The 56,637-nt window shown below is 63.2% G+C and carries 53 protein-coding genes and 1 pseudogene (2 of these 54 only partly in view); 21 read left to right on the forward strand and 33 right to left on the reverse strand.

The features are described from left to right. The 16 genes from rlmD to AC1RBA_RS08000 all read right to left on the reverse strand — a co-directional run. Positions 1–738, reverse strand: the 5' portion of a protein-coding gene (gene rlmD / locus AC1RBA_RS07925) for a 23S rRNA (uracil(1939)-C(5))-methyltransferase RlmD (RefSeq protein WP_492417532.1). 603 nt of this gene lie to the left of the window's left edge; only the first 738 of its 1,341 coding nucleotides appear in the window; the start codon lies at positions 736–738; its stop codon lies beyond the left edge, outside the window. 133 nt (positions 739–871) lie between these two features. Then, on the reverse strand, positions 872–1,903 hold the full coding sequence (rpoS, locus tag AC1RBA_RS07930; protein ID WP_070310025.1) for an RNA polymerase sigma factor RpoS: 1,032 nt from the start codon (positions 1,901–1,903) through the stop codon (positions 872–874). An 8-nt stretch (positions 1,904–1,911) separates the two neighbouring features. Then, positions 1,912–2,829 carry a peptidoglycan DD-metalloendopeptidase family protein gene (locus AC1RBA_RS07935; protein ID WP_083286948.1) on the reverse strand — a complete coding sequence of 306 codons (918 nt, stop codon included), beginning with the start codon at positions 2,827–2,829 and terminating at the stop codon, positions 1,912–1,914. 42 nt (positions 2,830–2,871) lie between these two features. After that, a complete protein-coding gene (locus AC1RBA_RS07940) occupies positions 2,872–3,762 on the reverse strand; it encodes a protein-L-isoaspartate(D-aspartate) O-methyltransferase (RefSeq protein WP_492417535.1) in 891 nt (296 codons plus the stop codon). A gap of 9 nt (positions 3,763–3,771) precedes the next feature. After that, the gene (surE, locus tag AC1RBA_RS07945; protein WP_070219202.1) at positions 3,772–4,509 is read right to left on the reverse strand and encodes a 5'/3'-nucleotidase SurE; all 738 of its coding nucleotides are present in this window, start codon (positions 4,507–4,509) and stop codon (positions 3,772–3,774) included. Between the two features lie 94 nt (positions 4,510–4,603). Next, the gene (locus tag AC1RBA_RS07950; RefSeq protein WP_492417537.1) at positions 4,604–7,084 is read right to left on the reverse strand and encodes a tetratricopeptide repeat protein; all 2,481 of its coding nucleotides are present in this window, start codon (positions 7,082–7,084) and stop codon (positions 4,604–4,606) included. 19 nt (positions 7,085–7,103) lie between these two features. Continuing rightward, entirely contained in the window at positions 7,104–7,709 is a 606-nt protein-coding gene (locus AC1RBA_RS07955) for a toll/interleukin-1 receptor domain-containing protein (protein WP_492418131.1), read from the reverse strand. 269 nt (positions 7,710–7,978) lie between these two features. Beyond that, on the reverse strand, positions 7,979–10,033 hold the full coding sequence (yoaA, locus tag AC1RBA_RS07960; RefSeq protein ID WP_492417539.1) for a DNA repair helicase YoaA: 2,055 nt from the start codon (positions 10,031–10,033) through the stop codon (positions 7,979–7,981). A 43-nt stretch (positions 10,034–10,076) separates the two neighbouring features. After that, positions 10,077–10,277: a YdcH family protein gene (locus tag AC1RBA_RS07965; RefSeq protein WP_034752051.1), complete on the reverse strand. Its 201-nt coding sequence runs from the start codon at positions 10,275–10,277 to the stop codon at positions 10,077–10,079. Between the two features lie 133 nt (positions 10,278–10,410). Further along, positions 10,411–11,130: a hypothetical protein gene (locus tag AC1RBA_RS07970; RefSeq protein ID WP_205602269.1), complete on the reverse strand. Its 720-nt coding sequence runs from the start codon at positions 11,128–11,130 to the stop codon at positions 10,411–10,413. A gap of 16 nt (positions 11,131–11,146) precedes the next feature. After that, positions 11,147–12,244 carry a cell division protein ZapE gene (gene zapE / locus AC1RBA_RS07975; protein WP_070219199.1) on the reverse strand — a complete coding sequence of 366 codons (1,098 nt, stop codon included), beginning with the start codon at positions 12,242–12,244 and terminating at the stop codon, positions 11,147–11,149. Between the two features lie 70 nt (positions 12,245–12,314). Continuing rightward, a complete protein-coding gene (gene lpdA / locus AC1RBA_RS07980) occupies positions 12,315–13,745 on the reverse strand; it encodes a dihydrolipoyl dehydrogenase (RefSeq protein ID WP_121670126.1) in 1,431 nt (476 codons plus the stop codon). Then, positions 13,735–14,118 carry a PspC domain-containing protein gene (locus AC1RBA_RS07985; protein WP_070219197.1) on the reverse strand — a complete coding sequence of 128 codons (384 nt, stop codon included), beginning with the start codon at positions 14,116–14,118 and terminating at the stop codon, positions 13,735–13,737. Before AC1RBA_RS07985 ends, lpdA begins: the two co-directional genes overlap by 11 nt. 94 nt (positions 14,119–14,212) lie before the next feature. Then, positions 14,213–15,469, reverse strand: a complete 1,257-nt coding sequence (gene odhB / locus AC1RBA_RS07990; RefSeq protein ID WP_070219196.1) for a 2-oxoglutarate dehydrogenase complex dihydrolipoyllysine-residue succinyltransferase — start codon at positions 15,467–15,469, stop codon at positions 14,213–14,215. A 117-nt stretch (positions 15,470–15,586) separates the two neighbouring features. Continuing rightward, positions 15,587–18,439 (reverse strand): 2-oxoglutarate dehydrogenase E1 component, encoded by a 2,853-nt coding sequence (locus AC1RBA_RS07995; protein ID WP_046685725.1) that lies wholly within the window; start codon positions 18,437–18,439, stop codon positions 15,587–15,589. 257 nt (positions 18,440–18,696) lie between these two features. Further along, the gene (locus AC1RBA_RS08000) at positions 18,697–19,671 is read right to left on the reverse strand and encodes a LysR family transcriptional regulator (protein WP_492417541.1); all 975 of its coding nucleotides are present in this window, start codon (positions 19,669–19,671) and stop codon (positions 18,697–18,699) included. 116 nt (positions 19,672–19,787) lie between these two features. On the opposite strand from AC1RBA_RS08000, the gene AC1RBA_RS08005 reads away from it, so the two are divergent. Further along, positions 19,788–20,243 (forward strand): MBL fold metallo-hydrolase, encoded by a 456-nt coding sequence (locus AC1RBA_RS08005; protein WP_141749843.1) that lies wholly within the window; start codon positions 19,788–19,790, stop codon positions 20,241–20,243. Positions 20,244–20,259: 16 nt separating this feature from the next. On the opposite strand, the gene AC1RBA_RS08010 is transcribed toward AC1RBA_RS08005, so the two are convergent. From AC1RBA_RS08010 to AC1RBA_RS08050, 9 genes are all read right to left on the reverse strand, one after another. Then, positions 20,260–20,802: an NAD(P)H-dependent oxidoreductase gene (locus AC1RBA_RS08010; protein WP_492417543.1), complete on the reverse strand. Its 543-nt coding sequence runs from the start codon at positions 20,800–20,802 to the stop codon at positions 20,260–20,262. Between the two features lie 225 nt (positions 20,803–21,027). Next, a complete protein-coding gene (locus AC1RBA_RS08015; RefSeq protein ID WP_070219192.1) occupies positions 21,028–21,369 on the reverse strand; it encodes a winged helix-turn-helix transcriptional regulator in 342 nt (113 codons plus the stop codon). A gap of 124 nt (positions 21,370–21,493) precedes the next feature. Continuing rightward, positions 21,494–22,795, reverse strand: a complete 1,302-nt coding sequence (gltA, locus tag AC1RBA_RS08020) for a citrate synthase (RefSeq protein WP_034752071.1) — start codon at positions 22,793–22,795, stop codon at positions 21,494–21,496. 121 nt (positions 22,796–22,916) lie between these two features. After that, entirely contained in the window at positions 22,917–23,198 is a 282-nt protein-coding gene (locus AC1RBA_RS08025; RefSeq protein WP_034752073.1) for an FAD assembly factor SdhE, read from the reverse strand. A gap of 117 nt (positions 23,199–23,315) precedes the next feature. Further along, positions 23,316–24,026: a succinate dehydrogenase iron-sulfur subunit gene (locus tag AC1RBA_RS08030; protein WP_034752075.1), complete on the reverse strand. Its 711-nt coding sequence runs from the start codon at positions 24,024–24,026 to the stop codon at positions 23,316–23,318. Between the two features lie 9 nt (positions 24,027–24,035). Beyond that, complete coding sequence (gene sdhA, locus AC1RBA_RS08035) at positions 24,036–25,817, reverse strand: succinate dehydrogenase flavoprotein subunit (RefSeq protein ID WP_070219191.1); 1,782 nt, start codon at positions 25,815–25,817, stop codon at positions 24,036–24,038. Positions 25,818–25,819: 2 nt separating this feature from the next. Further along, a complete protein-coding gene (gene sdhD, locus AC1RBA_RS08040; RefSeq protein ID WP_034752078.1) occupies positions 25,820–26,185 on the reverse strand; it encodes a succinate dehydrogenase, hydrophobic membrane anchor protein in 366 nt (121 codons plus the stop codon). 2 nt (positions 26,186–26,187) lie between these two features. Next, positions 26,188–26,610, reverse strand: coding sequence for a succinate dehydrogenase, cytochrome b556 subunit (gene sdhC / locus AC1RBA_RS08045; protein ID WP_034752080.1), 423 nt, complete (start codon positions 26,608–26,610; stop codon positions 26,188–26,190). A gap of 307 nt (positions 26,611–26,917) precedes the next feature. Then, entirely contained in the window at positions 26,918–27,802 is an 885-nt protein-coding gene (locus AC1RBA_RS08050) for a GntR family transcriptional regulator (protein WP_083286946.1), read from the reverse strand. Positions 27,803–28,107: 305 nt separating this feature from the next. Between AC1RBA_RS08050 and AC1RBA_RS08055 the strand changes: the two genes are divergently transcribed. From AC1RBA_RS08055 to AC1RBA_RS08075, 5 genes are all read left to right on the forward strand, one after another. Continuing rightward, entirely contained in the window at positions 28,108–29,097 is a 990-nt protein-coding gene (locus AC1RBA_RS08055; protein ID WP_070219190.1) for a malate dehydrogenase, read from the forward strand. A 113-nt stretch (positions 29,098–29,210) separates the two neighbouring features. After that, the gene (locus AC1RBA_RS08060; protein WP_070219189.1) at positions 29,211–30,209 is read left to right on the forward strand and encodes an HpcH/HpaI aldolase/citrate lyase family protein; all 999 of its coding nucleotides are present in this window, start codon (positions 29,211–29,213) and stop codon (positions 30,207–30,209) included. Positions 30,210–30,222: 13 nt separating this feature from the next. Beyond that, positions 30,223–30,768 carry a hypothetical protein gene (locus AC1RBA_RS08065; protein WP_070219188.1) on the forward strand — a complete coding sequence of 182 codons (546 nt, stop codon included), beginning with the start codon at positions 30,223–30,225 and terminating at the stop codon, positions 30,766–30,768. A gap of 87 nt (positions 30,769–30,855) precedes the next feature. Next, complete coding sequence (acnA, locus tag AC1RBA_RS08070; RefSeq protein WP_070219187.1) at positions 30,856–33,576, forward strand: aconitate hydratase AcnA; 2,721 nt, start codon at positions 30,856–30,858, stop codon at positions 33,574–33,576. 213 nt (positions 33,577–33,789) lie between these two features. Beyond that, positions 33,790–35,043 (forward strand): DUF2863 family protein, encoded by a 1,254-nt coding sequence (locus AC1RBA_RS08075; protein WP_070219186.1) that lies wholly within the window; start codon positions 33,790–33,792, stop codon positions 35,041–35,043. Positions 35,044–35,300: 257 nt separating this feature from the next. Here AC1RBA_RS08075 and AC1RBA_RS08080 read toward each other — a convergent pair whose 3' ends face one another. Beyond that, positions 35,301–35,765: a CYTH domain-containing protein gene (locus AC1RBA_RS08080; protein ID WP_492417545.1), complete on the reverse strand. Its 465-nt coding sequence runs from the start codon at positions 35,763–35,765 to the stop codon at positions 35,301–35,303. A gap of 12 nt (positions 35,766–35,777) precedes the next feature. Beyond that, complete coding sequence (locus AC1RBA_RS08085) at positions 35,778–36,899, reverse strand: M14 family metallopeptidase (RefSeq protein WP_128142384.1); 1,122 nt, start codon at positions 36,897–36,899, stop codon at positions 35,778–35,780. Positions 36,900–37,198: 299 nt separating this feature from the next. Between AC1RBA_RS08085 and AC1RBA_RS08090 the strand changes: the two genes are divergently transcribed. Then, positions 37,199–37,861: a TetR/AcrR family transcriptional regulator gene (locus AC1RBA_RS08090; protein WP_070219184.1), complete on the forward strand. Its 663-nt coding sequence runs from the start codon at positions 37,199–37,201 to the stop codon at positions 37,859–37,861. 96 nt (positions 37,862–37,957) lie between these two features. Beyond that, positions 37,958–38,329, forward strand: a complete 372-nt coding sequence (locus AC1RBA_RS08095) for a hypothetical protein (RefSeq protein WP_070219183.1) — start codon at positions 37,958–37,960, stop codon at positions 38,327–38,329. Positions 38,330–38,389: 60 nt separating this feature from the next. On the opposite strand, the gene scpC is transcribed toward AC1RBA_RS08095, so the two are convergent. After that, positions 38,390–39,886, reverse strand: coding sequence for a succinyl-CoA:acetate CoA-transferase ScpC (scpC, locus tag AC1RBA_RS08100; protein ID WP_492417548.1), 1,497 nt, complete (start codon positions 39,884–39,886; stop codon positions 38,390–38,392). A 160-nt stretch (positions 39,887–40,046) separates the two neighbouring features. Here scpC and AC1RBA_RS08105 point away from each other — a divergent pair, with 160 nt between their 5' ends. Next, entirely contained in the window at positions 40,047–40,940 is an 894-nt protein-coding gene (locus AC1RBA_RS08105) for a LysR substrate-binding domain-containing protein (RefSeq protein WP_230542190.1), read from the forward strand. Between the two features lie 51 nt (positions 40,941–40,991). Here AC1RBA_RS08105 and fucP read toward each other — a convergent pair whose 3' ends face one another. Then, entirely contained in the window at positions 40,992–42,293 is a 1,302-nt protein-coding gene (gene fucP, locus AC1RBA_RS08110) for an L-fucose:H+ symporter permease (RefSeq protein WP_070290605.1), read from the reverse strand. A 435-nt stretch (positions 42,294–42,728) separates the two neighbouring features. Between fucP and AC1RBA_RS08115 the strand changes: the two genes are divergently transcribed. Next, positions 42,729–42,962: a DUF3563 family protein gene (locus tag AC1RBA_RS08115; protein ID WP_080698581.1), complete on the forward strand. Its 234-nt coding sequence runs from the start codon at positions 42,729–42,731 to the stop codon at positions 42,960–42,962. 111 nt (positions 42,963–43,073) lie between these two features. Beyond that, a complete protein-coding gene (locus tag AC1RBA_RS08120) occupies positions 43,074–43,601 on the forward strand; it encodes an NADPH-dependent FMN reductase (RefSeq protein WP_492417550.1) in 528 nt (175 codons plus the stop codon). Positions 43,602–43,659: 58 nt separating this feature from the next. Here the strand turns inward: AC1RBA_RS08120 and AC1RBA_RS08125 are convergent, their stop codons facing one another. The 4 genes from AC1RBA_RS08125 to AC1RBA_RS08140 form a co-directional block, all read right to left on the reverse strand. Continuing rightward, positions 43,660–45,366 (reverse strand): lactate permease LctP family transporter, encoded by a 1,707-nt coding sequence (locus AC1RBA_RS08125; protein WP_492417552.1) that lies wholly within the window; start codon positions 45,364–45,366, stop codon positions 43,660–43,662. 92 nt (positions 45,367–45,458) lie between these two features. Then, positions 45,459–46,904, reverse strand: coding sequence for a LutB/LldF family L-lactate oxidation iron-sulfur protein (locus AC1RBA_RS08130; RefSeq protein WP_492417554.1), 1,446 nt, complete (start codon positions 46,902–46,904; stop codon positions 45,459–45,461). Next, a complete protein-coding gene (locus AC1RBA_RS08135) occupies positions 46,901–47,617 on the reverse strand; it encodes a LutC/YkgG family protein (RefSeq protein WP_492417555.1) in 717 nt (238 codons plus the stop codon). Before AC1RBA_RS08135 ends, AC1RBA_RS08130 begins: the two co-directional genes overlap by 4 nt. Further along, positions 47,614–48,411 carry a (Fe-S)-binding protein gene (locus tag AC1RBA_RS08140; RefSeq protein WP_492417557.1) on the reverse strand — a complete coding sequence of 266 codons (798 nt, stop codon included), beginning with the start codon at positions 48,409–48,411 and terminating at the stop codon, positions 47,614–47,616. The genes AC1RBA_RS08135 and AC1RBA_RS08140 overlap by 4 nt, the downstream gene beginning before the upstream one ends. Before the next feature lie 140 nt (positions 48,412–48,551). Here AC1RBA_RS08140 and AC1RBA_RS08145 point away from each other — a divergent pair, with 140 nt between their 5' ends. The 10 genes and pseudogenes from AC1RBA_RS08145 to AC1RBA_RS08190 all read left to right on the forward strand — a co-directional run. Further along, positions 48,552–49,265: a FadR/GntR family transcriptional regulator gene (locus AC1RBA_RS08145; RefSeq protein ID WP_492417559.1), complete on the forward strand. Its 714-nt coding sequence runs from the start codon at positions 48,552–48,554 to the stop codon at positions 49,263–49,265. An 83-nt stretch (positions 49,266–49,348) separates the two neighbouring features. Continuing rightward, positions 49,349–49,762 carry a hypothetical protein gene (locus AC1RBA_RS08150; RefSeq protein WP_492417561.1) on the forward strand — a complete coding sequence of 138 codons (414 nt, stop codon included), beginning with the start codon at positions 49,349–49,351 and terminating at the stop codon, positions 49,760–49,762. A 287-nt stretch (positions 49,763–50,049) separates the two neighbouring features. Then, entirely contained in the window at positions 50,050–50,808 is a 759-nt protein-coding gene (locus AC1RBA_RS08155; RefSeq protein WP_083293424.1) for a TorF family putative porin, read from the forward strand. 57 nt (positions 50,809–50,865) lie between these two features. Continuing rightward, entirely contained in the window at positions 50,866–52,956 is a 2,091-nt protein-coding gene (locus AC1RBA_RS08160; protein ID WP_492417563.1) for a methyl-accepting chemotaxis protein, read from the forward strand. Between the two features lie 135 nt (positions 52,957–53,091). Then, positions 53,092–53,712, forward strand: coding sequence for a hypothetical protein (locus tag AC1RBA_RS08165; protein ID WP_492417565.1), 621 nt, complete (start codon positions 53,092–53,094; stop codon positions 53,710–53,712). An 80-nt stretch (positions 53,713–53,792) separates the two neighbouring features. Beyond that, positions 53,793–53,939 (forward strand): annotated as a pseudogene (locus AC1RBA_RS08170) (IS1595 family transposase); the annotation flags it as partial. A gap of 172 nt (positions 53,940–54,111) precedes the next feature. Next, the gene (locus tag AC1RBA_RS08175) at positions 54,112–55,140 is read left to right on the forward strand and encodes an acyl-CoA dehydrogenase family protein (RefSeq protein ID WP_230505790.1); all 1,029 of its coding nucleotides are present in this window, start codon (positions 54,112–54,114) and stop codon (positions 55,138–55,140) included. 1 nt (position 55,141) lies between these two features. Then, positions 55,142–55,912, forward strand: coding sequence for a PIG-L deacetylase family protein (locus AC1RBA_RS08180; protein ID WP_230505789.1), 771 nt, complete (start codon positions 55,142–55,144; stop codon positions 55,910–55,912). Further along, positions 55,909–56,553 carry a class I SAM-dependent DNA methyltransferase gene (locus AC1RBA_RS08185; protein ID WP_070219170.1) on the forward strand — a complete coding sequence of 215 codons (645 nt, stop codon included), beginning with the start codon at positions 55,909–55,911 and terminating at the stop codon, positions 56,551–56,553. The genes AC1RBA_RS08180 and AC1RBA_RS08185 overlap by 4 nt, the downstream gene beginning before the upstream one ends. Beyond that, positions 56,550–56,637: the start of a glycosyltransferase family 2 protein gene (locus AC1RBA_RS08190; protein ID WP_409028136.1), read on the forward strand. It continues 629 nt past the right edge of the window; the window shows 88 of its 717 coding nt (coding positions 1–88); the start codon lies at positions 56,550–56,552; its stop codon lies beyond the right edge, outside the window. Before AC1RBA_RS08185 ends, AC1RBA_RS08190 begins: the two co-directional genes overlap by 4 nt.

The raw sequence follows: 56,637 nt of genomic DNA on the forward strand, positions 1-56,637 counted from the left end.
CAGCGGATAGAACGGCACGGCCGTTTCCGGGCCCTTCACCTGCAACCACCATTGCACGCCGTACTCGTCGGCAAAAGCCTTCAATTTCGTTTCATCGTCCGCCGTCAATGGCGACATGATGCGCAAGACCATGGCGGTGACATCTTCGCCGACAGCCAGCTCGATCTGCGGCATCTGGTCGAAGATCGACAGCGACGCAATCAAGCCGCGCAGCGGCAGCAGCATGGCCGAGATGTGCGGCGGCAGGATTTCGCAGCTATCCATGTCGGCGACAAACGCCGATTTCTTTTCATGGAAGCCCACCAGCACGGCATCTTTCTTCTTGACGTGGCGCACGGACAGGCGCGCGCGGTAGCGGTAGCCCCAGGTCGGACCATACATGGGGCGCATGATGCTTTGCGGACGTACCTTGCCGATATGCCACAGGTTGTCTTCCAGCACGCGCTGCTTGATCGCCACTTGCGCCGACGGTTCCAGGTGCTGCATCGAGCAGCCGCCGCAATTGTCGAAATGCTTGCACTTGGGCGTCACGCGCATGGACGATTCGCGGTGCAGCGCCGTCATGCGGGCCATTTCCCAGTTTTTCTTCTTCTTGAACGTCACAAAGCTGACGCGCTCGCCCGGCAGCGCGCCTTCGACAAACACGACCTTGCCCGGCGAGCCGTCTTCGTTTTCAATATGGCCAACGCCACGGGCGTCCATGTCGAGCGATTTGATTTCGATGATATTTTCTTGCATAGCGATCAATAGGTAAGAGTGGGCCAAGACGCAGGGCCGCGCTGGAACTTGCAAACAATGGGGGAAAGGTCAGGCGCCGCGAGCGGGGCGTATGATAGCAGATGCAGCCCCTGAAATACCGGGACCGGGCGTCCTAGAGCAGCGAGTCGCGCACCACGCCGCGTGCCGCCATGGCGCGCTTCAACTTAATCAAGGCTTCCTGCTGGATCTGGCGCACGCGCTCCCGCGTCACGCCCATTTCCTCGGCCAGGGTTTCCAGGGTGGCCGGGTCGTCGTTGTCGAGGCCAAAACGGCGCATGATGACGACGCGCTGCTTGTCGGGCAGCTTGGTCAGCCAGTCGCGCACGAGCACCGTCATTTCATGGTGTTCCGCGCGCGCGTCGGGGCTGTCTTCGCTGGCGCCGGGCAGCATGTCCATCAAGGACGACTGCGGATCGTTGTCGAGCGGCGCGTCGAGCGAGGTGGCGTGCTCGGACAGGGCCAGGATATCCTGCACTTCTTCCACGGGACGCCCCACCAGGTGGGCGATGTCTTCCGCAGTGGCATCCTTGCCATCGTGGTGCTGGGCTTCCAGGTGGTACTTGCCACGCAGAATTTGATTCAGTTCGCGCACCATGTGCACGGGCAGGCGCACCGTGCGCGCCTGGTTCATGATGGCGCGTTCGATGCTCTGGCGTATCCACCAGGTGGCGTAGGTAGAGAAACGGAAACCGCGTTCGGGCTCGAACTTGTCGATGGCGCGCATCAGGCCGATATTGCCCTCCTCGATCATGTCGAGCAGGACCACGCCGCGGTTGATGTAATGCTTGGCGATCGACACGACGAGGCGCAGGTTGTGCTCGATCATGGTTTGCCGGGCTTCGAAATTGCCCTGCTTGGCCAGGGTGGCGTAATGCACTTCTTGCGCCGCCGTCAGCAGGGGCCGCGTGCCGATCTGGTTCAGATAGTGCTGCGTGGTATCGGTCGACAGCTCGGCCGCCAGCACCTTTTTCAGTTCATCGACACTTTCGACCACCACGCTGACGCTGGCTACCTCGCCGCCCTCGCCCGCCTCGACGGCGTCAATGCCGTCGAGCTCGCCGGCATCGTCCGTCACGACTTCGTCTGCCCCGTCTTCCGGCAGTTCCGGGTCATCGTCCAGCTGATCGTGCGGCGCGTGTGTCATTGCTTTACCTAACGGTTAGGCAGGAATTTCGAAGGGTCGACAGGCTTGCCCTGCTGGCGGATTTCAAAGTGCAGCTTGACGCGGTCGGCATCGGAGTCGCCCATTTCAGCGATGGCCTGGCCTTTGTTGACGTTCTGCCCTTCCTTCACCAGGATGCTGCGGTTATGCGCATATGCCGACAATAAACTATTACTGTGCTTCACGATGACAAGATTACCATAACCACGGATTCCGCTCCCGGCATACATGACTTTTCCCGCGCCTGCGGCCACCACTTGCTGGCCGGCCTTGCCGGCGATATCGACGCCCTTGTTCTTGCCTTCGTCAAAAGTGCCGATGACCTTGCCTTCGGAAGGCCACATCCAGCTGATCCTGTCGTCGCCAGGCGCCGATGCGGCAGGGGCGGCAGCGGCGGCGGCCGGTGCGGCGGCGACAGTTGCCGCCGGCGCGGGCGCCGGCTTGGCGTCGCCGGAGCCGCCATCGGCGCGCAGCTCGGCCAGGGTGGCGTCGGAATACGCGCGCTTCTCGCCGCGCGGGCCCGTTTTCTTCGGCACGGCAGGCGCGGCCGGCTTGATTTCCGTCGACGGCGGCATCACGACGGCCGACGTTTGCGCGCCGCCTGTGTCGCCAGTCGGCGGCAGCACGCGCAACACTTGGTCGACCTTGATGTCGTTCGGATTGCTCAAGTCGTTCCAGGCCACCAGGTCGCGGTAATTCTGGCCGTGCTCGAGGGCGATGCGCAACAGGGTGTCGCCGCGCTTGACCGTGTAATAGGCCGGGTCGCGGTCGCGCGGATCGCTGGCGGCGGCACTGCTGCTCGATGGATGGCGCTCAACGACGGGTGCCTGGACGCCCGTCGTGCCGCAACCGCTCAACAGCGCGGCCAAGGTGATGCTACATAGAAGTATGTTACTTTTCTTAATCATTCGCATGTAATTATATGTCCTGCTTGCTAGCTGATCCGGGGATCATATGGTGCCCGGGCGCAAAGGCACGAAATGGCAATCTTCCAGGGTTTGGCTAGTCCATTCCATTTTCCCCACCCGGGTAATGAGTTGTAAGTGTTGCAATTTAGCCCCCACCGGCGCAACCAGACGCCCGCCGGGCGCCAGCTGTTCCAGCAAGGCTTGCGGGACTTCCAGGCCGGCTGCGGCAAGGATGATCCCGTCGAAGGGCGCCGCCTGCGGCAGGCCAAGCATACCATCTCCGTACTGCAAGCGCAGATTCGACACGCGCAGCGGGCGCAAATTGGCCTTCGCCAGCTCGTGCAGGGGCCGGATGCGCTCGATCGAATACACCTCCTTCGCCACCAGCGACAGCACCGCCGCCTGGTAACCGCAACCCGTGCCGATTTCCAGCACGCGCTGCAAGCTGCCGCCCTGGCGCATCACTTCGATCATGCGCGCGACGATGTACGGCTGCGAGATGGTCTGGTGGTGTCCGATGGGCAAGGAGGCGTCGATGTAGGCTTGCGACGCCAGCGCCTCGTCCATGAACAGGTGGCGCGGCACGGCTTGCAGGGCGTCGAGCACCACCTGGTCCTTGACGCCCTGCTTCGCCACGCGCGCCACCATGGCCCGGCGCACGGCCTCCGAGACGAGCGGGTTTTGCCGCGGCGGCGACACCACGGCCGGCTGCGCCCGCTCATTGGCGATGACTTGCGCGCGCGATGGCGCGATGGCCGCGTGCGCGCCATACGGCTGCGCCACGCCGCGCGCCGCGTTTTGCGCCGCATTCTGCGTGGCCGTCTGCGGCGTGGCGATCCTGGACTGGGCCAGCGACTGCCCCCCGCCCTGCCTGGCGGGCTTGCCGGCCAGCGAATCGAGGGAAAGGGGGAAGGTACGCGGCTTGTCAGTCATAGTGAGCGGTCATGCCAGGCCTTTCGCCAGCGCATCGAGTTGGGTGGTATGGGTCAGGTCGATCTGCAGCGGCGTGATCGATACTTGTCCATGTTCAACAGCATGGAAGTCCGTGCCCGGACCGCCTTCCTTGGCCGCGCCGGCGGGGCCGATCCAGAAGATTTCACGGCCACGCGGGTCGAGCGCGCGGATGACGGGCTCGGCCGAATGGCGCTTGCCCAGGCGCGTGGCCGCCATGCCTTGCAATTGCTCGTAAGGAATGGCGGGGATATTCACGTTCAGCAAATACGGTTTCTGCAGGGCGTCGAACTGGCGCTCGACGATTTCCCGCGCCACGCGGGCAGCCGCGTCCAAATTGGCCCAGCCGAACTGCGACTGGGAAAAGGCGATGGAGGGAATGCCGAACAGATAGCCTTCCGTGGCGGCGGCCACGGTGCCCGAATACAGGGTGTCGTCACCCATGTTGGGGCCGTTGTTGATGCCCGAGACCACCAGGTCGGGGCGCTCGATGAGCATGCCCGTCAACGCCACGTGCACGCAGTCGGTGGGGGTGCCGTTGACAAAATAAAAGCCGTTGGCGGCCTTGTGCACGGACAGGGGCCGGTCCAGCGACAGCGAATTGGACGCGCCCGAACGGTTGCTGTCGGGCGCCACCACCACGATGTCGGCAATGGGCGCGAGCGCGTCGGCCAGGGCCGCCAGGCCTGGCGCCAGGTAACCGTCGTCGTTACTGATAAGGATTCTCATAACGAGATTTTACCTGAAGCAATGCCCACACTGCGCATGCCGCACGCCGATAGGCAGCATTTTTTGTGCCGCCGCGCGAACCTGGCGCGCAAGCTCAGCGCTGCTCGATGCGCGCTTCCGACAGCGCCCCTTCCAGCGCCTGCACCTCATCCTCCTGCAAGGCCAGCAAGGCATTCAGGTCGCCTTGCAACTTGTACATTCTTTTCAGCTGCGCCATGCCGCGCCTGCGCAGCTTGCCCGGCACGCCCGGGCGCAGCAGGCAAGACTTCAAATGTTCGGCCAGTTCGCCCGCCTGCGCATACTGTTCCCGTTCGATCATGCCTTGCAACATCGAGATCATGCTGGCCAGGGTGTCCGGCTCGGCCGCATCCTGTTCGTTGGCGCGGCCGGCCAGGATGGTTTCCTGCAAATGCCGCGCACCGTCGAGCACGCTGTCCGCATGCCCCGTGACGGGCGCATTCAAGAGCCGGTCGCTGCCGCTGAGCACGGCGTCTTCCAGCAGGCGCGCCGCCTCGCTGTCGCCCTGCTGCTGCAGGGTGCCGGCCAGTTGCTTCTTGCTGTGCAAGGTATCGAGGTGGTCTTCGCCCAGCAGGCGCGCATGCACTTCCAGCACCTGCTCCTGCACGCTGCGCGCCGCATCGAGTTCACCGCGCCGCAGCAGCGCCTCGGCCAGCTTGCGCTGGCTCATCAGGGTCTCCGGATGGTCGAGCCCGCGCGTGCGCTCGCGCGCGGCCACCTGGTCTTCGTGCAGCTGGCGCGCGCCGGCCCAGTCGCCCTGCCCGGCCACGATATCGGCCAGCAAGTCGCGCGTGGACAGCGTGGCCGCATGGTCGCTGCCCAGGCGCCGCTCCTGCACCCCGAGCACGGCGGCGAGCAGGCGCCGCGCGCCCTCCAGGTCGCCTTCGCGTCCCAGCGCCTGCGCCAGGGCCAGCTTGCTGCGCAAGGTATCGCCATGCTCGGCGCCAAACAGGCGCTCGCGCGCCGCCACCACCGTGCCCAGCAATTGCCGCGCCTGCGCCAGCCTGCCCATGCGCAGCAAGGTGGCGGCGCGGCCATCCATCGCTTCCAGGGTCAGCGGATGCTCGCCGCCCAGCTGGCGCACATAGGTGGCCAGCACCGTATCCTGCAGCAGCAGCGCCGCCGCCAGCTCGCCCTGCAGCAACAGGGTTTTCGCCAGGCAAGCCCGGGCGGCCAGGGTATCGGGATGCTCGCTGCCCAGCACGCGCTCGCGCACGTCGAGCACGTCTTCTTCCAGGAAGCGCGCTTCATCGAGCTTGCCCAGCTGGCGCAGCAGGCGTGCCATGCCGCTCTTGCACGCCAGGCTGTCGGGATGCTCCTCGCCCAGCAGGCGCACGCGGATCTCGACGCTCTGGCGAAAGGCGTCGAGCGCCTGCGCGCTGCGTCCATCCTTGCGGTACAGCTCGCCCAGACGGGCCAGATCGCGCGCCAGCGGCAGGGCCACGGCGCGGCCCGGTTCCAGCTGCAAGGCCTGGCGCGCTTCGCTGATGGCGCCCAGCAAGGCGATTTCGCGGCTCGACTGCCAGGGGAAATAGCCGCCCGTCAGCCAGTGCAAAAAGGCTTCGAAGGTGCGCGTGAGGGAAAAGCGGTCGCCGCCCTGGTCGATGCGCACGGCCAGCTGCTCGCCATAGGCAAAGGTTTTCGTCTGCTGCAGCTGGACTTCGTCGAAATAGCTGTCGAGGGCGATCTGCGGCAAGCCGTAGGACGTGCGCAGCAGGCGCTCGAACATGGGCTGAAAACCGGCGATGCCCTTGTGTGCGTCGCCGCGGCGCCACTCGGCACGCTGCGCCCCGTCGCCCATTTCTATGCGCGACGGCAAGGGGTACACGAGCAGCGGACGCTGTTCATCTTCATGGCTGCGGCGGTACTCGATGGCCCGCGTGACGAGCGCGTCGACGCCTTCCAGGCTTTGCCGGTTCGGCGTGAAGACCACCACCAGCTTTTTCGGCAGCAAGGTGGTGCAGATGCCGGCGCTGTCCGTGCGCCCCGTGCGCGAATCGACGAGCACATAGCGGAAATGCTGGGCCAGGGTATCGGCAAAGCAGCGGAACAGGGCCGGGCAGCTGTCGAACAGCTGGTCCCAGCGCATCTGCGCCAGGCGCTCGCTGTAGCTGGCGTCGAAGCGCCCCGCGCGCATCAGGTACAGGGGACTGCCCTGGTCGACGCGCACCACGTACTGCTGCCAGTCGATGGCGTCGAGCACGCGCTGGGCCAGCGCCGCGTCCTCGCGGCCCCCATCTTCGCGCCCACCGGCCTGCCCGCCAGCGCGCGCGCCCGCCGTTTCCAGGCTGATACGCTCGATCTGCTGGCGGCACGCCTCGAAGAACTCGAGCACGCCCGGCCGCTCCTCGTGCTGCTCGAAATAATGGTGCAGGCCCGGCGCTTCCATGTCCCAGTCCAGCATCAGCACGGGCACGCTGGCGTTTTCACGGCGCGCCAGCAGGACGGCGATGTTCGACAGAGCCATGGTGCGGCCGGTGCCGCCCTTGTAGGAATAGAAGGTGACGACTTCGCCAGGGGCGCTCAAAGGTGGCAGGGAGAGGCGTTGGCATTCCATGACGGGACCTTTTACGTGATTAACGTGGAAAGTGGGGAGGCGGAATGGCGCGCCATTCCGGTGGAATATCGGGCAACACGAAACGGCTGCAATCGTGGCCGGGCGGTGTTGACCGCTTGAGCAAGTGGTAATGCGTGGCGATGCGCTGCACGATGCGTTCGATGTCGGGCAGGTATTGCGGATTCGACTTCAGGTCGCCGCTGGCCAGCGTATAGCCGGAAAAATCGACGTACAGACCCGACTCCGTGATTTGCGGCGGCAAGCCGTCCGGATGGCGCGTCATGATGATGGGAATGATCAGGTGGCTGGGCAGCTCATACCAGGCGCGGCGCTCCTGTTCGATCAGCTGCATGGCGGCAAATTCGCGCCGCGTATAGCCATGCGCTTCATATCTCGGCGTGTACAGCACGATCATGCAGACGCTCTGGCACATGGCGCGCGCCACGCGCTGGTCGATATCGTCGCCGCCGCCCAGTTGCTCGCTGTCGATGAACAGGACTTCCTCGCGGTCGAGGTGCGGCTCCAGATAGCACGCCAGCGCCTCGATGAGGTCATTCTTGAACTTGTTCATGAACGCATATTGGCCGTGTGCATAACTCAAGAAACAGCCGTAGCGGATCTCCATGGCATCCCCCTGTTCCCCGTGCGGCCCTGCCATCGCCGCGCCTCATCCTGCAAGGCATGAGCTCACTGTAGACTGCCCGGCAACAAGACTGTTTGCGCTGGCACAAAGATGTGTCTGGCGTCCTGGACACGCGTCACAATGCCAGAAAATGGCGTGATCGCGCCGCTTTCTGGCATGCCGGGCGCGCAGGCACGCAGCGCGCGAAAAACACTACTCGCTTGATAACAAAGGGAAATAAGCCGGCGCGCGGATGGCGCCGGCAAGCAAGGCTAGGCGTCCTTGGCGGGCAGGTTGCGGAAGAACTCGACCACTTCAGCCGTGTCACGCGTGCGCTTGAACGGCGGCAGGCTTTGCCAGATGCGCTTGCCGTATGGCTTGGAGATGAGGCGCGGATCGCAAATCATCAGCACGCCCCGGTCGCCCTCGTCGCGGATCAGCCGGCCCGCGCCCTGCTTCAGGTTGATGATGGCTTCCGGCAGCGAGTGGTGCATAAAGCCATTCTTGCCCTGCTTTTCCATCACTTCGATGCGCGCGGCCAGCACCGGGTCGTCCGGCGGCGCGAACGGCAGCTTGTCGATGATCACCAGGGACAAGGCATCGCCGCGCACGTCGACGCCTTCCCAGAAGCTCTGGCTACCGATCAGCACGCCATTGCCGGCCGCGCGGAACTGATCGAGCAATTCCGTGCGGCCCCTTTCTCCCTGCACGAACAGGGGAAAGTTCAGGCCGCGCTGCCTGAATTCGTCGGCCAGGCGCTCGGCGGCCCGCTTGACGGCGCGCAAGGTAGTGCACAGGAAGAAGGTGCGCCCGCCCGCCGCCTCGATGATGGGCAAGGCGCAGTCGATGACGGCGTCCGTGTAGCCCAGCGAGTTCGGTTGCGGCAGGTTTTGCGGCACGAACAGCAAGCCTTGCTGGCCATAGTCGAACGGGCTCGGCCACGTGTGCGACGGTTCGCCCGTCAAGCCCATCTGCTCGGAAAAATGCTTGAAATCGTTTTTCACGGCCAGGGTGGCCGACGTGAATATCCAGCTGCGCGGCGTGCCTTCGCGCTGGTTGTTGAAGATCGGCGCGATCGACAATGGCGTTTTATGCAACTGCAAAGAGCTGGAAAACGCTTCTACCCAGAACACGGCTTCTTCGCCTGCCGCTACTTTCGCCTTCGGATCGAACTTCCAGCCGCTCAGCTGCTGCGCCAGTTCGACGCCGCGCACACGGCACTGTTCCAGCGTCTCCGCCCGTTCCGCCTGCGTTTCCAGCACGGCCACCATGCCGTCAAGCTCATCCTTGAGAGTGTCGAGCGCGGGGAAGAAGTCGCTCGACGGGGCGATCTGCGGCAGGGACAGGCGCACGATATCCTGCGGGAACGTCAAACGCAGGTCGCGCGCCGCCTTTTCCACCACGGTGACGGTCTTGGCCCAGTCGATGCCGCGCGCGTGCGCGAGCCCCTCGGCCAGCACGTCGCGGCACAGTTCCAGGATTTGCGAGGTCGACACTGTGTTACCGAAGAACAAAGTGGCCGTATCGGGCAGCTGGTGCGCCTCATCGAAGATGATGGTATTGGCCGAAGGCAGCAATTCCGCCACGCCCGTGTCTTTCAGGGCCACGTCGGCAAAGAACAAATGGTGGTTGACCACCACCACGTCGGCCTGCTGCGCTTCCTTGCGGGCCTTCATGACGAAGCAATCCTGGTAATACTGGCACTCGGCACCCATGCAGGTGTCGCGCGTGGACGTCACCAGGTTCCAGATCATGGCGTTTTCCGGCACCTTGGTCAGTTCGGCCTTGTCGCCGGAGCTGGTCATCTTGATGAAGCGCGAAATTTCGCGCAGATGGCCCACGTCGTCGCGCGAGGTCATGCGCCCGTTCTGCAGCGTGCGTTCCAGGTGATAGTGGCAGACGTAGTTCGAGCGACCCTTCAGCAGGGCGACGGAGACGGGCGCCTGCAGCGCGGCGCGTACGGTGGGGATATCGCGCAGGAACAATTGATCCTGCAAGTTCTTGGTGCCGGTGGAAACAATAGTCTTGCCGCCCCACATCAGGGCCGGTACCAGGTAGGCGAAGGTCTTGCCGGTGCCCGTGCCCGCCTCGGCGATCAGGGTCGTCTGGCTGTCGATGGCGCTGGCGATGGCCTTGGCCATGTCCGTTTGCGAACGGCGCGGCTTGTAGCTGCCCACGGCCGGACCGAGCGGGCCGCCGGCGCCAAACAGGCGCTCGATGTCGGCATCGTGTTTGCCAGGCGCCGCCTGCGGTTCGGCCGGCGGACTGGCTTGCAGATCGGTCGGCTGGCCATCCGGGTTTACTGGCAATAAATTGTGATCGGTCAAAATATACTTAGGTGAAGGCTGGACTGGACGCTACTGGCGCCCCTCAGGCGGGAACGTCGGGCACCAACTGCATTTTCAGCAAGGTGATGTGATCCTTCAATTGCAATTTGCGCTTTTTCAGGCGGCGCAGCTGCAGCTCATCATGGTGGCCATCGAGTATCAGCAACTCGATGACGGCATCGAGGTCGCGGTGCTCCACGTTGAGTTCAATCAGGCGCCGCTCTATTTGCTGTGCATCGCTCATGTGTTGCGTTCCAGGCAGTGTTGGTAACAGTGTTGGGAAACCGGCGCGGCGCGCGCAGGCAGCCATGGTGCATAGTTTAACCTGCCGCGCGCGTTAGGGCACGCCATTTCCGGCGTGCCCCTGCGCGGCGGTGTTATTTGACCGGCGGCACAGGCACGGCAGCCGCCGGCGCGCTGGCAGCGGCGGCTGCCTTGGCGGCCTTGGCATCGGCTTCGGCCTGGCGCTCGGCCAGGCGCTGGGCCACGCGTTTCTGACGCGCCACGGCGTCAGCCTGTTTCTTCGCATAGGCTGCTTCGCGGGCGGCGCGGCGCGGCGCCTCGGCCGCATCGTCGGCGGCTTGTTTCGCCACTTTCGCCGCTTGCTCAGCCTCGCGTTCGGCAACGCTCTTGCCTTGCGGCTTGGGCGGCGCCGGATCGGGCGTGACCACTTTCACGGGCTTGGGCACGGCCGCGGCCCGCTGCTCGGCATCAAGGCGCGCGCTTTCCTGCGTCCTGGCCAGGTCGATATCGCGCAGGCGCACGGACTCGGCGCGCTTGAAATAATTCGCTTCCGCGTCGATGGCGCGCAGGCGCACGAGGATCAGGCGGCGCTTTTCCTTGGCCTTGTCGAGGCAATTATTCACGAAAAACTTGTTGTAGCACTCGATTTCGCGCGCGGCAAACTCGTTTTCCGCCGCTTCGCGCTCGCTGGCCGACTGCTTCAGCTTGGCGTCCGCCTCTTCCACGGACAAGGTGGCGGGCACCTGCGGTGCGCCGACCTCATCCAATGCCGCGGCACCCTTGTGCGCGCAGGCGGACAACGCCAGAACCAGGCCCAGCGCCGCACCCAGCTTGTATAGTGTATTTGCCATCATGTTCCTTATCCCTGCCTCAAACGATCGCGTCGGCCGCGCCGCGCTGTTCTTTTTCCATGTATTCGCGCGATTGCATCTCGATGATACGCGAAACGGTGCGGTGAAACTCGTTGGCCAGCATGCCGTTCGTGTACAGCTCATCAGGCGGCACTTCGGCCGACATGATCAGCTTGACCTTCTGGTCGTAAAACACGTCGATCAGCCAGGTGAAGCGGCGTGCCTCGGACGACTGCGCCGCCGACATGGCCGGTATGCCGGACAATATCACCGTATGGAAGCGGCTGGCGATTTCCAGGTAGTCATTCTGCGAGCGGGGCCCGCCGCACAAGGTGGCGAAATCGAACCAGATGATGCCGCCGGCGCGGCGCAGGCAGTGGATTTCGCGGCTTTCGATGCGGATGCGCGCATCTTCGTCGGCCGTCTCGGCGATGCGCGTGTAGGCGTCGCGCAGGGCCCGGTCCGTGTCCGCGCCCAGCGGCGTGTAGTAACTCTCCACCTGCTCCAGCGCGCGGCCGCGGTAATCGACGCCCGCGTCGACGTTGATCACGTCGAGCTTGTCCTTGAGCAGCGCGATGGTCGGCAGCATGCGGTCGCGGTGCAGGCCGTCCGGATACAGCAGGTCGGGGTCGTAATTCGAGGTCATGATGAAGGACACGCCATTGGCGAACAGGGCCGACAGCAGGTTGTACAGGATCATCGCGTCGGCGATGTCCGAGACGTGGAATTCATCGAAACAGATCAGGCGGTATTTCTTGGCGATGCGCTTGGCCACCTCGTCGAGCGGATCGGCCACGCCTTTCAATTCATCGAGCTGCTGGTGCACGCCGCGCATGAATTCGTGGAAGTGCAATCGCGTCTTGCGCACCAGGGGCACGACCGAGTAAAAACTGTCCATCAAGAACGATTTGCCGCGCCCCACCCCGCCCCACATGTACACGCCCTTCGGCACGGCGGGACGGTTGATCAGACGCTTGAAGGTGCTCGAGCGCTGGCCCTTGTAGGCCACCCACTCGTCATAGCACAGCTGCAGGCGGTCGACCGCGCGCCGCTGGGCGGCGTCGGCCTTGAAATCACGCTTCTGCAACGCGTGCTGGTAAAACTCTTCTACGTTCATGGGATTCGCTTTAACGCACAAGGGCGCCGGCGGAAAAAATCCGCGAGCGCCCCTGCTGGACTAACTACAATTAGAAGTTCAAGGTACGCTTGTCAACCGCCAGTGCCGCTTCCTTGGTCGCTTCGGACAGCGATGGGTGCGCGTGGCAGATGCGCGCGATGTCTTCGGCCGAGGCCTTGAATTCCATCGCCACGACGGCTTCGGAAATCAGTTCGGACGCCATCGGGCCGACGATGTGCACGCCGAGGATTTCATCGGTGGTCGCATCGGCCAGGAATTTCACCATGCCCGAGGTGTCGCCCAGCGCGCGCGCACGGCCGTTGGCCATGAACGGGAAGGTGCCGGCCTTGTAGGCGATGCCTTCGGCCTTCAGGGTTTGCTCGGTCTTGCCGACCCACGCGATTTCCGGCGAGGTGTAGATTACCCAAGGAATCGTGTTGAAGTTGGTGTGACCATGCTGGCCGGCGATACGCTCGGCCACGGCAACGCCTTCTTCTTCGGCCTTGTGCGCCAGCATCGGGCCGCGCACGACGTCGCCCACCGCCCACACGTTCGGCAGGTTGGTCTTGCAGTCGCCGTCAACGGCGATGAAGCCGCGCTCGTCCAGCTGCAGGCCGACCTTGTCTGCGCCCAGGCCGTTCGTGTTCGGCGTGCGGCCGATCGAGATGATCAGCTTGTCGAACACGGCTTTTTGCGCTTCGCCCTTGGCGTCCACGAATTCCACGGTGACGTCTTTCTTGCCTGGCGTGATCGTACCGATCTTGCAACCGAGGTTGATCTTCAAGCCTTGCTTGGTGAACAGCTTCGACGCTTCCTTGGCGATCTGCTCGTCGACGGCGCCCAGGAAGACCGGCAGGCCTTCGAGCACGGTGACGTCGGAACCCAGGCGGCGCCAGACGCTGCCCATTTCCAGGCCGATCACGCCGGCGCCGATGACGCCCAGCTTGGCGGGTACGGCGTCGATGGCCAGTGCGCCCGTGTTCGACAGGATCAGCTTCTCGTCGAATGGCGCGCCCGGCAGTTCGCGCGCGTTCGAACCCGTGGCGATGACCACGTGCTTGGCCGACAAGGTTTCGTTGGCTTCGCCCGTCACGCTGATTTCATACGCGCCAGCGGCGGCGGCAGCGAAAGCGGCGCGGCCGTGGAAGAAGGCGATCTTGTTCTTCTTGAACAGGTACAGGATGCCGTCGTTGTTCTGCTTGACGACGGTGTCTTTGCGCTTGAGCATCTGGCCCAGGTTCAGCTTCAGGCCGGCGACGTCGATGCCGTGCTCGGCGAAGCTGTGGCCCGCGTGTTCGAAATGCTCGGACGATTGCAGCAGCGCTTTCGACGGGATGCAGCCGACGTTGGTGCAGGTACCGCCAGGAGCGGCGCCGCCCTTGGCGTTCGACCACTCGTCGACGCAAGCGACGGAAAAGCCCAGCTGCGCTGCGCGGATGGCGGCGATGTAGCCGCCAGGGCCCGCACCGATGACAACTACGTCAAATTGTTTAGTACTCATGTTTTGTTATTCCAATCTCTTCGTCTGGTACGAAAATCCACAATAGAAGGTAAATCACCACGCCGAAGCCGAAGGTCAATGTAAACAGGACGAAGACGAGGCGCCAGATCCACGCTTCCATGCCGGAAGCGCGGCCCAGGCCGCCGCAGACGCCGCCAAGCCAGCGGTCGTCGCGCGAACGGCGCAGGCGGTTGAATTCCTGCACCAGGTCGTTCGCCGGGCCGGCAGCGGCACCGGCGCCGGACGTGCTGTCCGGCTTGTCCAGGTTGATATTGCTCAGGAGCTTGGCTTTCGCTTGCGCGAATTCCGCGTCGCTCAGGGCGCCCGCCAGGTGCAACTCGTGCAGACGCTTGATTTCTTCAGAGATGTTCATAGGAATCCTCTTTCATTGAGATCAGCCAGCTGCGTCTTCTGGCAAGGGGTATCAGCTACATTGCCCCGGCGGCTACGCCGGGGGACTACAGTGCTTACAGGTCCAGCAGCAGGCGTGCAGGATCTTCCAGCGCTTCTTTCATCGCCACCAGGCCCAGGACGGCTTCGCGGCCGTCGATGATGCGGTGGTCGTAGGACATGGCCAGGTAGTTCATCGGACGCACCACGATCTGGCCGTTTTCGACGACGGCGCGGTCCTTGGTCGCATGCACGCCCAGGATGGCCGATTGCGGCGGGTTGATGATCGGGGTCGACAGCATGGAGCCGAAGGTGCCGCCGTTCGAGATCGAGAACGTACCGCCCGTCAGGTCGTCCAGGGTCAGCTTGCCTTCCTTGGCTTTCGCGCCGAATTCACCGATTTTTTTCTCGATGTCGGCGATCGACAGCTGGTCCGCGTTGCGGATGATAGGCACGACCAGGCCGCGCGGCGAACCGACGGCGATACCGATGTCGAAGTAGCCGTGGTAAACGATGTCGTTGCCGTCAACGGAAGCGTTGATGATCGGGTACTTTTTCAGGGCGGCGACGGCGGCCTTGACGAAGAAGGACATGAAGCCCAGCTTGACGCCGTGCTCTTTCTCGAACTTGTCCTTGTACTTGTTGCGCAGGTCGATGACCGGCTGCATGTTCACTTCGTTGAACGTGGTCAGGATGGCGTTCGTCGATTGCGATTGCAGCAGGCGCTCGGCGATACGTGCGCGCAGGCGGCTCATCGGCACGCGCTCTTCAGGGCGGTCGCCCAGGTTGGCGGCCGACGGCGTGGCAACTTGTTGCAGCGCCGGCTTGGCAGCGGCTGGCGCCAGCGGCGCAACGGCTGGCTTGGCGGAAGCGGCCAGGGCGTCGCCCTTGGTCACGCGGCCGTCTTTGCCCGAACCGGCGACGTCGCCGGCGGACAGGCCTTTTTCGGACAGGATCTTGGCGGCGGCAGGCATGGCGACATCGCCTTTGGTCGCAGCAGCTGGCGCCGAAGCACTGGCGGTATCTTGGGCAGCGGCAGCCAGGGCTGGCGCAGGCACGGCGGAGACTTCCATCGGGCTGACCTTGGCCGAGCCGTCGGTATCGATGATGGCGATGACTTCGCCGGCAACGACGGTAGCGCCGTTATCCTTGATGATTTGCACGATCACGCCAGCGGCCGGCGCCGGCAGTTCCAGCACTACTTTATCGGTTTCGATGTCGATCATGTTTTCGTCGCGCGCGACTGCTTCGCCGACTTTCTTGTGCCATGCCAGCAAGGTCGCTTCCGCAACCGATTCCGACAACTGGGGAACTTTGACTTCGATTTGTGCCATGTAAAACTCCGTTTATTTTGTTATTGCGGCGCCGCCCCTGCGTAGCAAGGGCGGCGCTCCGTCATGATGTATGCGAGCAGGCGCCATGCACTCGCATGGCGCCCCTTATCGAGCCACTTACTTGGTCAGGATAAAACCTTTCAGCTTCGAGAATGCCGTTTCCAGCAGGTCTTTTTGCTGGGCGTAGTGCTTGTCATAGTAACCGACAGCAGGCGACGCCGAAGCAGGACGGCCGGCGTAGGCCAGACGCTGACCCGATTCCAGGCCTTCGAAGATGTTGTGCTGGATCTGGAACCAGGCGCCCTGGTTTTGCGGCTCGTCCTGTGCCCAGACGACTTCGACCAGATTCGGGAACTTCTTCAGTTCAGCAGCGAACGACTTGTGCGGGAACGGATACAGCTGTTCCAGGCGCACGATGGCCGTGTCGGTCTGACCGCGGGTCTTGCGTGCGTTGACCAGGTCGTAGTAGACCTTGCCCGAGCAGGCGACCACGCGCTTGACTTTCTTGGCGTCGATTTTGTCGTCGACTTCGCCGATGACGGTCTGGAAACCGCCCTTGGCCAGGTCGGTCAGCGGCGAACCGGCATCCTTGTTGCGCAGCAGCGACTTCGGCGTCAGGATGACCAGCGGCTTGCGGAACTGGCGCACCATCTGGCGGCGCAGCAAATGGAAGATCTGCGAAGCCGTCGTCGGCTGCACCACTTGCATGTTGTTGTCTGCGCACAGCTGCAGGAAACGCTCGGGACGCGCGGACGAGTGCTCAGGCCCCTGGCCTTCGTAACCGTGCGGCAGCATCATGACCAGGCCCGAAGCGCGGCCCCACTTCACTTCGCCGGAGCTGATGAATTGGTCGATCACCACTTGCGCGCCGTTGGCGAAGTCGCCGAACTGGGCTTCCCAGATCGTCAGGGTGTTCGGTTCAGCGGTCGAGTAGCCGTATTCGAAGGCCAGTACGGCCTCTTCGGACAGCACCGAGTCAATGACGGTGAACGGCGCCTGGTTGTCCGACACGTTTTGCAGCGGAATGTAGGTGCCTGCATCCCAACGTTCGCGGTTCTGGTCATGCAGCACGGCGTGGCGGTGCACGAAGGTGCCGCGGCCGGCATCCTGGCCCGTCAGGCGGATGGCGTAGCCGGACGATACCAGCGATGCGTAGGCCAGGTGTTCGCCCATGCCCCAGTCCAGGTTCATTTCGCCGCGGCCCATGGTGGCGCGGTCGCCCAGCACTTTTTCCACCAGCGAGTGGACCTTGAAGTCTTCCGGCACAGTGGTGATGCGGGTGGCCAGGCGTTTCAGTTCCGTCATCGGCACGGCGGTGTCGGCCGAATCGGTCCATTTCTTGTTCAGGAACGGCAGCCAGTCGACGGCGTACTTGTTCTTGAAGTTCGAGATGACCGGATCGACGGTGTGCTTGCCGGCGTCCATGGCGTCGCGGAACGCGGCCACCATCTTGTCGCCGCCATCGGCAGGGATCACGCCTTGCGCCACCAGCTTGTCCGCGTACAGCTTGCGGGTGCCTGGATGCTGGCCGATCTTCTTGTACATCAGCGGCTGCGTCAGTGCCGGCGTATCTTGCTCGTTGTGGCCAAGCTTGCGGTAGCAGATGATGTCGAGGACGATGTCCTTCTTGAATTCCATGCGGTAGTCGAGCGCGATCTGCGTCGCCAGTACCACGGCTTCCGGATCATCGGCGTTGATGTGCAGGACCGGTGCTTCGATCATCTTGACGACGTCCGAGCAGTACAGGGTCGAGCGGGCATCGCGCGGATCCGAGGTGGTGAAACCGATCTGGTTGTTGATCACAATATGCACCGTGCCGCCGGTATGGTAGCCGCGGGTTTGCGCCAGATTCAGCGTTTCCATGACCACGCCCTGGCCGGCGAAAGCGGCATCGCCGTGCACCAGGATAGGCAGCACTTGCGCGCCCTGCGCGTCGCCGCGGCGATCCATGCGGGCCTTGACGGAACCTTCGACCACAGGGTTGACGATTTCCAGGTGCGACGGGTTGAACGCCAGCGACAGGTGGACCGGGCCGCCCGCGGTGGAGATGTCCGACGAGAAGCCTTGATGGTATTTCACGTCGCCGGCTGGCAGGTCGTCGCCATGCTTGCCTTCGAATTCTTCGAACAGTTCCTGCGGCGCCTTGCCCAGGGTGTTCACCAGCACGTTCAGGCGGCCGCGGTGGGCCATGCCGATCACGATTTCCTGCACGCCTTTTTCGCCGGCGCGCTGGATGGTTTCATCCATCGAGGCGATGAAGGTCTCGCCGCCTTCCAGGGAGAAGCGCTTCTGGCCCACGTAGCGGGTGTGCAGATAGCGTTCCAGGCCTTCAGCCGCGGTGAGGCGGTCGAGGATGTGGATTTTTTTCTCTGGGGTGAAATTCGGGGTGGAGCGGATCGATTCCAGTTTCTCTTGCAGCCAGCGCTTTTCGGCCGGATCGGAGATGTACATGAATTCGGCGCCGATCGAACGCGTATAGGTATCGCGCAGATAGTTGAGCAGATCGCGCAGGGTGGCGGTCTCGGGGCCAAAATAGGTATTGCTGATGTTGAACACGGTGTCCATGTCCGCATCGGTGAAACCGTAGAAGCTCGGCTCGAGCTCAGGGATCATCGGACGTTCCTGGCGTTGCAGCGGATCCAGGTTGGCCCAGTGCGAACCGAGGTAGCGGTAAGCGGCGATCAGCTGCGTGGCGGCGACGCGCTTGCGGCCCATTTCAGCATCGAAGGAAGCGGTCACTGTGCGGATCGGACCTGCTTTTGCGCGCTCGGCGAACGAGGCGACGACGGAGGCATGTGCCACGTCAGGCTTGTTGGTGCCATCGACGGCAGGCACGTGCTGCATTGCGTCGAAGTAGGAACGCCAGTTATCGGGTACCGAGCCTGGATTGTTCAGATACGCCTCGTACAGGTCTTCCACGTACGGAGCATTCCCACCGAACAGGTAGGAGTTGGTCGTTAATTGCTGCATATATTGCTCACCTTTCTTCGCGCTTCGCGAGGAATTAGCGGGTTAATCTAACCTTCCGCGACACGGCCTGACCGGTTAGCGGATTGCACATCAAGTTGTGGGGAAGGGCTTTTTTATTGCACCAGCATTCTGCATACCGTCATTTAGAATAGCACGCGGTATTGTAACGCAACAACTGCAAGTTGAATTTTATTTGGCAAGCAAATGTAAGCTGTGTTGTTGATTTTCCCGGGCTTGCAAGCCTGTCACTGTTGTGCTTACGGCACATCGGCGGACCTGCCGGCGTGCCGCTTGCGCCCGACTGGTCTGCCCGGCAACGGCCCCGCCGCGATGGCCGCCAGCCAATCGGCATCGCCGGCAAACCACTCGACCAGGAAGTCGAGCATGGTGCGCAGCAGCGGCGACATGTGCTGGCGCGAAGTGTAGACACCATAGATGCCCATGTCCTGCGGCACGTAAGCGGGCAGCAGTTCCACCAGCTGTCCGCTGGCGATCAGCGGCGCGGCCGAATAGCGCGGCTGCATGGCGATGCCCGCCCCCGCCACCGTGGCCACCAGCAGGACCAGCGACTCATTCGCCGACAAACGGCCGCTGACGGGGACAGTGAGCGCTTCCCCGTCATGCGTAAATTGCCACAGGCTCTTGCCGAAATACGTATAGGTCAGGCAGTTGTGCAAGGCCAGGTCTTGCGCCCGGCGCGGCGTGCCGTGCGCCGCCAGGTACGATGGTGCGGCGCACACCACTGACGCGCAGCTGGCCAGCTGGCGCGCGATCAGGTTCGGTTCAAGCGCGTTCGTGATGCGGATCGCCAGGTCGATGCGCTGTTCCACCAGGTTGACGGCGCGGTTCTCCATCTGCAGGTCGACGGCGGCGCGCGGGTAGCGCCGCAGGTAAGCGGTCACTGCGCCAGCGAGCGCCGTCTGCGCCAAGGATTGCGAGCAGGTGATGCGCAACAAGCCGTGCGGCGTGTCGACGCCCTCGGGCGAGGTGACGGCCATGGCGCCGGCCACTTCCAGCATCTGCCGGCAGCGCGCCAGGGTGGCGTCGCCCGCATCCGTCAGGCTCAGGCGGCGCGTGGTGCGATGCAACAGGCGCGCCCCCGCCCACTCTTCCATTTCGGCCAGGTAGCGCGTCACCATGGCGCGCGACATGTCGAGCGCCTCGCTGGCGGCCACCATGCTGCCCCGCTCGGCGATGGCGACGAATACTTGTGCGGCGGTGATACGGTCCATGCGCTACTCCCTTGATTCATCCGATCCATGCAACTAAGTATTGCAATCTACCCTATTTGTCGCGCCTGGTCGAAAGGATAATATGCGACATGAGCACCTAATGCAGAAAGAATAATATGTTTGCACGCGCCGCCCTTCCCTCCCGTACCTTGGAAACCTTCCAGCTCGATGTACTGGGCCGCGCACCGTCCACTTCGCTGCTGCTGAGCGGCGTGGCCGACGCCATCCTCGTCAACGCCCAGTTCCTGCGCGACGATGCGGCGCAGTTAGCGCACACCATCGCCGCCAGCGGCAAGCGCCTGATCACCATCTATATCAGCGCGGCCGAACCGCAAGCGTATTTCGGTCTGGGTGTGCTGCGGCTAGCCTTTCCGCAAGCCCGCATCCTCGCCAGCGGCGCCACGGTCGAGGCGATCCGCCGCCAGGCCGGCGCCAGGGTCGCCCACTGGGGCGGCATCCTCAAGCACAACGCGCCGCGCTGCATCGTCATGCCCCAGCCCTATGAGGGCACCAGCCTGCAGCTGGAAGGAAGACAGGTCGCGCTGCGCCAGCTGGAAGCGGCCTTGAACTGAGGCCGCGCCAGCGGCCTTACAAGGCGGCCAGGAAGCGCTCATACTCTTGCGCGCTGCGCGCCAGCCGTTCGGCATAGCCCGTTTCCTTCGGCCCGTCTTCCGCGCCATAGAAGGCAAAGAAGCGGCCATTGTCGGCGCCGATATACGCCAGGGTGACATCGAACGGCGCCAGCAGCTGCGCCAGGGTGACGTTCCACTTGCCTTGCGGCGTGAAGTCTTCCTCGCGGATGCCTGCCGTGACGCCCAGCGCCACCTTGCGGCCCCTGAAGGCATCGCCGCCCGTGCCATAGGCCCAGCCATACGCCAGCACCTCGTCGAGCCATTGCTTCAACAAGGGCGGGCAGCTGAACCAGTACACGGGGAACTGCAAGACCACGTGGGTGTGCGCCTCCACCAGCGCCTGCTCGCGCGCCACATCGATCTTTCCGTCAGGATAAGCCTGGTGCACGTCGTGGATGGTATAGCGGTCCGGATACCGCGCCAGCTCCTGCAGCCAGCGCTTGTTGGCCACCGACGTGGCGATGGAGGGATGGAAGACGATTACAAGGGTTTTCATCATGCTGCTTTCCTGAAAATGAGAGGGACGCACCGGCCCCGCCTTCTCAGGAAAGCAGGCAAGCCGATGCCCTGCCCCATGGCGCGCCGCAGGTGGCCGCGCGCTTCCAAGGGCAGAAACAGCATAGCCATGCTGGGTACTTTTCACAAGTACGCACATTAACTACCCATACCATACAAAAAGTAAGCTACTAGACTATGGAAAAGCGCCTTGCCATGTGCATCCGCATCAGACCGGCTGGTGCCGCTCGCCCCACTCGCAGAGAGTATGCAGCACGGGGATCAGCGAGTCCCCCTTGCTGGAGAGCGAGTATTCCACCTTGGGCGGCACTTGCGGATACTCCTTGCGGACGATCAGCGCGTCCGCTTCCAGCTCCTTCAGTACAACGCTGAGGGTCTTGAAGGCGATGCCGCCCAGATGGCGCTTGAGTTCGTTATGCCGCAGCACCTTGTTTTCCGCCAGCGCGTACAGGATCAGCATCTTGTATTTCCCGCCGATCAGCGACAAGGTATAGCCAAATGCAGTATCGCCGAGGGCCACGCCGCTGGGGGCGCAGGTTTCTTCATTCATCGCATTGTGCTTCCTGTTGGTCAGAGTGCGAGCATAACAGCCCGGCGGCCCCGGCTTGCGTCGGGCACGCGCATAAAAAAACGGGCCGAAGCCCGTTTTTTTGTTTGCTCGATACCGCCGTGGATTAACGCTTGTCCAGTGGCAGTACTTCACGCGTGGTCGAACCGACGAACAGCTGGCGCGGACGGCCGATCTTTTGCTCTGGGTCGGCGATCATTTCGTTCCACTGGGCGATCCAGCCGATCGTACGGGCCATAGCGAAGATACCGGTGAACAGCGATACAGGGATGCCCAGCGCCGATTGCACGATGCCCGAGTAGAAGTCGACGTTCGGGTACAGCTTGCGCGACACGAAGTATTCGTCGTTCAGTGCAATCTTTTCCAGTTCCATCGCCAGCTTGAACAGCGGATCGTCTTGCAGACCCAGTTCTTGCAGCACTTCGTAGCAGGTTTCACGCATCAGCTTGGCGCGTGGATCGAAGTTCTTGTACACGCGGTGGCCAAAGCCCATCAGCTTGACGCCCGAGTTCTTGTCCTTGACTTGCGCGATGAAGGCAGGGATGTTCTCGACGGTGCCGATTTCTTTCAGCATGTTCAGTGCCGCTTCGTTGGCGCCGCCGTGGGCAGGGCCCCACAGGCAGGCGATACCGGCAGCGATACAGGCGAACGGGTTGGCGCCCGACGAACCGGCCAGACGGACGGTCGAAGTTGATGCGTTTTGCTCGTGGTCCGCATGCAGGATCAGGATGCGGTCCAGGGCGCGCACCAGCACGTCGTTGACCTTGTACTCTTCGCACGGGTTGGCGAACATCATGTGCATGAAGTTGGCGCTGTACGACAGGTCGTTGCGTGGGTACACGAACGGCTGGCCGACCGAGTACTTGTAGGTCATGGCGACCAGGGTTGGCATCTTCGCGATCAGGCGGATGGCCGACACTTCGCGGTGACGCGGGTCGTTGATGTCCAGCGAGTCATGGTAGAACGATGCCAGCGCGCCGACGGTGCCCACCAGGACCGACATCGGATGCGCGTCGCGGCGGAAGCCGCGGAAGAAGAATTGCATCTGTTCGTGCACCATCGTGTGCTTGGTGACGGTGTCGACGAACTTGGCCTTCTGCGCCGCGTTCGGCAGTTCGCCGTTCAGCAGCAGGTAGCACGATTCCATGAAGTCGGCGTTGACGGCCAACTGTTCGATCGGGTAACCACGGTACAGCAGCTCGCCCTTGTCGCCGTCGATGTAGGTGATCGACGAGTTGCAGGCGGCCGTCGACATAAAGCCTGGGTCGTAGGTGAACTTGCCGCTACCGGCGTACAGTTTGCGGATGTCGATGACGTCCGGGCCAACCGTGCCTTTGTAGATTGGAAATTCAAGCGATGGGCTGCCATCGGAGAACGACAGGGTAGCTTTTGTGTCAGAGATATTCATGGGCTCTTCCTTCTCGGGAGTGAGTCGAAATTAAAATCAAAAATTCTGGCTGCAATTCGCACCGCATTCGGCAGTGCTACAGCGCGCCACTCGCACCGTTTGCAATATATCGCCCAGGCGTCTAGGCAATGCGCAGTCGTTGCAGCAGTGCGCGCACATGCGGCAGATCGACTTCGCCTTCCGGCTCTTTACGGGCCAGTACCAGATCCATTAACGCATTGTCCGATAAATCCAGCAAACGCGTCAGCGCGTCAACTTCTTCATCGGTCAATTCGGTTTCATACGCATCGAGAAAACGGGTCAGGATAATGTCGTTTTCCAGCAGGCCACGGCGTGAACGCCAGCGCAGGCGGGCGCGGTTGGCCGGGTCGGCCTGATGCGAGGACAAAATTGATTCTGTCATTTGGTTTACCACTTTACGTGTGCCTTGCGGCACGGTGCTGCTTTGCAGGCGCCGCCTGCAGGCAAGAGAGGATACCCTCTTCCGGCAAACGGCGCCCGGCGGACGCGATCAGGAGGATCAGATCGCGCGGCGGACCATCAATTCCTTGATCTTGCCGATCGCCTTGTTCGGGTTCAACCCTTTCGGGCAGACGTCGACGCAGTTCATGATCGAATGGCAGCGGAACAGGCGGTACGGGTCTTCCAGGTTGTCCAGACGCGCACCCGTGGCTTCGTCGCGCGAATCGGCGATGAAGCGGTAGGCTTGCAGCAGGCCGGCCGGGCCGACGAACTTGTCCGGATTCCACCAGAACGACGGGCACGACGTGGAGCAGCATGCGCACAGGATGCACTCGTACAGGCCATCGAGTTCTTCGCGCTGTTCCGGCGATTGCAGGCGCTCTTTTTCAGGCGGGATCGAATCGTTGATCAGGAAAGGCTTGATCGAATCGTACTGCTTGAAAAATTGCGTCATGTCGACGATCAGGTCGCGGATCACCGGCAAGCCTGGCAACGGACGCAGCACGATAGGCTCCGACAGTTCGTTCAGGTTGGTGGTGCATGCCAGGCCGTTCTTGCCGTTGATGTTCATCGCGTCCGAACCGCACACGCCTTCGCGGCACGAGCGGCGCAGGGCCAGCGAGTCATCGACGTCCGCCTTGATGCGCTGCAGTGCGTCGAGCAGCATCTTGTCGGTGTCTTTCAGTTCGACCGTCAGGTCTTGCATGTACGGCTTGGCATCCTGGTCAGGATCGTAGCGGTAGATTTTGAATTTAAGAGTGCGTGCCATGGTATAGCCTTAGAAAGTACGTGGTTTCGGTTTGAAGGTATCAACCGTCAGCGGCTTGGTCACGACCGGCTTGTATTCCAGTCGGTTGCCTTCCGAATACCACAGAGTGTGCTTCATCCAGTTCTCGTCGTCGCGTTGCGGGTGGTCGTCCTGGGCGTGCGCGCCGCGCGATTCCTTGCGGGCCGCTGCCGAAACGATGGTCGCTTTCGCCGTTTCGATCAGGTTGTCCAGCTCCAGCGCTTCCACGCGGGCCGTGTTGAAGACCATCGATTTATCCTTGAAGGAGACGTGCTTGCGGCGCTCGTCGAGCTTCATGATTTCTTCGACGCCCTTGTTCAGCATCTCGTCGGTACGGAACACGCCGCAGTACTTCTGCATCGTTGCGCGGATGTCGTTGGCCACGCCCTGCACGGTTTCCGTGCCGGTCGAGTTTTCCAGGCGCGCCAGGCGGCCCATGGCAAAGTCGGCAGCATCGGCTGGCAAAGGCTTGTTTTCCTTGGCTTTCAGGCCGCTGTTGACGATGTGGTTGCCGGCCGCGCGGCCGAAGACCACCAGGTCGAGCAGCGAGTTCGTGCCCAGGCGGTTGGCGCCGTGCACGGAGACGCAGGCGCATTCGCCGATCGCGTACAGGCCGTTGACGACCTTGGCCGAATTGTCCGGACCGGTCGGGGTGACGACCTGGCCGTGGATGTTCGTCGGGATGCCGCCCATCTGGTAGTGAATCGTCGGCACGACAGGAATCGGTTCCTTGGTGGCGTCGACGTTGGCGAACTTGTGGCCGATTTCCAGGATCGACGGCAGGCGCTTGGCGATGGTGTCGGCGCCGATATGGCGCAGGTCCAGCATCACGTGGTCCTTGTTCGGACCGCAGCCGCGGCCTTCCTTGATTTCCTGGTCCATCGAACGCGAAACGAAGTCGCGCGGCGCCAGATCCTTCAGGGTCGGTGCATAGCGCTCCATGAAGCGTTCGCCTTCGCTATTGATCAGGATGCCGCCTTCGCCGCGCACGCCTTCGGTGATCAATACGCCCGCACCGGCCACGCCGGTCGGGTGGAACTGCCAGAATTCCATGTCCTGCAGCGGCAGGCCGGCGCGCGCCGCCATGCCCATGCCGTCGCCCGTGTTGATGAAGGCGTTGGTCGACGCGGCGAAGATGCGGCCTGCGCCGCCCGTTGCCATGACCGTCGTCTTTGCTTCCAGGATCATGCATTCGCCGGTTTCCATTTCCAGCGCAACAACACCGATCACGTCGCCTTCGGCGTCACGGATCAGGTCGAGTGCCATCCATTCGACGAAGAAGTGCGTACGGGCGCGCACGTTGCGCTGGTACAGCGTGTGCAACAGGGCGTGACCGGTACGGTCGGCTGCCGCGCAGGCGCGCTGCACCGGCTTTTCGCCGAAGTGGGCCGTGTGGCCGCCGAACGGACGCTGATAGATGGTGCCGTCAGGGTTGCGGTCGAATGGCATGCCGAAGTGTTCCAGTTCGTACACGACCTTCGGTGCTTCGCGGCACATGAATTCGATGGCATCCTGGTCGCCCAGATAGTCGCCGCCCTTGACGGTGTCGAACATGTGCCAGAACCAGTTGTCTTCGGCCATGTTGCCGAGCGACGCGCCGATACCGCCCTGCGCTGCCACGGTGTGCGAACGGGTCGGGAAGACTTTCGACAGAACTGCGACGTTCAGACCGGCTTCAGCCAGCTGCAACGACGCGCGCATGCCGGAACCGCCGGCGCCAACGATGACCGCATCAAAGCGGCGGGTAGGGATTGCAGATTTATATGCTGCCACGATTACACACTCCAGAGTATCTGTACCGTCCAGCCGGCACAAGCGATCAACCACAGCATGGTGGCAATTTGCAGGGTCAGACGGAGGCCAGCGCTTTTCACGTAGTCCATCCAGATGTCGCGTACGCCGACCCATGCGTGGTAGAACAGGGCGACGAAGGTCACCAGGCTGAACAATTTAAACCACTGCTGTGCGAACAGACCGGCCCAGCCTTCATAGCTGAAGTTGCTGCCGGTCAGGAAAGAAATAAGCAGGATGGCCACATAAGCCACCATGACGATGGCGGTGACGCGTTGCGCCAGCCAGTCGCGCAAGCCGTAATGGGCACCGACGACAAGGCGTTTCGGTCCGATATTATTGTCTGCCATGTTTAAAATACTCCAAACAGTTTCAAAGCGACCAAGGCCGTCAACACCAGGCTCACGACCAGCACGGACGACGCGGTCTTGCGGGCCGAATCTTTTTCGATGGCAACGTGCACATCCATGAACAGGTGACGGATACCGGCGCAGAAGTGGTGCAGGAAGGCCCAGACCAGGCCCAGGGTGATCAGCTTGACGAACCAGTGCGAGGCGATGCCCTGGAAGTAGGCATAGGACATTTCGGAACGCAGGCTCAGTTCCAGCATGTACAGTATGCATGGCAGCAAGGCGAAAATGATGAAACCGCTGATGCGATGCAGGATCGAGACGATGGCGCCGACAGCCATACGGTAGTTCGACAATTCGGTAACATGAATGTTACGGAATTGCGGCCGTTCTTTTTTTGGTACTTCTCTTACGGCTTCAGACATAACAAAAACCTCCCCTTTGAATTTCAACTAAATATTGAAGCCGCGATTTTCGCCGATTTTCGCAACCCATACCAATATCTATTGTTACATATAACCAAAATGGTTTTTTACTACAAAATACCGCGCTACTTTCCGTAGTTCACGTAATTTAATTACAGAATCGCTGGCAAAACACGGCCCGCCGGGGGCGGGCCATGTTGTCGCTGCGCTTTCCGTTGTCTCCGTAGCCCGCCTTGCGGCAGGCATCTTGCAAGCGATGCACTTCAGCCTTGCCGCTTGTGCGGACACCCGCAGGCGCCCCGCAGCTTCAGCTGAGTTCATTCTGATAATGGTGGCGACTGGTCAGGTACAAGCCCCGGCGCAGTTCGACCGGCTTGTCGCCGTAGGTAAACGACACGCGCTCGGAACTGAGCAAGGGCGTGCCGAGGTCGATATTCAACAGTTGCGCGGCGCCCGCGTCGGCGCACACGGCGCGGATCTGCTCGGACGCGCGTATCATGCGCGTGCCGAATTCCGTTTCGAACAGGCCGTACATGGGTCCCTTGTATTCCACCAGGCGCTCGGCCGTCAGACCCTTGAAGATCAGGCCGGGCAGCCACAGCTCTTCGACGATGGTCGGCACGCCGTCGAAATACTGGACACGCTTGATGAAGATGACGGCGTCGCCGGACTTCAAGTCCATCAGGCGCGCCACGTCGGCCGGCGCGCGCACGCGCTTGACTTCGATGAATTTGCTTTCGGGATAATGCGGCACGCCTTCGTCCGGCACCAGGCGCAGGAAGCGGAAATGCGCGCGCGCCTCATGGTGGGTGGAAACGAAAGTGCCCTTGCCCTGGCGGCGCATGACGAGATTCTCGGCGGCCAGTTCATCGATGGCCTTGCGCACCGTGCCCTGGCTGACCTTGAAGCGGCCGGCCAGCTCGACCTCGCTGGGAATGAGTTCGCCCGGTTTCCATTCGCCCGATTGCAGGCTTTGCGTGATGAGCGCCTTGATCTGCTGGTACAGGGGACTGAAGGTGGGCGAAGCAGTGACTGCAGGCACGGCGGAAGCAGTGGTATTGCTGGCGGCCGTCACGGTGACTGGCGTACTGGCCGCCGCGGGGACGGGCGTGGCCGGGGTGCCCGCGGTCGGACTGACCGCCCCGCTTGCAGCAGTGGCATTGTTGGTCAGATTGGACGAGGCGGAATTCATAGTCCGACATTTCAACACAAATCACTGCCCGCGTCCAGTAAAACAGACGCGGTTATCTGTCTTATATAAGACATAAGATATGATTGACAGATAGAGATCGGAGGCCTAAACTGCCCTCGATAAAACATGTGAGCCCGCGTTTTATGTTGTCGGCCAGCCACTCTGGCTTCGTGCAGCACGAGCGTGACGGCAGCGTACACCAGCAATTCGGTGGCGCGGGCCGGTTTTGGTATCATTATAGTTTTTCCGGATAAGCGTAAGCCCAGCTTCAAGCCCGTTTTCTTTCCCATTTTTGGAGATTCATCATGGCTAAAACCCCAATGCGTGTTGCAGTGACCGGCGCCGCCGGCCAGATCGGCTACGCCCTGTTGTTCCGCATCGCCAATGGCGACATGCTCGGCAAAGACCAGCCTGTCATCTTGCAACTGCTTGAAATCCCGGACGAAAAAGCCCAGAAGGCGCTCAAGGGCGTGATGATGGAAATCGACGACTGCGCCTTCCCGCTGCTGACGGAAATGACCGCCCACTCCGATCCGCTGACCGCCTTCAAGGATGTCGACGTGGCCGTACTGGTTGGCGCGCGTCCACGCGGCCCAGGCATGGAACGCAAGGACCTGCTGGAAGCGAACGCGCAGATCTTCACGGTGCAAGGCAAGGCGCTCGACGCCGTCGCTTCGCGCAACGTCAAAGTGCTGGTGGTCGGCAACCCTGCCAACACCAACGCCTACATCGCCATGAAATCGGCGCCATCGCTGCCGGCGAAAAACTTCACCGCCATGCTGCGCCTGGACCACAACCGCGCGCTGTCGCAAGTCGCTGCCAAGACCGGCACCGCCGTGAAAGACATCGAAAAGCTGACCGTGTGGGGCAACCACTCGCCAACGATGTACGCCGACTACCGCTTCGCCACCGTCAACGGCAAGGCTGTGAAAGACCTGATCAACGACCAGGAATGGAACGCCAACGTGTTCCTGCCAACCGTCGGCAAGCGCGGCGCGGCCATCATCGAAGCGCGCGGCCTGTCGTCGGCAGCGTCGGCAGCGAACGCCGCCATCGACCACATCCATGACTGGATGCTGGGCACGAACGGCAAGTGGACCACCATGGGCGTTCCTTCGGATGGCTCGTATGGCATCCCGGAAGGCACCGTGTTCGGCTTCCCGGTCACCACCGACAACGGTGAGTACACGATCGTTCAAGGTCTGGAAATCGATGCATTCTCGCAAGAGCGCATCAACCTGACCCTGAAAGAACTGACCGAAGAGCGCGAAGGCGTGAAACACCTGCTGGCCTAAGTCCAGTTCTGGCGGCGCGGCGCAAACGTGCCGCCCGCCACGAAGGCCGCCCCGCGAGATTCGCGGCGCGGCTGTTTTATCAAGTAGTCTTTACCTGCAGAAATGCCTTAAGCATGCACCCTTCCGAGGTTTTATTCCAAGGCAAACGCCAGCCGCTGTTGCTCGCCGCTTGCGACCACTACGCCGGCTCTGAAAAGCTGATGCGTAAATCGATTGCTTTGCAACAAGAGCTTGGTCCCCTGTTCGACATCACGTTCGACTGCGAAGACGGCGCCAGCGCCGGCAATGAAGAATCCCACGCCCTGATGATCGCCGGCCTGCTGGCCAGCGACGACAACCAGTTCAACCGCATCGGCGTGCGCGTGCACGACGTCGACAGCGCGTTTTTCGCGCGCGACGTGGAAATCATCTGCACGGCCGCATCCCGCCTGGCCTACATCGCCGTGCCCAAGGTGGCCGGCGTGCAGGACGCCATGCTGGCCATCGACCTGATCAACCTGCACGCGCGCCGCGCCGGCCGCGACAACCTGCCCGTGCACATCCTGATCGAAACGCACGGCGCGCTGCGCGACGCCTATGCGATCGCCGCCCTGCCCCAGGTCGAATGCCTGTCCTTCGGCATCATGGATTTCGTCTCGGCCCATTACGGCGCCATTCCCGCCGCCGCCATGCGCACGCCGGGCCAGTTCACGCACCCGCTGGTGGTGCGCGCCAAGCTCGAAGTGGCGGCCGCCTGCCACGCGCACGGCAAGGTGGCGTCGCATAACGTGACGACGGACGTGCGCGATTCGGCCGTGGTGGCCAACGATGCCCAGCGCGCGACAGCCGAGTTCGGCTACACGCGCATGTGGAGCATCCACCCGGACCAGATCAAGCCCATCATCAAGGCCTTTACGCCGCGCCTGTCCGAAGTCAACGAGGCCAGCAACATCCTCAACGAAGCGCTGCGCGCCAACTGGGGGCCGATTGCGCAAAATGGCCGCTTGCACGACCGCGCCAGCTACCGATATTATTGGACCGTTTTGCAACGCGCCAAACTGGCGGGCCTCGGCCTGCCCGAGGCGGCTGCTGCATTACTCAACACCCCCTCTTCCAGCACCACTGAAAACTGACAGGAATTACACGATGTCCCTCTCCAAATTAGCAATTGCCTGCAGCGTCGCGCTGGGCGCCATGACCCTCACGCTGGCGCCAGCCAGCTTCGCCGCCACGGCAGAGGCAAATCCCAAGGCCGTCAAGGCCAAGCCAAAGGCCAAGGCCGCCAAGGCAAAAGCTGCCGCCAAGGAAGCCCATCCGCTCGCCATGTCGGTCGCCGACAAGGAAGAAGCCGATGAACCGAACACGGCAGGCTCGGCCTCCACCGATTTCAATTGTGAACTTGGTAATAAAATTACCATCTACACCAATGCTACTGACGACAAACACATCGCCCTGCGCTGGAAGAAGCGCCTGCACCGCCTGAGCCGCGTTGGCACCACCACCGGCGCCAACCGCTTCGAGAACCGTCTGTATGGTCTCGTGTGGATCGGCATCCCGGCCAAAGGCATGCTGCTCGACTCCAAGCAGGGCCGCCAGCTGGCCAATGAATGCAAGGATGCGGAGCAAGCCAAGCCGGCGGCAGTGGTGGAAGCCGCGCCATCGCTGGGCGTGCTGCCGGCGACCGGCGGCTGATGTGCGTAGCAAGGGCCTCTTCGGGGGCTCAGTCATGTTTTGTAATTTGAATAATCAATAATAGACGATACCCAACAAGGAGAGGTCATGTCCCGCAACACTCTGAACACGCTCAAGGACTTTAATATTTCGGACAGCAAGAAGGGCAAGCTGTATTCCCTGCCTGCGCTGGAAAAAAGCCTGGGCATCAATGTCTCCCGCCTGCCAGTGTCGATTCGTATCGTGCTCGAATCGGTATTGCGCAACTGCGACGGCAAAAAAGTCACCGAAGAACACGTCAAGCAATTGGCGAGCTGGGGCCCGACCGCCGAGCGCACCGACGAGATCCCGTTCGTAGTGGCGCGCGTCGTGCTGCAAGACTTCACCGGCGTACCGCTGCTGGCCGACCTGGCAGCGATGCGCAACGTGGCCGCCAAGATGGGCATCAACGCCAAGAAGATCGAACCGCTGGTGCCGGTCGACCTGGTGGTCGACCACTCGGTCACCATCGATCACTACCGCGAAAAGAAAGCGCTGGACCTGAACATGAAACTGGAATTCTCGCGTAACAACGAGCGTTACCAGTTCATGAAATGGGGCATGCAGGCATTCGACACCTTCGGCGTCGTGCCGCCGGGCTTCGGCATCGTCCACCAGGTCAACCTGGAATACCTGGCGCGCGGCGTGCACCACGCAGGCAAGAAAGCCGGCGACGTGTACTACCCTGACACCCTGGTCGGCACCGACTCGCACACCACCATGATCAACGGCATCGGCGTGGTCGGCTGGGGCGTGGGCGGCATCGAGGCGGAAGCCGGCATGCTGGGCCAGCCGGTCTACTTCCTGACGCCTGACGTCATTGGCGTGAACCTGTCGGGCGCATTGCGCGAAGGCTGCACCGCCACCGATCTGGTACTGACGATTACCGAATTGCTGCGCAAAGAGAAAGTCGTCGGCAAGTTCGTCGAATTCTTCGGCGAAGGCACTGAGTCCTTGACCCTGACGGACCGCGCGACGATCGCCAACATGGCACCGGAATACGGCGCGACCATGGGCTTCTTCCCGGTCGACGAAGCGACCATCGACTACTTCAAGGGCACCGGCCGCAGCAAGGCTGAAATCGCCGCGTTCGAAGGCTACTTCAAGGCGCAGAACCTGTTCGGCGTGCCAAAAGCGGGCGACATCGACTACACCCGCGTGGTGGAACTGAACCTGGCGTCGGTCGCTCCGTCGCTGGCCGGCCCGAAACGCCCGCAAGACCGTATCGAAATCGGCAACGTCAAGGCCAACTTCGCCGAGCTGTTCGCCAAGCCGACGACCGAAAACGGCTTCAACAAGAATCCGGCCGACCTGGCTGCCGTGTACGAAACGACGAACGGCGTGAAAGTGTCGAACGGCGACGTGCTGATCGCCGCGATCACCTCGTGCACCAACACCTCGAACCCGAGCGTGATGCTGGCTGCCGGCCTGCTGGCCAAGAAAGCCGTGGAAGCCGGCCTGAAGGTCGCGCCGCACATCAAGACCTCGCTGGCTCCCGGCTCGCGCGTCGTGACCGAATACCTGACCGCCGCCGGCCTGCTGCCCTACCTGGAAAAACTGGGCTTCGGCGTGACCGCCTACGGCTGCACCACCTGTATCGGCAATGCGGGCGACCTGACGCCCGAGCTGAACGCAGCGATTGCCACGCACGACATCGTCGCCTCGGCCGTGCTGTCGGGCAACCGCAACTTCGAAGCGCGTATCCACCCGAACATCCGCTCGAACTTCCTCGCTTCGCCACCGCTGGTCGTCGCTTACGCCATCGCCGGCAACATGACGCGCGACCTGATGACGGAACCTGTCGGCAAGGGCAAGGGCGGCAAGGACGTCTACCTGGGCGACATCTGGCCGACCTCGGCTGAAGTGTCGGCCATGATGAAATTCGCCATGAACGCCAAGGTGTTCAAGGACAACTACGCCGACGTCAAGGGCGCGCCAGGCAAGCTGTGGGAGAAAGTCACCACCGTCTCCGGCCAAGTCTACAACTGGCCGAAATCGACCTACATCGCGGAACCGCCGTTCTTCGACAACTTCTCGATGACGCCTGCGGCTGTGGCCACCGGCATCGAAGGCGCGCGCGCACTGGGCGTGTTCGGCGATTCCATCACCACCGACCACATCTCGCCAGCCGGCTCGATCCAGGAAAACGGTCCTGCAGGCAAATGGCTGAAGGAAAACGGCGTCCTGAAAGCGGACTTCAACTCCTACGGCTCGCGTCGCGGCAACCATGAAATCATGATGCGCGGCACGTTTGCCAACGTGCGTATCAAAAACCGCATGATCCCTGCCAAGGCGGACGGTTCGGCGGTCGAAGGCGGCATCACGATCCACCAGCCTTCCGGCGAGCAAATGTCGATCTACGACGCAGCGATGAAATATGTTGCTGAAGGCACGCCAACCATGGTCTTCGGCGGCGAAGAGTACGGTACGGGCTCGTCGCGCGACTGGGCAGCCAAGGGCACTCAGCTGCTGGGCGTGAAAGCCGTGATCACCCGTTCGTTCGAACGCATCCACCGCTCGAATCTGGTGGGCATGGGCGTGTTGCCGCTGCAATTCATCGGCGACGACAGCGTGCAGACGCTGGGTATCACCGGCAATGAAACCTTCGACCTGAAAGGCCTCGAAGGCGAAATCAAGCCACAGCAACTGGCTACCCTGGTGATCCACCGCGCCGACGGCAGCAGCCAGGAAGTCAAAGTCCTGCTGCGCATCGATACGCCGATCGAAGTCGATTACTACAAGCATGGCGGTATCCTGCCATTCGTGCTGCGTCAACTGCTGGCAGAGTAATCAGCCCAGCTGTGAGGCAAGATCAAAGCGCCGGTTTCGACCGGCGCTTTTTTTCGCCCCTGCGCCCCGTTCCGACTTGAAATTTCGACTATTGGCATGATCTAAGGACAGCTTACGTATTGCGTGCGGCTGAATCCTCTACAATACGGTTATAAGGGTTTATCATTGTTTGACTGATCCATTTTTTTCACTTTCCGAGACTCTTATCCCGCTATGCGTCGTCCTTCCAAAGATTCATCCCATAAACTGACTGCCGACAGCCAGCGCCTGGTCACCTTTGCCCAGGCGATCGTACAGGCAGCCAGCCGTCTCGAAGAGCGGTCCTGGGAACACAGCCTGGATACGCAGCTCCAGAAATTACTCAAAACCGGCCACCAGGACACCATCGACAACACCCTGGGCAGCCTGTTCAAGGAAGACTTGAACGCCTACGACGTGCTGATGGACTGCGTTGAAGCCATCAGCGAATCGACCGTCGTCACGCATGAAGACGTGCGCTACGACGCCCTGCTCGTCGCCGTGCCCATCCTTGCGTGGACGCGTTTTTCCATCGCCTCTGGCCCCATGGCCGGCGACGCGCACGGCGTGCTGTCCGCACATTTCGCCGCCCACCTGCTGGCCGACGGCACGAAGATGGCCATGGCGCCCACCCTGTATTCGATCGACCAGTTGCCGCGCAGCCACGTCGAGACCTATGCCAAGACGCAAAAGCTGGCCCTGGCCGCCCTGAAGGGCACGGCCGTCAAGCCCTCCAGCAAAGAAGCGGAAACGGCGCCCTTCCTGGCCGATACGCGCTACCTGCTGGTGGCCGTGGTGGCCCCTGCCGGCGCACCGCTGTTCCGCTGGCAGACGCCTTCGAGCCAGCTCGACTTCATCGCCGAGCGCAGCGCCGCCCTGGAACAATGGCGCACGCAGGCGACGCCGACCATCGCCCGCCTGCTGCCCGGCTGCGGCCTGGAATTGCTGCTGCCGGAAGCGTACTACGTGGCTTGCCGCGAGGCGGACAAGCTGATACGTCCCGTGTCCGTGCGCGCCGCCGTGCACTACCTGACGCACACGCTGGCCATCGAACCGTCGGAACTGCGCGCCGTGATCGCCGGCTTCGGCGAAGAGGCGGCCGACGGCCAGGTCGACGAGTACCGCATCGCCTTCACCCTGCGCCAGGCGCCGGACGTCATCTACGGCATCGTCTGGCCCCTGTACGGCCAGGAAGACGAGGATGGCACGCCGATCGAAGGCCTGATCCAGGTCGGCATCGCCGCGCTGGACAAGCAAAAGACGCCCGTCGATGAAATCATCGAACACCTGAACGCCGCCGGCGTGACGCAGATCAAGCGCCATGCGGAACGTTTTGTCGGAGAGTATTGCGACGACTGCGGCGCCCCCCTGTTTGCCGACCCGGTCGGCGAGCTGGCGCATGCGGAAATGCCGGAAGATACGCCGCAGGGCACCGAGCATTTCCATTGATGCGGGCTTGTCGGATTACGCGCGCAGCGCTAATCCGACCTACGATGCCGGCATAGGCCGTAGGTCAGATTAGCCGGAACGGCGTAATCCGACTACGGTTTGAAGAGGTGTCGATGCAATAGGTGTCGATACAATGGTTGAAAGGCAGGCCGTAGGTCGGATTAGCCGGAACGGCGTAATCCGACAACAGCGTTGGCGCATAAAAAAGGCGGAACCCCGGTTCCGCCTTTTTCATTTCAACGTCATTTAAAACACTATCACCACTGCGAGAACGGGTGGCGGATCAGGTTGGCATTGTAGTAGCGCGCATCGCCCGACACTTCCGCGCCTATCCATTCCGGCTTCTCGAAGGGCTGGTCTTCCGAGGCCAGTTCGATCTCGGCCACGAGCAAGCCCGCATTGACGCCCAGGAACTCGTCGACTTCCCACACCATGCCCGCGTGTTCGATGCGGTGGCGGTACTTTTCGATCAGCGGCTGTTCGCACAGGCCGTCGAGCAGTTCGACGGCGTCGGCCAGCGGGATCGGATACTCCCACTCGCCGCGCGTCGCGCCCACGTTGGCACCCTTGATGGTCAGCATCGCCTGTTCGCCCTCGATGCGCACGCGCACCACGCGCTCGCGCGCGGACGACAGATAGCCCTGGCGCAGCAGCACCGCCTGCCCCAGGCCGCGCCAGGCATCGCCTTGCAGCAGGAATTTACGCTCGATCTCGACGCCCATGATCAACGCCGCTCAATCCAGCGACAGCAGGATAGGCTGCAGCATGGCCGCGCCCAGGGCCGCGCTGCGCGCGCCATTCCAGCCCACGCTTGGGTCCGGCAAGTCGGCATTTTCCTTGAACGGCATTTCCAGGGTCAGCGCCAGACAGCCGAAGTGGTGGCCGATGTATTTCGACGCCAGGGTCAGCATGTCCGACTTGTACTTGCTGGCGGCATAGCCGAACTTATCCTGGAAATCGGGGCTGGCCTGCTTGTAGCGTTCGATAAAGGCTTTCTGGTGCGCTGCTTGCGCCGGCGTGAAGTTTTCCAGCATTTCGTTGCCGGCCACAAAGTTGTACGGCAGCGCCTCATCGCCGTGGATGTCGAAGAACATGTCGACGCCCGTTTCGTGGATCTTGTTTTTCACGCACAGCACTTCCGGGCTCGATTCCAGCGATGGCGTCATCCATTCGCGGTTCAGGTTGGCGCCAGCCGCATTCGTGCGCAGGTTGCCGCGAATCGAGCCGTCCGGGTTCATGTTCGGCACGATGTGGAACACGGCGCGCTGCAAGAGTTTGCGTGCGATCGGGTTGGCGTCGTCGAGCAGCGAGTCGATCAAGCCTTCGACGAACCATTCGGCCATCGATTCGCCCGGATGCTGGCGCGCGATGACCCAGATTTTCTTTTCCGCCTGCGGATTGCCGATGGTAACCATGTTCATGTCGCGGCCATCGACAGTGCTGCCCAGGTCCGATACGCGCGCCAGCGGATGCTCGGCCACTTCGCCCAGCAGGCGCAAATGGCGTTCCCACGAGTACGGTTCGAAGTAGGCGTAGTACACGCTGTCAAGTTCCGGCGTGTGCGAGATCGTCATGACCTGGCCGTCGAACGTCGTCGGCACGCGGAACCAGTTTTCGCTGTCGTAGCTGGCCACGGCCTGGTAGTCTTCATAGCCGGCCGGATAGGTGGCCTGGCCCGCGTTCAGGAAGCGCATCGTGCATGCCTGGCCGCGCGCGCCCTGCAGGCGGAAGTGGAACCACTGGTGGATGTCGGCGTGGCTATCCTTGCGCAAGTTCAGGTCGATGGCGCCGGCGCTGGTGGCGCTCACCACGTCGATGGCGCCCGAGTCGAAGTTCTGGCTGATTTTAATGGTCATGTAATGATCCCGTCCGAATGTAAGTGTGCCGGCGTCGCCTCGCGGGCGGCCGCCGTTGCGCTAAACGCAGTGTAAGCTATCCCTCTATTTTCCGCCCTTTGTCCCCGTTCGCAAAGCCTGGCCGGCCGATTCGTGCACCATTCCGGGGCATCGATGGAAAAGCGGGGGTCAAAAGCGCGAAAAATCGGTCTACTGTCGCATCCACCGGACAAAAAACTGAATTGTAACAATGCCAGACACATTAGCGGGCCATCGCGCCCCTATAATTCCTGCTTTCATAGAGTCGCCAGGAAAGAGTCGTGGACAAGAAGTTGACCAATATTCAGGAAAGAAAGTTGCGCGAGGCGCAGGCGCGGCGCGAACACATCATCGACGTCGTCAAAGACCTCATCAAAAAGGGTGGCGCGCGCGCCGTCTCCATCCGCAAGGTGGCCGAGGCGGCAGGATTTTCCACCACCGTCGTGTACGCCCTGTTCCGCGACAAGGCCACCCTGATCGCCCAGGCCATGGACAAGGATTTGCTGGAACTGGTACGCGCCATGCGCACCGCCTGCGCCAACAGCATGGACCCATGGGAACGCATCAGCCTGGTCGGCCGCGCCTACATCGAGTACGGCTTCCAGCATCCGGACGAGTATTCGCTGATCTTCATGGAGCTGCGTCCGCACGCGGAAGTCGACGCCGTCGAAGTGGAACACGGCAATATCGAGCAAGACCCGTATGCCTACGCGCTGCACCTGTTCGGCGAACTGGCGCAGGCGGGTCAGGTACGCCAGGACGAGCCGGCGCTGCACACGATGACGCAAATCTTTTGGCAGTCTCTGCACGGCCTCGTTTCCCTGCGCATCGTCATGGATGCGGGCGACCCATGGACGCCGCACCTGGAAATGAACGCACATATCGACGACCTGCTCGCTGTCGTCACGGCAGGCATCCGCCTGCGCTTTGCACCGTCCTCGTGACGTTTGACCCAGCGCAAACCGCCCGGACGGAAAAGGCGGACAGTGGGGTGACGCCGCCTGCGCTGGTGCAGCGCGGCTCGCGCGAAGGAGTGCGAGATGAACGAAGCCTATGCCACGGACCGGCTTGACAAACAGCAAAGCGCGAACAATGCTGTACGCATGGAAGCGCGCCTGACAAAACTGGAAACGGACCGGGAACATGACCGGCTATGGTTCAAGACCCTGGAACAGCGTCTTGGCGAAGGCCTGGACAACGTGCGTGCGGAATTGCGCGACGAGTCGCAGCTGCTGCGGGCCGACCTGACGCAATTTCGCGGCGACCTGCGCGGCGACTGCCACGCCTTGCGCACGGAACTGGGCGACATCCGCAAACACATGCACACTCACTTCCTGTGGTTCATGGGCATCCAGGCCACCACCACGTTTGCCCTGCTGGGCCTGGGCGCCAAGGCGCTGCATATGTATTGAATTGTGAAAAAGGCAGGCGCGGTGCCGCACCGCCCTGCCCTGTGTTTACGCTGACGCAAACTACTGCGCTGCCAGCATGCTCTGCGTTTCCTGATAGCGCGTATGCCACGACAGCGCCTGTTCCAGGATGTGCGGCGTATGGCCACCGCGCTGGCATGCCGCGTCGTAATACGCGCGCAATTGATCGCGGTAAGCGGGATGCGTGCAGCGCTCGATGATCAAGGGCGCCCGTTCGCGCGGCGCCAGGCCGCGCAAGTCCGCATAGCCCCACTCCGTCACCAGCACGTCGACGTCATGCTCCGTATGGTCGACATGCGAGACCATCGGCACGACGCTGGAAATGCGCCCGCCCTTGGCCGCCGATTTCGACACAAACATCGACACTTGCCCGTTGCGCGCGAAGTCGCCCGAGCCGCCGATGCCGTTCATCATGTGCGTGCCGCACACGTGCGTGGAATTGACGTTGCCATAGATATCGAACTCCAGCGCCGTGTTCAGGGCGATGATGCCCAGGCGGCGCACGATTTCCGGGTGGTTGCTGATCTCTTGCGGGCGCAGCACGATTTTCGAGCGGTAGTGGTCGATATTGTCCATCAGCTTCTGGTGCACGGCGGCCGACAGGGTGATCGACGAAGCCGAGGCAAACGCCAGCTGGCCCGAATCGAGCAGTTCGATGGCGCTGTCCTGCAGCACTTCCGAATACATCGTCATGTTCTGGAAGGGCGAACCGATCAGGCCGTGCAGCACGGCGTTGGCGATGGTGCCGATGCCCGCCTGCAGCGGCAGCAATTCCGGCCCCATGCGCCCGGCCGCCACTTCGCCTTCGAGGAAGGCAATCACATGGCTGGCGATCGCCTGCGTTTCCGCGTCGGGCGGCAAGGCGTTCGACGGGCTGTCGGGGCTGTCCGTGATGACGATGGCGGCAATGCGGGCCGGGTCGATGGCGATGGCTGTGCTGCCCAGGCGCTGGTCGACACGCGTGAGGGGTATCGGTTCCCGGCCCGGCAAGGTATGCGGAATATAGATGTCGTGCAAGCCTTCCAGCGCCAGCGGCGTGGACAGGTTGATTTCGATGATGACTTGCTTCGCCTGCTGGGCGAAGGCGGCGGAGTTGCCCACCGACATGGTCGGGATGATGGCGCCGGCCGCCGTGATGGCCGTCGCTTCGATGACGGCGATGTCGACGGCAGCCAGGTTGCCCGAGCGCAGCTGCTCAGCCGTTTCCGACAGATGCTGGTCGATGAACATGACTTCGCCCTTGTTGATCTTGCCGCGCAAGACAGGGTCGACCTGGAACGGCATGCGGCGCGCCAGCACGCCCGCTTCGGCCATCAGGCCGTCGCTGCCATTGCCCAGCGAAGCGCCAGTGATCAGGGTCAGGCTCAAGGGGTCTTGCAGGGCACGCTCGGCCAGGGCGCGCGGCAAGGCCTTGGCGTCGCCGGCACGGGTAAAGCCGCTCATGCCGACACGCATGCCGCTGTGGAACAATTTGGCTGCCTCGTCGGCGCTCATGATTTTGCTGAGCAAGCCTGGGTGGCGGATACGGTCCTCGTACATCGTGATGCTCCTGATATTCTTAATATTCTCAAACTGGATGGCTGTCATACACCAACCCCATAAGTGGTTTCAGTATAAAATCCCGCTTACATGCATGGCATGAATTAATTTCGCCACATCCAGTCGATATTTTCATGTCGCGCCACTGCCGAGCACCCTCTTGGATATCCGTTCCCTGCGCTATTTCGTCGAAACCGTGCGCCTGTCGAGCTTTACGCAGGCGGCCGAATCGCTGCACCTGACCCAGTCGACCATCAGCAAGATGGTGCGCCAGCTGGAAGACGAGGTGGGCGCGCAGCTGCTGGTGCGCGACGGGCGCAAGCTGACCTTGACGGACACGGGCCGCATCGTCTACCAGCACGGCCAGGAAATGCTGGCAAACATGCGCCAGCTGACCCTGGAAGTGCGCGACACCCAGGCCTTGCAGCGCGGCAGCCTGACGGTGGGCATCCCGCCCATGATCAATGTGCTGTTTACCCCTGTATTAAAAGCCTTCCGCGCGCGCCATCCGCACATCAGCCTGACCCTGCAGGAAGACACGGGCCAGCAGATCGAACGCAAGGTGGCGGCCGGCGAGCTGGAAATCGGCATGACGGTGCTGCCGGCAGACCCGGAACTCGACCTCGTGGCCGTGGAAGTGGCCAGCTACCCGATCTGGGCCCTGGCCGAGCCGGGCACGTTCCAGAAAAACCGCACGACGCTGCCCTTCAAGGCGCTGGCAGACTTGCCGCTGGTGTTATTGAAAGATGATTTCGCCCTGACGCGCAGCCTGCGCCAGCATTTCGCGCAGGCGGGCTTCGCGCCAACCATCGCCGCGCAGAGCGGCCAGTGGGACTGGCTGGTGGCGATGGCGTCGGCCGGCCTGGGCGTGGCCCTGCTGCCCGAGCCGTTCATCCACCGCCTGGCCGGCGAACCGTTGGAGACGGTGCGCATCGTCGAGCCGGAAGTGGCGTGGCAGGTGGCGCACGTCTGGAGCGGGCGCTATCTGTCGCACGCGGCGCGCGCCTGGCTCGAGGTGTGCCAGGACGTGCTGGGCACGCAATTCGCGCACTGACGTAAAAAAGGGTGGCCGAGGCCACCCTTTATGTTGATAACGCTACCTTGTTTACTTGGCGTCGTCGCTGTACATGCTGGCGTACTTCCAGCCGAAGTACAAAATAAACGTGTAGCACAGGGCCGGCACGAGGAACGACAGTTGCAGGTTGATGTGGTCGGCCAGGAAGCCCTGGATGAACGGCACGATGGCGCCGCCGACGATGGCCATGCACAGGATGCCCGAACCTTGCCCCGTTTGCGCGCCCAGCTTGTTCAAGGCCATGCTGAAGATGGTCGGGAACATGATGGAGTTGAACAAGCCGACGGCGATCAATGCCCACATGGCCGTGTGACCGCTGGAGAACACGGCGACGAGGATCAGCGCGATGACGACGGCGGCGTTGAAGGCCAGGGTCTTGCCCGGGCTGACATAGCGCATCACGGCAAAGCCGACGAAGCGGCCCAGCATGGCGCCGCCCCAGTAATAGCTGACGAAATAGGCGGCGTCGGCGTGGCTGAGGCCCGCGATGTGGCTCTCGCCCAGGAAGTTGATCAGGAAGCTGCCGATGCTCACTTCACCGCCCACGTACAGGAAGATGGCCAGCGCGCCCAGCACCAGGTGGCGGTGCGACCAGATCGAGACCTTGTTGCCGTCCTGCGCCAGGGCGGCCGCATCGTCGGCATGCGAAATCTTCGGCAGTTTGGCCAGCGCGAACAGCACGGCCAGGATCACCAGGGTGGCGGCCAGTACCAGGTACGGGCCTTGCACGGAAGCGGCTTCCTTGGCGCGGTAGGCCAGTTGCTCGGCCGCCGGCAGCAGGTCGAACTGCTGCACCGTCAGCACGGTGCCGGACAAAATCAGCATGCCGCCCAGCGCAGGCGCCACGGTGGTGCCCAGCGCATTGAACGCCTGCGTCAGGGTCAATCGGCTCGACGCCGTCTGCGGGTCGCCCAGTTCCGTCACGTACGGGTTGGCGGCCACCTGCAGCACGGTGATGCCGGCCGCCAGGATGAAGAAGGACAACAGGAACAGCGCATAGCTGCCGGTCGAGGCCGGGTAGAACATGGCGCAGCCGGCGGCGGCGATCAGCAGGCCGGCGACGACGCCGCGCTGGTAGCCGATTTTCTTGATCAGCATGCCGGCGGGCAGCGAAACGATGGCGTAGGCGCCAAAGAAGCAGAACTGCACCAGCATCGCCTGGACATAGGTCAAGGTGTAGATCGAGCGCAGATGGGGAATCAGCACATCATTAAGCGAGGTCAGCAGTCCCCACATGAAAAACAGGACCGTGACAATGATCAGGGCGCCTGTATTGTTTTGCGTGCCGGCCTGCGCGGACTGGACGCCCTGGCCTTGCTTTACGTATTCCATACCTTCTCCATTTTTCAATTCCAAGTTGATCTTGCCAGGCATGGAAGCGTTTCCACCCGGGCAGCACCAGGACGCGCAAGCGCCACGCAGATATCAGCGTGGGCCATGACTGCCATCAACGAAATGGGGCAGGCTTGGCGCTTCTTGCGCGCGGCAGGCGCACGGCCGACCGTTTCTCGCCAGAATGACGTCTTGTAGGCGCGGCATGCCTGCGGGCTGCGTCTGAAAACAACATTCGGGGCAAAACAGTCTTGTAGTAAAACTACGATACTGCGCCCGCATTATGCCTTAAAGCCCCGTATTGCGCAGCTTTCCCGGCTGTTATTTCAAAATTGAATAGCTGACATTTGAAATCAAAAGTAGCCTTATAACTTGGAGTCGCTATACTTATATTGCAGTGCAGCACAACGCGGCACGCCACATAAGGAGTCTGCCATGTCTACCGCATTTACTTACCACACCACGCAAAACAGCAATATCGTCGCCACCCTGGTCCACGCCGCAAAACGCGTCGGTGCCTGGCTGAACCAAAGCAGCGACCGCCGCGAGCGCGCTTACGAAGAAGCCTACCTGGCCGAATCGACCGACCGTTACGATCTGGAATACCGCATGCGCGAACTGGCCCGTGCCAACCCGCAGCCAAGCTGGATGAGCGGTCTGAGCCGTTAAGAGTGCCGTAATACCCAGCCACTCATCACAGCCCGTCATCGGCTGTTGCAACATCGATAGCGCCATCCTGCTCGCCTTGCGCTTGAGCACAGGATGGGCTATACAGGCGGGATGCAAACGCCCATTACCATCCTCGCCATCGCCGGCAGCCTGCGCGCCGCCTCGCTGAACACCGCCCTGCTGCGCGCCATTGCCCGGCTTGCCCCGCCGTCATTCGACATCCGCATCCATCCGGGACTCGGTGAGCTGCCGCTGTTCAATCCTGACCTCGACGCCGACAGCCTGCCCGCCGTGACGGGTCTGCGCGACGCCATCCTGGCGGCCGACGTGCTGATGCTGGCCAGCCCCGAATATGCGCACGGCGTGAGCGGGCCCATGAAGAATGCGCTGGATTGGATGGTGGGAAATGAATCGTTCATCGACAAGCCGCTGGTGCTGCTGAACGCCTCGCCGCGCGCCACGCACGCGCAGGCGGCCCTGCGCGAAACGGTGCGCACCATGTCGGCGCGCCTGATCGACGAGGCTTGCATCAGCCTGCCCCTGCTGGGGTCGGGACTCGATGCGGACGGCATCGCCGCAGACCCGGCATTGCGCCGGGCCCTGCTCGCTATGTTGCAATGCATCAGGTCATTTTCATGACCGTCTGCACGTTTTACTATCAATTCATCTAGTTTTACTACGTACTTCTACGGACCGCTCAATGCGGGATCATGCCGGTGAACACATACGCTTGCAGCATGGTGATGATGCCGATGATCACGGCAAACAACAGGCTGTGCTTCAAGGTGAAGCGGAACAGATCCGATTCCTTGCCCACCAGCCCCGTTGCCGCGCAGGCGACGGCGATCGACTGGGGCGAGATCATCTTCGCCGTCACGCCGCCCGTCGTATTGGCCGCCACCATCAAGGTGTCGGACACGCCGATCTGGTGCGCCGTCGTGTTTTGCAGGGAGCAGAACAAGGCGTTCGACGACGTGTCGGAACCCGTCAGGAAGACGCCCAGCCAGCCCAGGAACGGCGAGAAGAACGGGAAGGCGGCGCCGCTGCCGGCCAGCAGCAGGGCCAGCGTGGACGACATGCCCGAGTAATTGGCAACGAAGGCAAACGCCAGCACCAGGCCGATCGACAGCACGGGACGGCGCAATTCCACCACGGTTTCCACGAACGCCTTGACGCCATCGCGCGGCTTCATGCGCAGCATCAGCATCGACAATACGGCCGTCAGCAAGATCGCCGTGCCCACGGCCGACAGCAGATCGAGCTTGAACACGGCGTCATACGCCTTCGGCTCCGCCACGATGGGCATCGTCTTCATCACCAGTTTATCGAGATAGGGCACGTGGATCTTGATGACCAGGCCAGACAGCGCGCCGCCAGCGGCAAACAGCGCCTTGAAGCCGGGCAGGCTCCACACGGTGACGATGGCCGTCAACAGGCCGAACGGCGCCCAGGCACGCATGGTCTGCACCGTCGTGTAGGGAGAGGCGGCGCGGTTGCCGCCGCCGCGCAGGTCCGCAGCATCACCCGCGCCGCCAAAACCGGACAGCGCGGCCGTGCCGCCGCCGACGGCATGCGCCACTTTCGCATTCTTCGGCTGCCACACTTTCAGGAACAGGGTCAGCGAGACCAGGCTGACGAGGGCCGAGGTGATGTCCGGCAGTTCAGGGCCGATATGGTTCGACGTGAAATACTGGGTCACGGCAAAACTCAAACCCGTCATCAGGGCGGCCGGCCACACTTCGCGTACGCCGCGCAAACCATCCATCATGAAGACCAGCCAGAACGGCACCAGCAGCGACAGCAACGGCAACTGGCGGCCCGCCATGGCGCCGATCAGGAATGGGTCGATGCCCGTCACCTGGCCCGCCACGATGATGGGAATGCCCATGGCGCCGAAGGCCACGGGCGCCGTATTGGCGATCAGGCACAGGCCCGCCGCATACAGCGGATTGAAGCCCAGGCCCACCAGCAAGGCCGAGGTGATGGCCACAGGCGCGCCGAAGCCGGCCGCCCCTTCCAGAAAGGCGCCGAAGGCAAATCCGATCAAGAGCACCTGCAGGCGCTGGTCGTCCGTCACCGACAGCACGGAGGCGCGGATGATCTCGATCTGACCTGTCTTGACGACGATTTTATACAGGAAGACGGCCGTGACGATGATCCAGGCGATGGGCCACAAGCCATACGCAAAACCGTAGCCGGCCGCCGCCAGCGCCTGCGGCACGGGCATGCCATACGCGAAGATGGCCACCGCCAGCGCCAGCGCCAGGGTGACGGCGGCCGCCACATGGCCCTTGATGCGCAGCGCCGCCAGGGCGATGAAGAAGAAAATAATGGGCACGGCTGCCGCCAGCGACGACAGCCACAAGCTGCCGAGCGGTGTATAAAGTTGGGTCCAGGTTTGCATGTCGGGTCTCCTCCGGTGGATGCGGGTTAAGTAAAAAACGGCTTTTGATGTAATTGTGTGCAGCGTGTTTTTTGCGGTATGGGGGGGCGTCGCTATTCTTCCTGCCCCCGTGCGTTGAGCAGGTCGGCCAGGCTGCGCGGCGCCGGTTGTAAAGGCTTGCGGTGCTGCGTCCAGCCCAGTTGCGCGCGCGGCGTCAGCAGCCGCAGCCGCGTGGCGACCCAGCGGAACAGGCGGTAGCTGGCGGGGCGCGCGAAGGCGCCGCTCCAGAAGCGCCAGATCAGGCTTTCGCCGCGGCTGAACTTGGCCCCCTGCCCGCGCAGCGGATGCGCCACCTGTTCGTCAGGATTGCGGTTCGCCTCCGTGCGCAGGCGCACCAGCAGCTGCGGAATCGGGATGCGCACGGGGCACACTTCGCCGCAGGCGCCGCACAGGCTCGATGCGGTGGCCAGGTCCGCCGTCGCGGCGAGTCCCAGCAAGTGGGGCGAAATGATCTTGCCGATCGGTCCCGGATACGTGGTGCCGTAAGCGTGGCCGCCGATGCGCGTATAGACGGGGCAGTGGTTCATGCAGGCGCCGCAGCGGATGCATTGCAGGGTGGCGCGCAGCTGCTCGTCGGCATAGGCCTGGCTGCGGCCGTTGTCGAGCAAAACCAGATGCACTTCGCGCGGGCCATCTAGTTCACCGGCGCGGCGCGGGCCGGAAATCAGGTTGAAATACGTGGTGATGGCCTGGCCCGTCGCCGAACGCGTCAGCAGGCTGGCCAGCGGCACGATGTGTTCGAGCTTGGCCACCACTTTTTCCATGCCCATGATGGCGATGTGGACCTCCGGCACGGACGTCGTCAGCCGGCCATTGCCCTCGTTTTCCACCAGCCACAGGGTGCCCGTGTCGGCCGCCGCAAAGTTCACGCCCGACAGGCCGATGTCCGCCTCAACGAAAGCCTGGCGCAGGGCGCGTCGGCCCGTCTGGATCAGGCTGTCGACGTCTTCCGTGTAGGGCGCATCGGGAATGTGCTCGGCGAACAGGCCGGCGATGTCGGCCTTGGTCTTGTGGATCGCCGGCATGACGATGTGCGACGGCTTTTCGCCTGCCAGCTGGACGATGTACTCGCCCATGTCCGACTCCAGGCAGCGCATTCCGCGCGCTTCCAGGTAGTGATTGAGCTCGATTTCCTCGCTGGCCATCGACTTGCCCTTGATGAAGCGCGTCGCCTGGTTGCGCTGTGCGATGGCGTGGATGATGGCGTTGGCCTGCTCGCCATCCTCGGCCCAGTGCACCTGCACGCCGGTCGCTGTCAGCCGCTCCTCCAGCTGCACCAGCAAATCGGGCAGACGCGCCAGCGCGTGCCGGCGTACGGCTTCGCCGATGTCGCGCAGGCGTTCCAGCTCGTCGCCGTCGGGAAATTGGGCGCTGCGCTTGTCCTGTAAAAAATCCATGGCGCCGCGAAAGCTCTGGCGCAGTTTCGGGTCGTCCAGCGCGGCGCGGGCGCGCGCATGAAAGTCCGCCGGCTTGACGAATTGCAGGGGCTTGGCGTTCATGGCTGGCCTCCTTCGTGGGCTGGCAAGTCGTCGATGATCAATACCCACAGCCAGCGCGGGCCATGCGCGCCATACGCGAGGGTTTGCTGGATATCCGACGTTTTCGAGGGCCCCGACACCAGCACCAGGTTGGCCGGCATGCCGTCCGCCCAGCGTTCGGCGCGCGCCGCCGCGTGCAAGTCCACGTGCAGGCTGCTCGCATACACGAGGCAGATGTGCAAGGGCGGCGCCAAGGACACCGTGCGCGGCGTGGCCGCATCGGGCGCGATGACCAGGGTGCCCGTGGCGGCGATGCCGGAGCGCGCGACGGTCAACCCCGCGTCGACGGTGTCGAACAGCTCTCCCTTCCACTGCGCCAGCGGACGGTCAAAAGACAGCGCTGCCACGCCCTGCGGCAAGGCGGCGTGCAAGGCCTGCCCTTCGGCGCTGCCGGTATCGAGCAGCAAACGGCGCACGCCGTGTTCACCGAGGCGCTGCGCCAGCAGGGCCGGCCAGGCATCCGCGCTCACGCAGTCGACTTCCGCGTGCGCAGCGCGCAAGGCTGCCTGCATGGCGGCTATCCTGTGCCGTGCCGGCAGCGGCGCGGCAGCGCGACGGGCCTGGTAGTGATTGTCGATGGCCGTATCGATGGTATCCACCGCTTCGGGCGCCGAGGGCGCGGCGGCGCGCAAACGCCCCAGCATGCGTTCGCGGGCAGTCAATGCCGTACTCATGGCGCGCCTCCCGTGCGGCGCCACAAAAAGCTGGCCAGGTGCTCGACGGGCAGCGGCGCGCCCTGGTGCTGGGCGGCGTGGCCGATATTGAGCAGGCAGCCGCAGTCGGCCGAGACCAGCCGGTCGCAGCCCGTGGCGCAGGCCGAAGCGATCTTGTCGCTGACCATGGCGCCAGAAATGTCCGGATGTTTTAGTGAAAACGTGCCGCCGAAGCCGCAGCATTCCGATTCGCGCTGGTGTTCGACGCGCGTCACGCCGGGCAAGGCGTCGAGCAGCGCCACGCCGTGGGTGCGCGTGCCCATTTCGCGGCGCGCCCCGCACGAGGTATGCAGCACCACGTTTTCATCGGCCTGCCCGGCGCCGGCCAGGGCCAGGCCCGCCAGGTCAAGCTGCAGCACGCAGACAAGAAACTCGCTCAGTTCGTACACGCGCTCGGCCAGTTCCAGCGCCTTGGGACCGGCCACCGGGTCGTCCTGGAACAGCTGCGGCCAGTGGTGACGCATCATGCCGGCACAGGAACCGGACGGCACGATCACGGGCCAGGGCTGCGCAAACAGGTCGAGCTGGGCGCGCGCCACGGCACGCGCCTGTTCCGGGTTGCCGCTGCTGTAGGCGGGCTGGCCACAGCAGCTCTGGCCGCGCGGATAGTGCACCAGCAAGCCTTCCCGCTCCAGCAGGCGCACCGCGTCGAGCCCCGCCTGCGGCACGAACAGGTCGACCAGGCAGGTGGCGAACAGGTACACCTCGTGTGGTGATGGCGGATAGTGGCGCGGCTGGCGCGGGTCTGGCTGCATGAGTGTGTCTCCCCGGCGCTCTGTGTGTTGCTGCGGCGCCGCTGTGTGTTGTTAAGAATGACCGGTTCACGCATAATTCCAGCTTCCGCAAGCCACTTCAAATTGCTCGGACCACTTTAAAACAACACCGGAAGACATCGATGGCGACAGGCATGCAAACGCGGGGCAGGGTCGAGATGGTGATGCGCAGGCTGGAGACGGCCCTGCTGGACGGCAGCTTGCCGGCGGGCGCGCAATTGCCGGCCGAGCGCCTGCTGGCGCTGCAATATGGGGTCTCGCGCAACACCGTGCGCGAAGCGGTGCAACGGCTGGCGGCGCGCGGCCTCGTGCGCAGCCGGCGCGGGGCCGGCGTGTTCGTGACCGATCAATTGCGCACCGGCATGGCGTCACCGTGGAGCCAGCTGGTGGCCGACCACCCCGCCCTGCGCGACGACATCCTGGAATTTCGCCGCGTGCTGGAAGGGGCGACGGCCTATTTCGCGGCGCAGCGGGCCAACGGCGACGAGCGCGCGCAGATCATGGCGCTGCTGGCCGAACTGGAGCAGGCACGCGCCAGCGACGACAAGCACGGCGAGGCGCAGGCCGACGCGCGCCTGCATGAAGTCATCGCGCAGGCGTCGCACAACACCATGTTCCTGCACTTGCACACCAGCATCATCGGCATGCTGCGCGAACACATCACCATCAACGGTACGGGCTTGCGCCAGCAGGACGACGCCACCTCGCTGCAGCTGCTGTCACAGCACCGCACGCTGTGCGAGGCCATCTGCTCCAGCCAGCCCGAGGAAGCGCGCACGGCCATGCAAAGCCACATCGATTTCGTGCGCACGCGCGTCACCAGCGATGACGACTGACGCCACTGGTAGGACCACAGTCCATGGCCACAGCGGCGGCGAAAGCTGCTAACATCGCGCGCCGCCATTGACTTCCTCCTGCCATGACCGTCCTCGTCCACACCCACCCGCTGGTGCTCCAGCTGGAAAACGACTTGCTGCCCCTGTTCCGCGCCGCCCTGCCCGCACTCGCGGCGGCGGCCCCACAGGCGCTCGCCTCCGTATTCGCCTTTTCCAGCGGCACGGCCAGCGCCTTCCACGATTATCATTTCGGCATTTCCTGCCTGCTCGAGGACGTGCCCGACGATGCCCCGGAAGAAGTCGCCCTGCTGGTCAGCGTCACGGGACTCGAGTCGGGCGCCCGGCTCAGCGCACAGGTCGTCTGGGGCCAGCCTTCGGGCCGGGTGGAAACGCAGGCCGAACTGTCGGCGGGCGACCTGCCTGCCTTGCACGCGGCCCTGCCCGGCTTGCTGGCCAGCCTGCAGGAGGCAGCCAGCCGTGGCGGGCCGCGAATGTAACAAGCGCATGTGACAGGCACATGAAAAAGTGCCGGGAAACAACAACTTACGTTTTCCGTAGCGCAACTTTGTTGACTTCCACTAGTCCCAACCCCTATCCTTTCAGTTAAGTTTGGCGAGAATATCTGCCCGTTCATGCGAGCCTGCAGGCAGGGTCCGCCTTGCCTCCACAAAAGTCCATTCCGCATTTTTATTGCAACCATCAGGGCAACGTGCCTGGACGGCCGCTGCCAGCAAATACGGAGCTGACTGCCATGCCATCGCACCACTATTTTCCTGGAACATCCTTGCTCGGCTGCCTCTTCCTGCTGGCCGCCCTGCCCGTGCAGGCGCAGAGCACGGACAGCCCTGCCGCCACCTTCAGCGCCAATGCCAGCCTCACGTCCCAGTACATTTCGCGCGGCTTTCGCCAGACCTGGGGCAAGCCGGCGCTGCAGGCGGGGGCCGACTACGCGCATCCGAGCGGCTGGTCGCTCGGCACCTGGGCTTCCACCGTCAGCGACCGCTACATTCAAGACGCCACGGTCGAATGGGATCTGTACGGCGGCTACAGCGGCACGGTGGGTGAACTGGGCTACAGCGTGCTCGCGTATTACTACAAGTATCCGGGCGCCGTCTACCGCGCCACAGGCGTCAAGTATGACTATGGCGAACTGTCGCTGGGCCTCAGCTACAAGATGCTGTACGCCAAGTACAACCATACGGTCACGCCGGACTTCTTCGGCATCACGCATGCGCGCGGCACGGGCTACCTGGACGTGGGAGCAAATGTCGACCTGGGCAATGCCTGGACCTTGAACCTGCACGCCGGCAATGGCCGGGTGGCGGGCACGGGCAATGCCATCTGGAACTGGCGTGACGCCAAGGTGGGCGTCACCCGGGCCTTCGACGGCGGCTGGAGCGCCAGCGCGGCCGTGACGCGCGCCTGGGGCGCCACCGACGCCTACGACCATTACACCTTGGGCATCCCGAATGCGGCCGGCCAGTTCGACACGTCGAACCCGGCCGCGGCCACGCTGGTCGTGGCCATCAGCAAGACATTCTAGGCGCGCCACCCGCGACGCCCATGGCACCGATACCCCTTCCCATCAAGGAACAGCATCATGCAACTCTCACTGAACAGTAAAATCTGCGTCGCCGCCACCGCGCTCGCCGTCCTCAGCCTCGGCGTCACGGCGGCGGTGATCGGCTACAAGAGCAGCGCCAGCGCGGAAGCGGCCGCGCTGGACCTGGCGCGCACGTCGGCGCGCGAAGTGGCCGGCGCGCTGCAGGCGCGCATCGCCAGCAACCTGTCCAGCGTTTCCAGCCTGGCCGGCGCCATGCGCGGCACCAAGAGCGCCAGCCTGCCCCTGCAGCGCGAGCAGATCAATGAACTGACCAAGGCCACCCTGACCAGCTCGGAAGACTTGCTGGGCGCGGCCGTGACGTGGGAGCCGAACGCGCTCGACGGCAAGGATGCGGATTTCGCCAACCAGAAGCCGTACTACGACGCCAGCGGCCGCTTCATGCCCTACTGGACGCGGGGCGCCGGCGGCAAGCTGCAAGTCGAACCCATCGTCTTCGACCCGAAACCGGGCGCCAACGACTGGTATGACGTGCCCAAGCGCACGGGCAAGACTTACTTTACGGAACCGTACATCTACCCCGTCGACGGCAAGAATGTGCTGATGGCCTCGCTGGTGGCCCCCATCATGATCGACGGCGGCTTCAAGGGCGTGGCCAGCGCCGACTTCATGCTCACGCGCCTGGCGAAAATCCTGGCCGACCTGAAAGTGATCGAGGGCGGCAAGCTGGCCCTGATCTCGAACGGCGGCCTGTACGCGAGCCATCCCGTGCCTGAGCGGCTGGGCAAGAAGGCCGACGACGTGCCTGCGGCCGGCCTGGAAAAAGTGCGCCAGGGCCAGCCGTACGAATATGAAGACGGCCAGGGCTATATCCATTTGCTGCAGCCGCTGCAGATCCACCCCGATATCGCGCCCTGGAGCGTGGAACTGAACTTCCCGAAAAGCGTGGCCATCGCCTCGGCGCGCGACCTGATGATCTATACACTGATCGTCGCCCTGCTGTGCGCGGCGGCCACGGCCGGCATTTTGATCCTTGTCGTCAACCAGCTGACGCGCCCCCTGCGCACCCTGGGCCGCACCATGACGGACCTGTCGAGCGGCGACGCCGACCTGCGCGTCAAGCTGGAAGTCAAGGGGACCGACGAGCTGGCCGTCATCGGCAAGGGTTTCAACGCCTTCGTGGAAAAGATCCATGCCGTGCTGCTGCAAGTGCAAGCCAGCGCCGACAACGTGGCCCGCGCCAGCGCGGAAATTGCGCAAGGCAATAACGACCTGTCGGCCCGCACGGAGCAGCAAGCCAGTTCGCTCGAGGAAACGGCCGCTTCGGTGGAAGAACTGACGGGCACCGTCAAGGAAAACGCCGACCATGCGCGCCAGGCGAATCAACTGGCCGCTTCCGCATCGAGCGTGGCGCAGAAGAGCGGCGAAGTGGTCGGCAAGGTCATCGAAACGATGACCTCGATCAACGACTCGTCGAACAAGATCGTCGACATCATTTCCGTCATCGACGGCATCGCCTTCCAGACGAATATCCTGGCCCTGAATGCGGCCGTGGAAGCGGCGCGCGCGGGCGAACAGGGCCGCGGTTTCGCCGTCGTCGCCACGGAAGTACGCAACCTGGCGCAACGCTCGGCGGCCGCGGCCAAGGAAATCAAGCTGCTGATCGACGATTCGGTGGGCAAGGTCGCGGCCGGCAGCAAGCTCGTCGATGAAGCGGGCGCCACCATGGAACAGGTGGTCGACAGCGTGCGCAAGGTGACCGCCATCATGGCCGACATCAGCGTCGCCACCAACGAGCAAAGCGACGGCATCGCCCAGGTCAACCAGGCGCTGGCGCAGATGGATGGCGTGACGCAGCAGAACGCGGCCCTGGTCGAGGAAGCGGCGGCGGCCGCCGAAAGCCTGCAAGACCAGGCCAGCCATCTGGCCGAGGTGGTCAGCGTGTTCAAGCTGGGCGAGCAGGTGCGCCAGACGGCGCCGACAGCAACGCCGGCGGTAGCCGTGGCAACACCACGCGCCGCGCCGCCAAAGACAGCATCACCGGCCAAGCGCCTGACCGTTGCCAAGCCCCCAGCGGCACAGCACGCGCCGGCCAAGGCACCGGCAGGAGATGACTGGGAAGAGTTTTAAGCCTGCCTTGCCTGGTCATTGCACGCTATCCTTGATGTAAATCAAGTGGCAAATACATTCGGTGAGAATTGCCCCTGAGCCATCCTTTTATACTGTTGCCGCGTCTACGGCACGCATGTTTGCCGGCATAAAAGGATGGGCATGAAAAAAATCGTAGCAGTATTATTGACATCAAGTACCGCACTGCTGGCTGGCTGCGGCGGTGGCGGCGGCGGCAGCAGTGATGCAGGCAATGTCAATGCCGGCTCGACGCTGGCGCCCTACATCGGCACCTGGCAAGCGCCATGCGACGAGCATGAACGCCAGACCATGGTCGTCGCAGCCAAAGCCGACGGCAGCGGCGCGATGGAACTGACCTCCACCACCGAAACCTATCTCAAGACCGGCTGCAGCGGCACCTTGCTGGGCACGGAAACCATGACCGCGAAAATCACGGCGACACCGGATGGCGTGGCTGACGTTCTCGTCAAACTGACGGAGAATGGGGCCGCGAGCAACGTGCGCATCGACAAACTGAACCTGTCCATCCCCGCCTATAGCTTCAACGTCACAGGGCCCGGCGTGCAATACGTGAAGAAAGATGGCAAACAGCAATGGTGCATCGAATATGAAGGCGGCTCCACTTGCCTGCTCGACGAAGGCACGCTCCCCGCGCAAACTATTAAAGGCGGCATCGTCTTGCGTGACAACACTCTCTACACCTTCTCGCATAACGGCAGCAGTTACGTGCCCGACATGCTGTATGTAAAAAAATAGGCTCAGTCATCGGCAAGTAGGGGAAATGGCGGAATCTTCCCTTGGCGGTGCTGTCTGACTCTGCATATTCACCATGCGACTGGCTGCGGCCGTTTCACGGCGTGGCCACGCGCTACCTGCCGAACTACCTGGGCTGGCGCTGAATACCCGACGCCAGGCGCATCCGTTCACCAGAAACGTTACTGAAGGCAACACTGGGAGCGTTCCCACACCTGACGGTGACATAGCCCAAAAATAAACGCACGAGTAGCCGTGGGGCCGCCCGGCCCCGCAGCTTGGCGCGGCGGCGCCATCTCGCCCACCGCCTCGTAGACTCGAGTCCGTTAGCGAGCGTATGTGTAGAATCGAACATACTTTGCGTAAATAGAAAGCTATTCTGTTGAAAAACAGGAGCTTGCCATGTCGTCCCACGCTTTCCCCCTGCCGTCCCACGCTGCACTGAGCGCCCTGCTGCAGCAGCAGGACAGCGCCTTTCTCCCCATCGAAGGCCTGCGGCGCCTGCGCGATGCGGGCTTGGACCAGCTGCCCCTGCCCGGCCACGGCGCCACCCTGCTGCGCTGGCAAATGCTGGCCGCCATCGCCGCCATCGACCTGTCCCTGCTCAAGCTGTATGAGGGCCATACCGATGCGCTGGCCATCCTGGCTGAAATCGACGGCCCCGGCGTGCCGGCCGGCAGCAGCTGGGGCGTATGGTGCGCGGAAATGCCGGGCGCGCGCGTGCAATTGCAGCAGGCGGCCGATGGCCGCTATGTGCTCGATGGACGCAAGGCCTGGTGCTCCGGTGCACATGGCATCAGCCATGCCTTGGTCAGCTGCTGGAATGAGGACGGCCAGGCTTGCCTGGCCTCGGTAGCCCTGTCGCAGCCGGGCGTGCACGTCACGGACCAGGGCTGGCAAGCCGTCGGCATGGCCGCCTGCGCCAGCGTCGACGTGACCTTTTCCGCCGCGCGCGCCTTTCCCGTGGGCGCGCCGGGCGCATATCTGGCCCGTCCCGGCTTCTGGCATGGCGGCGCCGGCATCGCGGCCGCCTGGTACGGCGCCGCCTGCGCCATCGCCAGCCACCTGCACGCACGCGCGCAGCACGCCGCCCCCGATGCCGTGCGCTTGGCGCAGCTGGGCCAGATCGACTGTGCGCTGCGCGCCGCTGGCGCCCTGCTGCGCGAAGGCGCTGCGGAAATCGACGCCCATCCGCAGCGCGACGCCATGGGACTGGCCCTGCGCCTGCGACTGGCCGTGGAGGATGCCGCCACGCTGGCCCTGCAGCTGACCACGCGCGCGCTGGGCGCCGGGCCCCTGTGCCGCGACGCCCGTTTCGCGCGACTGGCGGCCGACCTGCCCGTGTTCCTGCGCCAGAGCCATGCCGAGCGCGATCAGGCCGTGCTCGGCGGTATCGTCGCCGGCGCCGAAGACCATCCGTGGGCGCTATGACATGCTGACCCTTGCCGATACGCATGCGCGCCGCATCGAAGGTTGCGGCACGCCGGACCATGTGTGGCAATCCTGGCCGGGGCTCAACGAGCTACCCGCAATCAGCGCCCAGGCCCTGGTGCCGCCGGGGGCGCGTGCCGTCATCGTCGCGCCCCATCCCGACGATGAAATCCTCGCCTGTGGCGGCTTGCTGCAACTGCTGGCGGCGCAGGGCAGCGAACTGCTGTTCGTCGCCGTCACCGACGGCGACGCCAGCCACCCGGGCTCGCCACTCTGGCCGCAGGAACGCCTGCGCCAGGTGCGTCCGCAGGAATCGGCGCTAGCGCTGCAGGCACTGGGACTGGCGCTGCCCGCGTGGCTGCGCCTGCACCTGCCCGATGGCGGCGTGGCCGGCATGACGCCGCAGCTGAGCGCCACATTGGCAGCGCAGCTGCGGCCCGGCGACATCGTCTTCACCACCTGGCGCCTGGATGGCCACCCGGACCATGAAGCGTGCGGCTGGGCCTGCGCTTCGGCCTGCTCGGCCAGCGGCGCCACCCTGGTGGAAATGCCCGTCTGGGGCTGGCACTGGGCCGTGCCGGGCGACGCGCGCGTACCCTGGCACCGCGCGCGCCGGCTGCCATTGCCGGCCCCCCTCCTGCAGCGCAAACGCGCCGCCCTGCGTTGCTTCGCCAGCCAGATGCAGGATGACCCGTCGACGGGCAGCCCCGCCATCGTGGCAGGCGACGCCTTGCAGCGCCTGTTGCACGCGTGGGAGGTGTATTTTCTATGAGCGCCATTTCCACGCCCGACGACCAGCGCCGCAGCTATTTCGAACAACTGTATCGCCAGGATGCCGACCCGTGGCTGGTGCGCCAGCGCTGGTACGAGGAGCGCAAGCGCGCCCTGTTGCTGGCCAGCCTGCCGCAGCAACGCTACCGCCACGCATATGAACCGGGATGCGGCAATGGCGAGCTGACACTGGCGCTGGCACGGCGCTGCGAGCGCCTGCTGGCGGCCGACCTCTCGGCCGAAGCGCTGGGGCTCACGCAGCAGCGGCTGCTCGACGCCGGAGGCGGCGGCAACGTCAGCCTCGCGCAGCACCGGCTGCCGCAGGACTGGCCGCGCATCCTGCCCGGCGCCGACAAGTTTGACTTGATCGTCCTCAGCGAGATCGCCTATTACCTGTCGCCGGAAGAGCTGGCGCGCGTGGTCGAACACTGCATCGCCAGCCTGGCGCCGGGCGGCAGCATCGCCCTGTGCCACTGGCGCGCGCCATTCGCGCAACGCATCATCTCGACCGTGCGCGTGCATGCGGCGTTCGAGGATGCGCCCGGCCTGCACCGCGTGCTGCGCCACGAAGAGACCGACTTCCTGCTGGGGATCTGGTCGAACGATGCGCGCTCGGTAGCGCAGCGCGAGGGCTTTGCATGATCGGCGTCGTGGTGCCCGTACATGACGAGGAAGCGTGCCTGGATGCCTGCCTGGAGGCATTGCGCCTTGCCGTCACCTGCCCCC

This window comes from Janthinobacterium sp. GW823-FHT03B06, assembly GCF_058796955.1.

Excerpts from the sequence above, each read along its gene's own strand:
- AC1RBA_RS07935 (WP_083286948.1), bottom strand. The coding sequence starts at position 2,829 with ATGATTAAGAAAAGTAACATACTTCTATGTAGCATCACCTTGGCCGCG.
- AC1RBA_RS08015 (WP_070219192.1), bottom strand. The coding sequence starts at position 21,369 with ATGAATGAAGAAACCTGCGCCCCCAGCGGCGTGGCCCTCGGCGATACT.
- rpoS (WP_070310025.1), bottom strand. The coding sequence starts at position 1,903 with ATGACACACGCGCCGCACGATCAGCTGGACGATGACCCGGAACTGCCG.
- AC1RBA_RS08130 (WP_492417554.1), bottom strand. The coding sequence starts at position 46,904 with ATGAACGCCAAGCCCCTGCAATTCGTCAAGCCGGCGGACTTTCATGCG.
- AC1RBA_RS07950 (WP_492417537.1), bottom strand. The coding sequence starts at position 7,084 with ATGGAATGCCAACGCCTCTCCCTGCCACCTTTGAGCGCCCCTGGCGAA.
- AC1RBA_RS07965 (WP_034752051.1), bottom strand. The coding sequence starts at position 10,277 with ATGAGCGATGCACAGCAAATAGAGCGGCGCCTGATTGAACTCAACGTG.
- AC1RBA_RS08050 (WP_083286946.1), bottom strand. The coding sequence starts at position 27,802 with ATGAATTCCGCCTCGTCCAATCTGACCAACAATGCCACTGCTGCAAGC.
- gltA (WP_034752071.1), bottom strand. The coding sequence starts at position 22,795 with ATGAATATCTCTGACACAAAAGCTACCCTGTCGTTCTCCGATGGCAGC.
- AC1RBA_RS08095 (WP_070219183.1), top strand. The coding sequence starts at position 37,958 with ATGAACGAAGCCTATGCCACGGACCGGCTTGACAAACAGCAAAGCGCG.
- AC1RBA_RS07955 (WP_492418131.1), bottom strand. The coding sequence starts at position 7,709 with ATGGAGATCCGCTACGGCTGTTTCTTGAGTTATGCACACGGCCAATAT.
- AC1RBA_RS07995 (WP_046685725.1), bottom strand. The coding sequence starts at position 18,439 with ATGCAGCAATTAACGACCAACTCCTACCTGTTCGGTGGGAATGCTCCG.
- lpdA (WP_121670126.1), bottom strand. The coding sequence starts at position 13,745 with ATGAGTACTAAACAATTTGACGTAGTTGTCATCGGTGCGGGCCCTGGC.
- AC1RBA_RS08060 (WP_070219189.1), top strand. The coding sequence starts at position 29,211 with ATGCACCCTTCCGAGGTTTTATTCCAAGGCAAACGCCAGCCGCTGTTG.
- AC1RBA_RS08055 (WP_070219190.1), top strand. The coding sequence starts at position 28,108 with ATGGCTAAAACCCCAATGCGTGTTGCAGTGACCGGCGCCGCCGGCCAG.
- AC1RBA_RS08065 (WP_070219188.1), top strand. The coding sequence starts at position 30,223 with ATGTCCCTCTCCAAATTAGCAATTGCCTGCAGCGTCGCGCTGGGCGCC.
- AC1RBA_RS08145 (WP_492417559.1), top strand. The coding sequence starts at position 48,552 with ATGGCGACAGGCATGCAAACGCGGGGCAGGGTCGAGATGGTGATGCGC.
- AC1RBA_RS07940 (WP_492417535.1), bottom strand. The coding sequence starts at position 3,762 with ATGACTGACAAGCCGCGTACCTTCCCCCTTTCCCTCGATTCGCTGGCC.
- AC1RBA_RS08120 (WP_492417550.1), top strand. The coding sequence starts at position 43,074 with ATGCAAACGCCCATTACCATCCTCGCCATCGCCGGCAGCCTGCGCGCC.
- AC1RBA_RS08135 (WP_492417555.1), bottom strand. The coding sequence starts at position 47,617 with ATGAGTACGGCATTGACTGCCCGCGAACGCATGCTGGGGCGTTTGCGC.
- surE (WP_070219202.1), bottom strand. The coding sequence starts at position 4,509 with ATGAGAATCCTTATCAGTAACGACGACGGTTACCTGGCGCCAGGCCTG.
- sdhD (WP_034752078.1), bottom strand. The coding sequence starts at position 26,185 with ATGGCAGACAATAATATCGGACCGAAACGCCTTGTCGTCGGTGCCCAT.
- AC1RBA_RS07970 (WP_205602269.1), bottom strand. The coding sequence starts at position 11,130 with ATGATGGCAAATACACTATACAAGCTGGGTGCGGCGCTGGGCCTGGTT.
- acnA (WP_070219187.1), top strand. The coding sequence starts at position 30,856 with ATGTCCCGCAACACTCTGAACACGCTCAAGGACTTTAATATTTCGGAC.
- odhB (WP_070219196.1), bottom strand. The coding sequence starts at position 15,469 with ATGGCACAAATCGAAGTCAAAGTTCCCCAGTTGTCGGAATCGGTTGCG.
- AC1RBA_RS08165 (WP_492417565.1), top strand. The coding sequence starts at position 53,092 with ATGGGCATGAAAAAAATCGTAGCAGTATTATTGACATCAAGTACCGCA.
- scpC (WP_492417548.1), bottom strand. The coding sequence starts at position 39,886 with ATGTACGAGGACCGTATCCGCCACCCAGGCTTGCTCAGCAAAATCATG.
- AC1RBA_RS08180 (WP_230505789.1), top strand. The coding sequence starts at position 55,142 with ATGCTGACCCTTGCCGATACGCATGCGCGCCGCATCGAAGGTTGCGGC.
- AC1RBA_RS08160 (WP_492417563.1), top strand. The coding sequence starts at position 50,866 with ATGCAACTCTCACTGAACAGTAAAATCTGCGTCGCCGCCACCGCGCTC.
- AC1RBA_RS08150 (WP_492417561.1), top strand. The coding sequence starts at position 49,349 with ATGACCGTCCTCGTCCACACCCACCCGCTGGTGCTCCAGCTGGAAAAC.
- AC1RBA_RS08115 (WP_080698581.1), top strand. The coding sequence starts at position 42,729 with ATGTCTACCGCATTTACTTACCACACCACGCAAAACAGCAATATCGTC.
- AC1RBA_RS08075 (WP_070219186.1), top strand. The coding sequence starts at position 33,790 with ATGCGTCGTCCTTCCAAAGATTCATCCCATAAACTGACTGCCGACAGC.
- AC1RBA_RS08025 (WP_034752073.1), bottom strand. The coding sequence starts at position 23,198 with ATGACAGAATCAATTTTGTCCTCGCATCAGGCCGACCCGGCCAACCGC.
- AC1RBA_RS08175 (WP_230505790.1), top strand. The coding sequence starts at position 54,112 with ATGTCGTCCCACGCTTTCCCCCTGCCGTCCCACGCTGCACTGAGCGCC.
- AC1RBA_RS08030 (WP_034752075.1), bottom strand. The coding sequence starts at position 24,026 with ATGGCACGCACTCTTAAATTCAAAATCTACCGCTACGATCCTGACCAG.
- AC1RBA_RS08005 (WP_141749843.1), top strand. The coding sequence starts at position 19,788 with ATGTTTGCACGCGCCGCCCTTCCCTCCCGTACCTTGGAAACCTTCCAG.
- zapE (WP_070219199.1), bottom strand. The coding sequence starts at position 12,244 with ATGAACGTAGAAGAGTTTTACCAGCACGCGTTGCAGAAGCGTGATTTC.
- fucP (WP_070290605.1), bottom strand. The coding sequence starts at position 42,293 with ATGGAATACGTAAAGCAAGGCCAGGGCGTCCAGTCCGCGCAGGCCGGC.
- AC1RBA_RS08140 (WP_492417557.1), bottom strand. The coding sequence starts at position 48,411 with ATGCAGCCAGACCCGCGCCAGCCGCGCCACTATCCGCCATCACCACAC.
- AC1RBA_RS08000 (WP_492417541.1), bottom strand. The coding sequence starts at position 19,671 with ATGGACCGTATCACCGCCGCACAAGTATTCGTCGCCATCGCCGAGCGG.
- AC1RBA_RS08125 (WP_492417552.1), bottom strand. The coding sequence starts at position 45,366 with ATGCAAACCTGGACCCAACTTTATACACCGCTCGGCAGCTTGTGGCTG.
- AC1RBA_RS08185 (WP_070219170.1), top strand. The coding sequence starts at position 55,909 with ATGAGCGCCATTTCCACGCCCGACGACCAGCGCCGCAGCTATTTCGAA.
- AC1RBA_RS08080 (WP_492417545.1), bottom strand. The coding sequence starts at position 35,765 with ATGGGCGTCGAGATCGAGCGTAAATTCCTGCTGCAAGGCGATGCCTGG.
- AC1RBA_RS07985 (WP_070219197.1), bottom strand. The coding sequence starts at position 14,118 with ATGAACATCTCTGAAGAAATCAAGCGTCTGCACGAGTTGCACCTGGCG.
- AC1RBA_RS08010 (WP_492417543.1), bottom strand. The coding sequence starts at position 20,802 with ATGATGAAAACCCTTGTAATCGTCTTCCATCCCTCCATCGCCACGTCG.
- sdhC (WP_034752080.1), bottom strand. The coding sequence starts at position 26,610 with ATGTCTGAAGCCGTAAGAGAAGTACCAAAAAAAGAACGGCCGCAATTC.
- AC1RBA_RS08085 (WP_128142384.1), bottom strand. The coding sequence starts at position 36,899 with ATGACCATTAAAATCAGCCAGAACTTCGACTCGGGCGCCATCGACGTG.